We start from the raw sequence: 57,671 nt of genomic DNA, 5'->3' as shown, positions 1-57,671 counted from the left end.
GCCACGAGCGCATGGACGACACGGTCATCCTCGATGCCGCCAGCCGCCGCAATCTGGAGCTGGACATCAACCTGGCCGGTGGCCGCGACAACACCCTGCAATCGGTCATCGACCGTTGCCAGACCGCCATGGCCAGCCGCCTGCTGACCCGCTGGCTGAACCGTCCGCTGCGCGACCTGAAGGTGCTCAAGGCCCGCCAGGACTCGATCCGCTGCCTGCTCGACGGCTACCGTTTCGAGAAGCTGCAGCCGCAGCTCAAGGAAATCGGTGACATCGAGCGGATCCTCGCGCGGATCGGCCTGCGCAACGCCCGTCCGCGTGACCTGGCGCGCCTGCGCGACGCCCTTGGCGCCCTGCCCGAGCTGCAGAACGCCATGGCCGAGTTGGAGGCGCCGCACCTGGCACGCCTGGCCGCGATCACCGGCACCTACCCGGAACTGGCCGGCCTGCTGGAGCGGGCGATCATCGACAACCCGCCGGCAGTGATCCGCGACGGTGGCGTGCTCAAGACCGGTTACGACAGCGAGCTGGACGAGCTGCTGGCGATCAGCGAGAACGCCGGCCAGTTCCTCATCGACCTGGAAGCCCGCGAGAAGGCCCGCACGGGCCTGGCCAACCTCAAGGTCGGCTACAACCGCGTGCACGGCTACTTCATCGAGCTGCCGACCAAGCAGGCCGAGCAGGCGCCGGTCGACTACATCCGCCGGCAGACGCTCAAAGGGGCCGAACGCTTCATCACCCCCGAGCTCAAGGCGTTCGAGGACAAGGCGCTGTCGGCCAAGAGCCGCGCCCTGGCCCGCGAGAAGATGCTCTACGACGCCCTGCTCGAAACCCTGATCGAGCACCTGGCGCCACTGCAGGACAGCGCCGCCGCCCTGGCCGAGCTGGATGTGCTGAGCAACCTGGCCGAGCGCGCCCTGAACCTGGACCTGAACTGCCCAAGCTTCGTCGAAGAGCCGTGCCTGCGCATCGAGCAGGGCCGTCACCCGGTGGTCGAGCAGGTGCTGACCACGCCGTTCGTGGCCAACGACCTGGGCCTGGACAACAGCACGCGCATGCTGATCATCACCGGCCCGAACATGGGCGGTAAGTCTACCTACATGCGCCAGACCGCCCTGATCGTGCTGATGGCCCATATCGGCAGCTTCGTCCCGGCCGCCGCCTGCGAACTGTCGCCGGTCGACCGCATCTTCACCCGTATCGGCTCCAGCGACGACCTGGCCGGCGGGCGTTCGACCTTCATGGTCGAGATGAGCGAGACCGCCAACATCCTGCACAACGCCACCGACCGCAGCCTGGTGCTGATGGACGAGGTCGGCCGCGGCACCAGTACCTTCGATGGCCTGTCGCTGGCCTGGGCCGCCGCCGAGCGCCTGGCCCAGCTGCGCGCCTACACGCTGTTCGCCACCCACTACTTCGAACTGACCGTGCTGCCGGACAGCGAACCGCTGGTGGCCAACGTGCACCTGAACGCCACCGAGCACAACGAACGCATCGTATTCCTGCACCACGTCCTGCCGGGCCCGGCGAGCCAGAGCTACGGCCTGGCCGTGGCGCAGCTGGCGGGCGTGCCGGCGGCGGTGATCCAGCGCGCCCGCGAGCACCTCGGCCGACTGGAAACCGCCAGCCTGCCCCATGAGGCGCCGGTCACGCCATCGCGCGACAACATGCCTCACGTGCCGCACCAGAGCGACCTGTTCGCCAGCCTGCCACACCCGGCCATCGAGAAGCTGGGCAAGCTGGACCTGGACGACATGACGCCGCGCCAAGCTATCGAAATGCTATATCAACTGAAAAACCTGTTATAACGGCCCACCGCGCAAGCTGGTAGAATCCGGCGCGGTTTGCGAGCACTGCAGGTTATTAGCCTGGCCTGCAGCCAGCACCGTGAACCGCGCTGCCCTGGTAAGGAAGGGCAAGCTGCCGTCGCCTGAGGAGAGAATTAGAAATGACCTTCGTCGTCACCGACAACTGCATCAAATGCAAGTACACCGACTGCGTGGAAGTCTGTCCGGTGGACTGCTTCTACGAAGGCCCGAACTTCCTGGTGATTCACCCGGACGAGTGCATCGACTGTGCGCTGTGCGAGCCGGAGTGCCCGGCCCAGGCGATTTTCTCGGAAGACGAAGTGCCGTCCGGCATGGAGAACTTCATCGAGCTGAACGCCGAGCTGGCGGAGATCTGGCCGAACATCACCGAGAAGAAAGACGCCCTGCCGGACGCCGAAGAGTGGGACGGCAAGACGGGCAAGATTGCCGACCTGGAGCGCTGATCGCGCCCAGTTGCGAAAAAGGCCCGAAAGGGCCTTTTTTCATTTCCGACGGGCAAAAAAAAGGGGCGGTTTGACCCGCCCACATTTTTTCCGTAGTCCCTGTATGTCCCAATCATCATCCTGATGAATCGCGTCCTGCGATGTCCCTGGCCGTCATCCTTGAAGGCCTGTGTCTGTCCCTTGACACAGTTCGAATACTAGCGATTCCTCGGTACGGAACAAGCGGCGAATATCTCAGGATGATTCAGGCGACACATCTTTTGATATTTAGAAAGTTCAAATATTTCATATAGTTAGAAAAAGTACGCCACTGGAAACGACATTGATTTACTGATCCCTACAGCGATCGCTTACATGACGAGTAAGCGAATGCTTACACGCGATGCTACGAGGGTGGAGAAATAATTACTTCGCAGGTGGCAGGCTATGGGGTTGGGAGTGAGGACGCCTTCGCGGGGCAAGCCCGCTCCTACAGGTTTCGTGTCCAGCCCCGAAAAGCAGCGTGGGAGCGGGCTTGCCCCGCGATGGCGTCAGATCGGCCAATGAAATTGGCTTCTGCGCTAAAAACGCAAACGCCCCGAACAAGTCGGGGCGTTTGCCTTGTGCACGTCAGTGACTACTGGAACAGCGACTCGCTGGACAGGCCGTTCTTCTCGAGAATCTCGCGCAGGCGCTTGAGGCCTTCGACCTGGATCTGCCGCACACGCTCGCGGGTCAGGCCGATCTCCAGGCCGACATCCTCGAGGGTGCTGCTTTCATGCCCACGCAGGCCGAAACGCCGCACCACCACCTCGCGCTGCTTGTCGGTCAGCTCGCCCAGCCACTGGTCGATGCTCTGCGACAGGTCATCATCCTGCAGCAGTTCGCACGGATCGGTGGGGCGATCGTCGGTGAGCGTGTCGAGCAGCGTCTTGTCGGAGTCAGGGCCGAGCGAGACATCCACCGAGGACACCCGCTCGTTCAGGCCGAGCATGCGCTTGACCTCGGCCACCGGTTTCTCCAGCAGGCTGGCGATCTCTTCCGGCGACGGCTCGTGGTCGAGCTTCTGCGTCAACTCGCGGGCAGCGCGCAGGTAGACGTTGAGCTCCTTGACCACGTGGATCGGCAGGCGAATGGTGCGGGTCTGGTTCATGATCGCCCGCTCGATGGTCTGGCGGATCCACCAGGTCGCGTAGGTAGAGAAGCGGAAGCCCCGCTCGGGGTCGAATTTCTCCACCGCACGGATCAGGCCCAGGTTGCCTTCCTCGATCAGGTCGAGCAACGACAGGCCACGATTGACGTAACGGCGGGCGATCTTGACCACCAGGCGCAGGTTGCTTTCGATCATGCGCTTGCGACCGGCCGGGTCGCCTTTTTGCGACAGGCGCGCGAAATGCACTTCTTCCTCTGGCGAAAGCAGGGGCGAGAAGCCGATTTCATTGAGATACAGTTGAGTGGCATCAAGTGCGCGACTGTAGTCGATGTACTTGTGCTGCTTGAGCGACGCGCCCTGTTTCGACTTGGTCCGAACCGAAGGTACAGCAGGTTCGTCTGACACCACATCCGTTTCCAAAACGATGCCAGTCTCCATGAGAAGGAGGTCATCGTCGATGTCAAACTCCGGCACTTCTTTACTGAGAGCCATTGTTATAGTCCTTTGCTGAGTTCGAACTCAGACTCGAGCGTCACCCTTCCATGGCAGCGCTGGAGCCTGTCCCCTCTACATCCAAGGAACAGGCCGGGACAATGATCAACGGCGTGGCAGGAACTGGAGAGGATCGACGGGTTTGCCCTGGCGGCGAATCTCGAAATGCAGCTTCACCCGATCAGTGCCCGTGGACCCCATTTCTGCGATCGTCTGCCCTGCCTTGACCTGCTGCCCCTCCCGAACCAAAAGCCTGCGGTTGTGACCGTAGGCACTGACGTAGGTATCGCTGTGTTTGATGATGATGAGCTCGCCATAGCCCCTCAAGCCACTGCCGGCGTAGACCACCGCTCCATCAGACGCAGCAAAAACAGGCTGTCCCAAATCACCGGCGATATCAATGCCTTTATTCAAACTACCGTTTGAAGCGAATTTACCAATCAACACGCCGTTCGCCGGCCACGTCCAACCGCCGACGGCGCGCTCTGCGGCGGGCACCTGGGCAACCGTTTGCGAGGTGGTGGAAGAGGCAGTAGTGGCACTTTTGCCATTGCTGGTCGCCGGCGCGGTGGTCGCGACCGGTCGGCGGATGACGGTGGTCTTGCTCGACGAAGAAGGGCTGCTGACAACCGTGGTGCTACCCCCTGCGCCGCTGCTGAAACGAATAGGCTGGCCCGGGCGGATGGTGTAGGGGGCGGGAATGTTGTTGCGCGCCGCCAGCTCCTTGTAGTCCCAGCCATAGCGGAAGGCGATGGAGAACAGCGTGTCGCCGGGTTTGACGATGTACTGCCCCGAGGTGACGGTCGGGCGCTTGGGCGCGGCGTTGTTGCGGTCGACCACGCGGGCGCCGTTGGAGCTGGTGCTGGAACAGCCAGCCAGCAGGGTCCCCATGGCCAGCGCAATCACCAGAAGCTTCAATACCGACCGTTCCTTGCGCTGCCGCATGCCTGTGTGACCCACCCGCGCTCCCCTCATGCTGTCAAATAATGACGATACAAAATGCAATATTATTTCAATTATAACCGAGCCACCCCGCCAGGGGTGACTCGCAATTGGCCTGATCGGTGTACGAAAAACGCCACGCCAGATAGACAGGGGCCAGGCGCAAGAATTCGTCGCCGGCGCAAATATTCCGTTGCGCCGCTCAGGCCAGCGGGCCGTTGAGCAGGGGCACGAAGCGAACGGCCCCGAGCACCCGGCGCGAGAAGCCATGTTCTTCGCGCACGATCAGCATCAGTTGCTGGGTCTCCCCCGCTGGCCCGACCGGGATAACCATGCGTCCACCCGGCGCCAGCTGGTCGAGCAGTGCCTGGGGCACCTCCGGGGCGACCGCGGTGACGATGATGCCGTTGTACGGCGCCAGCGCCGGCCAACCTTCGCAGCCGTCGCCCCAGCGGAACACCACGTTACGCAGGTTGAGCTCCACCAGGCGCTCCTTGGCCCGGTCCTGCAGGACCTTGATCCGCTCAACCGAAAACACCCGTTCTACCAGTTGGGCCAGGATCGCCGTCTGGTAGCCCGAGCCGGTGCCGATCTCCAGCACCTTGTCCAGGGGCCCGGCCTCCAGCAACAGCTCGCTCATGTGCGCGACCATGAACGGCTGGGAGATCGTCTGGTTGTGGCCGATCGGCAGCGCCGTGTCCTCGTAGGCACGATGGGCCAGGGCTTCATCGACGAACAGGTGACGCGGGGTACGGCGAATGGCCTCGAGCACCTTGGCGTTCGACACGCCTTCTTCGTAGAGCCGCTGGATCAGCCGCTCCCGGGTGCGCTGGGAGGTCATGCCGATGCCACGACGCTGCAGATCGTCCTGTTCGCGCATCAGAGCACGCCCTCCAGCCAGCCGTCGAGGCGCTCGAAGGCATCGTTGAAGGTGCGGTCCAGCTGCAACGGCGTGATCGACACGTAGCCTTGCATCACCGCATGGAAATCGGTGCCCGGCCCGCCGTCCTCGGCATCGCCGGCCACGGCGATCCAGTAGCCTTCCTTGCCGCGCGGGTTGACCACCTTGGTCGGCGCCGCGGCACGCGCCCGGTGCCCCAGGCGGGTGAGCTGGATGCCGCGGATATGCTCCAGCGGCAGATTAGGGATGTTGACATTGAGCACGGTGCGCGGCGGCAGCTCCAGGCGCGACTGCGCCTCGACCAGGCGCCGGGCGATGTAGGCGGCGGTCGGCAGATTGTCGGGCAGGCGCGACAAGAGCGAAAACGCCAGCGAGGTGCCGCCGAGGAAACGCCCTTCCAGCGCGGCGGCGACCGTGCCGGAATACAGCACGTCATCCCCCAGGTTGGCGCCCAGGTTGATGCCGGACACCACCATGTCGGGGGTTTCCGGCAGCAGGCCGTTGAGCCCCAGGTGCACGCAGTCGGTGGGCGTGCCGTTGAGGCTGATGAAGCCGTTGGCCAGGGTCTGCGGGTGCAGCGGCCGGTCGAGCGTCAGCGAACTGCCGGCGCCGCTCTTGTCTTGATCCGGGGCAATCACCACGCACTCGGCGTAATCAACCAACGCTTCATGCAGCGCGGCGATGCCGGGTGCGGTAACACCGTCGTCATTCGAAATCAGAATACGCATGGGCTGTCCGTCTGCCCTGCCGGCACCAGATCGACGAGTTCGCGCACCACTACGGTGGCGAAGCATCCGGCCGGAAGGACGAATTCCAGTTGCAGGATATCAGGCTCGGGATAATGCCACGACAGACGCCCAATAGGGAGCCGCAGGATGCGCCGTTCGTGATCCATGCCCGCTCGCGCCAGCCATTGGCACAACGCCGGATGGCGGGCGGCGACTTCGCTCTCGAGCGCCTGGGTCGCGCCGGCGCACGGCGATGGCCCCTCGCCCCACAGCGGGCCGGTGGGGTGCAGGTCGAGAATGGCCAGGCGCGGGTCGCTGCACTCGGCCTCCCCCGCCGGGAAGAAACTGCGGCTGTCGGTGAACGCCAGCAGGTCGCCGACCTGGGCGCGCTGCCAGCTGCCATCGGCCACCCGGGCGGCCAGCACCTGGTTGAACAGGTAGCTGCGCCCGGCCGACAGCAGCCGCGAGCGCACATTGCGCTGCTCGGGTAGCGCCTGGCGGGCGGCCCAGTCCTGGGCGTCGTGCACGTTGCCACCGCCATGGCCGAAGCGCTGGCTGCCGAAGTAATTGGGCACGCCCTGCAGCTTGAGTTGTTCCAGGCGGGCATCGAGGGCCGGGCGGTCAGCCTGCAGGGCGGTCAGGCGCAGGGTGAAGCCATTGGCCGAATGCGCGCCACGCTGCAGCTTGCGCTGGTGGCGCACCTGCTTGAGCACCCGCAGGGTGTCGTCCTCGGCGCGGGACAGGTCGGGGTCGGCCTTGCCCGGCAGGTGCAGGCTGAACCACTGACGTGTCAGGGCCTGGCGGTCCTTGAGGCCGGCATAGCTGATGGCGCGCACCGGCACGCCGGCGGCGCGGGCCAGGCGGCGGGCCGCCTCCTCGGTGTTGAGGTCACGCTTCTCGACCCACAGCCACAGATGCTCGCCCTGGCCGGACAGCGGGATATCGAGGACTTCATCGACCTGGAAGTCTTCGGCTACCGCCTTGAGCACTGCGGTGCCCAAGGCTTCGCCCGAGGCCCGTGGGCCCAGCAGTTCGAGTTCGGTCATGCTGGCAGCAGCAGGGCGACCGCGTGCACGGCGATGCCCTCCTCGCGGCCGGTGAAGCCCAGCTTTTCTTCGGTGGTGGCCTTGACGTTGACCTGGTCGAGTTCGACCTGCAGGTCTGCGGCGATCTGCTGGCGCATGGTCTCGATATGCGGGGCCATCTTCGGCGCCTGGGCGACGATGGTGGCGTCGACGTTGCCGACCTTCCAGCCCTTGTCGCGCACGACGGCGACCACGTGGCGCAGCAGCACGCGGCTGTCGGCGCCCTTGAACTGCGGGTCGGTATCGGGGAAATGCTTGCCGATGTCGCCCAGCGCCGCAGCGCCGAGCAAGGCATCGCTCAGGGCGTGCAGCAGCACGTCACCGTCGGAGTGGGCCAGCAGGCCGAACTTGTGGGGGATACGCACCCCGCCCAAGGTAATGAAATCACCGTCGCAGAAACGGTGGACATCGTAGCCGTGGCCAATACGCATAGAAAAACGCCCTGATTGAGTCAGGGCGTGATTCTACCTGCTTTCATGCGGTATTGGGGCTGCTGTGCAGCCCTTCGCGGGTGAACCCGCTCCCACAAGGAACGCTGCAAGCCGAGGGCTGCAGATACCCTGTGGGAGCGGGTTTACCCGCGAAAAAGCCAACACCCTGCTGTTAGGTCAGCCCCGGCCCAACGCCACCGCATGATGACGCAGGTGTTCCTCGATGAAGCTGGCGATGAAGTAGTAGCTGTGGTCATAGCCCGGCTGCAGGCGCAGGGTCAGCGCGTGGCCACCCTTGCGCGCTGCCTGCTCCAAGGCTTGCGGCTTGAGCTGCTTGTCGAGGAAGTCATCGCGATCGCCCTGGTCCACCAGCAACGCCGGGCACTGCCCGGCCTCGGCCAGCAGCACGCTGGCGTCCCACTCGCGCCAGCGCGCACGGTCCTCGCCCAGGTAGCGGGAAAACGCCTTCTCGCCCCAGGGGCAATCCATCGGGTTGCTGATCGGCGAGAACGCCGACACCGAACGGTAGCGCCCGGGGTTGCGCAGGGCGCAGACCAGCGCGCCATGGCCGCCCATGGAATGACCACTGATGCTGCGCTGGTCGGACGCCGGGAAGTGCGCCTCGATCAGGGCCGGCAACTCCTCCACCACATAGTCGTGCATCCGGTAATGCTGAGCCCAGGGCTGCTGGGTGGCGTTGAGGTAGAACCCCGCACCCAGGCCGAAGTCCCAGGCGCCATCCGGATCGCCCGGCACCTGCTCGCCACGCGGGCTGGTGTCCGGGGCGACGATGATCAGCCCGAGCTCCGCGGCCAGGCGCTGGGCGCCGGCCTTCTGCATGAAGTTCTCGTCGGTGCAGGTCAGCCCGCTGAGCCAGTACAGCACCGGCAGCTTCTCGCCCTGCTCGGCCTGGGGCGGCAGGTAGACGGCGAACACCATGTCGCAGCCGAGCACCTTGGAGCTGTGCCGGTACCGCTTGTGCCAGCCGCCGAAGCTCTTCTGGCAGGAGAGGTTTTCCAGGGTCATGGCGAGGCCCTCAGAAGTGGATCACGCTGCGGATGCTCTTGCCTTCATGCATCAGGTCGAAGGCCTTGTTGATGTCCTCCAGGCCCATGGTGTGGGTGATGAAGGTGTCCAGCGGGATCTCGCCCTTCTCGGACATCTCGACGTAGCTTGGCAGCTCGCTGCGACCCCGCACGCCGCCGAAGGCCGAACCCCGCCAGACGCGACCGGTGACCAGCTGGAACGGACGGGTGGCGATTTCCTGGCCGGCACCGGCCACGCCGATGATCACCGACTCGCCCCAGCCCTTGTGGCAGCACTCCAACGCCGCACGCATCAGTTGCACGTTGCCGATGCACTCGAAGGAGAAATCGACGCCACCGTCGGTGAGGTCGACGATCACTTCCTGGATCGGGCGGTCGTAGTCTTTCGGGTTGATGCAGTCGGTGGCGCCCAGCTGGCGGGCGATCTCGAACTTGGCCGGGTTGATGTCGATGGCGATGATGCGCGAAGCCTTGGCCTTGACCGCGCCGATCACTGCCGACAGACCGATGCCGCCGAGGCCGAAGATGGCCACGGTGTCACCCGGCTTGACCTTGGCGGTGTTGAGTACCGCGCCAATACCGGTGGTCACGCCGCAACCGAGCAGGCAGACCTTCTCCAGCGGGGCTTCCTTCTGGATCTTGGCCACCGAGATTTCCGGCAGCACGGTGTACTCGGAGAAGGTCGAGGTGCCCATGTAGTGGAACAGCTGCTGCCCCTTGTAGCTGAAGCGGGTGGTGCCGTCGGGCATCAGGCCTTTGCCCTGGGTGGCGCGAATGGCCTGGCACAGGTTGGTCTTGCCCGACAGGCAGAATTTGCACTTGCCGCATTCCGGGGTGTACAGCGGGATCACATGGTCGCCGACCGCTACCGAGGTGACGCCCTCGCCTACTGCTTCGACAATCGCCCCGCCTTCGTGGCCGAGGATCGACGGGAAAATGCCTTCCGGGTCGGCGCCGGACAGGGTGTAGGCGTCGGTGTGGCAGACACCGGAGGCGACAACGCGCAGCAGCACTTCGCCGGCCTTGGGCATGGCCACGTCCACTTCGACGATTTCCAGGGGTTTCTTGGCCTCGAAGGCGACGGCGGCGCGGGACTTGATCATCAAAGGTCTCCAGAAAAGGTAAGGGTTGCTGGCTTGCAGTGTAATTCACCGCCTTTTGATGAATAATCCAGTCACTCACAAAACATTATTGCCATACAGGGATAATCCATGAGCAGCCGCTGGGAAGGCATCGACGAGTTCGTCGCGGTGGCCGAATCGGGACAGTTCACCGCCGCCGCCGAACACCTTGGGGTGTCGTCCTCGCACATCAGCCGGCAGATCGCCCGCCTGGAGGAACGCCTGCAGACGCGTTTGCTGTACCGCAGCACCCGGCGGGTGACCCTGAGCGAAGCCGGGCAGACCTTTCTCCAGCACTGCCAGCGCCTGCAGGATGGCCGCGAGGAGGCGCTGCGGGCCATGGGCGACCTGGCCAGCGAACCCAAGGGCCTGCTGCGCATGACCTGCGCGGTGGCCTATGGCGAACGCTTCATCGTGCCGCTGGTGACGCGCTTCATGGCCCAGTACCCACAGTTGCGGGTCGACGTGGAACTGAGCAACCGCACCCTCGACCTGTTGCATGAAGGCATGGACCTGGCGATTCGCCTGGGGCGCCTGCAGGATTCGCGACTGGTGGCCACGCGCCTGGCGCCGCGGCGCATGTACCTGTGCGCGTCGCCAGCCTACCTGGAGCGCTATGGGCGGCCGCACAGCCTGTCGGAGCTGGCGCGGCACAACTGCCTGGTCGGCAGTTCGGACCTGTGGGCGCTGCAGCAGGAGGGGCGCGAGATCAGCCAGCGGGTGCAGGGCAACTGGCGCTGCAACAGCGGCCAGGCGGTGCTGGATGCGGCGCTGCAAGGCATGGGCTTGTGCCAGTTACCGGACTACTACGTGCTCGAGCATTTGCACAGCGGGACGCTGGTGTCGTTGCTGGAGGGGCATCAGCCACCTAATACGGCGGTGTGGGCGCTGTATCCGCAGCAGCGGCATCTGTCGCCGAAGGTGCGCAGGTTGGTCGATTACCTGAAGGAAGGGTTGGCGCAGTTGCCGGAATATCGGGGTACATGAACCCTATGTGCCCCACTTTCCGGCCTCTTCGCGGGTAAACCCGCTCCCACAGGGATGGCACCAGCCTCAAGGTCTCCAACACAGGTACAACACAGCCCTCAAGCTCGGCGCTACACCTGTGGGAGCGGGTTTACCCGCGAAGAGGCAGAGAACACCACAAGGGCATGAGATCAGCGTCGCCCGGCCCACCGCTGGCGCAGCCACTCCAGGTCTTCCGGGCGGGTCACCTTGATGTTGTCGCTGCGCCCTTCGACCAGGCGCGGCGCATACCCGGCCCACTCGATGGCCGATGACTCGTCGGTGACCGCCACATCGGACACCAGGCACTCGGCCAGCGCCCGGTGCAGCATGCCCAGGCGGAACATCTGCGGGGTATAGGCCTGCCAGACGGTACTGCGATCGACCGTGGCCGCCACCCTGCCCTCGCCGTCGGCACGCTTGAGCGTGTCCCGGGCGGGAACGGCGAGCAATCCGCCGACGGGATCTTCAGCCAGAGCTGACAGCAACTTGTCCAGATCGCTGCGCGCCAGGTTCGGCCGCGCGGCGTCGTGCACCAGCACCCAATCGTCATCCGATGCGCCCTGGGCGTGCAGCAGCAACAGCGCGTTGAGCACCGAATCGGCGCGCTCACGGCCGCCCGGGGCGCGCTGGATGCGCGGATCGCTGGCGCAACGCAGCCCGGGCCAGTAAGGGTCTTGTTCGGCAATGCTGACCACCACGCCCTTGAGCATGGGATGGTCGAGGAAACAGTCGAGGCTGTGCTCGAGAATCGTCTGCCCGCCCAGTTGCAGGTACTGCTTGGGACGGTCGGCAGCCATGCGGGCACCAACGCCCGCGGCGGGAATCACGGCCCAGAAGGCCGGCAGTTGGTTTGTCATTTCTGCGGCAGCTGGTAGAGGGTTTCGCCCTCCTTGACCATCCCCAGTTCATGACGAGCCCGTTCTTCCACGGTCTCCATACCTTTCTTCAACTCCAGGACTTCAGCGTCGAGCACGCGATTACGCTCCAGCAGGCGCTCGTTTTCCGCATGCTGGTCGGCGATCTGCTGCTTGAGTTCGGTCACTTGCGCCAGGCTGCCATTGCCTACCCAAAGGCGATATTGCAGGCCGCCGAGCAGCAGGAGCAGGACGAGGAACAACCAATAGGGACTGCGCATGAAGATATCCAGGGTAAAAAAGGCCGCCGCAGCGAGCTTCCGATAGCACGAAGCCTGGCCGAGGCCAGGCTTCGTCGACAGAAACCCGTGGAAACGACCGAACGATCAGTGCGAACGTTCAGCCGGCCCCGGCTGCTGCCTTTTTACCATCTCTTGCTCAGCCGCGAAACTCGGCACGGCCGCGATATACAGCCTTGGCGCCCAGTTGCTCTTCGATGCGCAGCAGTTGGTTGTACTTGCTGACGCGGTCGGAACGGCACAGCGAACCGGTCTTGATCTGGCCAGCAGCGGTACCCACGGCCAGGTCGGCGATGGTCGAGTCTTCGGTTTCACCGGAACGGTGCGAGATCACCGCGGTGTAGCCGGCGGCCTTGGCCATCTGAATGGCTTCCAGGGTCTCGGTCAGCGAGCCGATCTGGTTGAACTTGATCAGGATCGAGTTGCCGATGCCCTTCTCGATGCCTTCCTTGAGGATCTTGGTGTTGGTCACGAACAGGTCGTCGCCGACCAGTTGCACCTTGGCACCGATCTTGTCGGTCAGGATCTTCCAGCCAGCCCAGTCGGACTCGTCCAGGCCATCTTCGATCGAGATGATCGGGAAGCGCTCGGTCAGGCCCTTGAGGTAGTCGGCGAAACCTTCGGCGTCGAACGACTTGCCTTCGCCGGACAGGTTGTACTTGCCGTCTTCATAGAACTCGGAAGCCGCGCAGTCCAGGGCCAGGGTCACGTCGGTGCCCAGCTTGTAGCCGGCCTTCTCGACGGCTTCGGCAATGGCTGCCAGGGCATCTTCGTTGGAAGCCAGGTTCGGCGCGAAGCCGCCTTCGTCACCGACGGCGGTGTTCAGGCCACGGGCCTTCAGCACGGCCTTGAGGTGGTGGAAGATCTCGGTGCCCATGCGCAGGCCGTCGGAGAAGGTCTTGGCGCCGACCGGCTGCACCATGAACTCCTGGATGTCGACGTTGTTGTCGGCGTGCTCGCCGCCGTTGATGATGTTCATCATCGGCACCGGCATGGAGTACTGGCCCGGGGTGCCATTGAGGTTGGCGATGTGGGCGTACAGCGGCAGGTCCAGGTCCTGGGCGGCGGCCTTGGCGGCGGCCAGGGACACGGCGAGAATGGCGTTGGCGCCCAGCTTGGCCTTGTTCTCGGTACCGTCCAGCTCGATCATGGCACGGTCCAGGGCTTTCTGGTCGGCCGGGTCCTTGCCCAGCAGCAGGTCGCGGATCGGGCCGTTGATGTTGCCGACGGCCTTCAGCACGCCCTTGCCCAGGTAACGGCTCTTGTCGCCATCACGCAGCTCCAGCGCTTCGCGCGAGCCAGTGGAAGCACCCGACGGCGCGCAGGCGCTGCCGATGATGCCGTTGTCGAGCAGTACATCGGCTTCCACGGTGGGGTTGCCACGCGAATCGAGAACTTCACGACCTTTGATGTCGACGATCTTTGCCATTGTTGTAAGCACTCCAGAATTGACGAAAACAACGCAGCTTTTGGGAATTCTTGCCGTTCACCAGGCGACATGGCACGGGCAGGCCTGGCGAAGGGAGCCCCTGACCGAAAGGTCAGGGGTGGAACGGGCGGTACTTTACCCGAGAAACGAGCTTTACGCGGTTTCTACCGTCGGAAAACTTTTCACCAGGTCGTCCAGTTGCTTGAGCTGGGCCAGGAACGGCTCCAGCTTGTCCAGGCGCAGGGCGCACGGACCGTCGCACTTGGCGTTGTCCGGATCCGGATGGGCCTCGAGGAACAGGCCTGCCAGGCCCTGGCTCATGCCGGCCTTGGCCAGGTCGGTGACCTGGGCGCGACGGCCGCCGGCGGAGTCTGCGCGACCACCCGGGGTCTGCAGCGAGTGGGTCACGTCGAAGAACACCGGGTACTCGAACTGCTTCATGATGCCGAAGCCGAGCATGTCCACGACCAGGTTGTTGTAGCCGAAGCTCGAACCGCGCTCACAGAGGATGAGCTGGTCGTTGCCGGCCTCGACGCATTTGGCGAGGATGTGCTTCATCTCGTGGGGCGCCAGGAACTGCGCCTTCTTGATGTTGATCACGGCACCGGTCTTGGCCATCGCCACGACCAGGTCGGTCTGGCGCGACAGGAAGGCCGGCAGCTGGATGATGTCGCACACCTTGGCCACCGGCTCGCATTGGTAGGGCTCGTGCACATCGGTGATCACCGGCACGTTGAAGGTCTGCTTGATCTCCTCGAAGATCTTCAGGCCTTCTTCCATGCCGGGGCCGCGGTACGAGTTGACCGACGAACGGTTGGCCTTGTCGAAGCTGGCCTTGAACACGTACGGGATGCCGAGCTTCTCGGTCACCCGTACGTACTCCTCGCAGACCTTCAGGGCCAGGTCACGGGACTCCAGGACGTTCATGCCGCCGAACAGGACGAACGGCTTGTCGTTGGCGATCTCGATGTTACCGACGCGAATGATCTTCTGAGTCATGGATCAGGCCTTGTTCTTCTGTGCCAGGGCAGCCTTGACGAAGCCGCTGAACAGCGGGTGGCCGTCACGCGGGGTCGAGGTGAATTCCGGGTGGAACTGGCAAGCGACGAACCATGGGTGATCCTTGGACTCGACCACTTCGACCAGCGCGCCGTCCTCGGAACGGCCGGAAACCACCAGGCCAGCGTCGACCAGCTGCGGCAGCAGGTTGTTGTTGACCTCGTAGCGGTGACGATGACGCTCGGTGATCACGTCCTTGCCGTAGCAGTCGTGAACCTTGGAGCCGGCCGCCAGCTGGCAGTCCTGGGCGCCCAGGCGCATGGTGCCGCCCAGGTCGGAGGCTTCGGTACGGGTCTCGACCGCGCCGGTGGCATCGGCCCACTCGGTGATCAGGCCGACGACCGGGTGGCCGCTGTTGCGGTCGAACTCGGTGGAGTTGGCGTCTTTCCAGCCCATCACGTTGCGGGCGAACTCGATCACGGCCACCTGCATGCCGAGGCAGATGCCCAGGTACGGGACCTTGTTCTCACGGGCATACTGCACCGCGGTGATCTTGCCTTCCACGCCGCGCAGGCCGAAACCGCCCGGGACCAGGATGGCATCGGCGCCTTCGAGCAGGCTGGTGCCCTGGTTCTCGATGTCTTCGGAGTCGATGTAGCGCAGGTTGACCTTGGTACGGTTGGTAATGCCGGCGTGGCTCATCGCTTCGATCAGCGACTTGTACGCGTCCAGCAGCTCCATGTACTTGCCGACCATGGCGATGGTCACTTCCTGCTCAGGGTTGAGCTTGGCGTCGACGACCTTGTCCCACTCGGACAGGTCGGCGCTGTTGCACTGCAGGCCGAAGCGCTCGACGACGAAGTCGTCCAGGCCCTGGGCGTGCAGTACGCCTGGGATCTTGTAGATGGTGTCGACGTCTTCCAGCGAGATCACCGCACGTTCTTCGACGTTGGTGAACAGCGCGATCTTGCGACGCGACGAGGCATCGACCGGGTGGTCGGAGCGGCAGATCAGCACGTCAGGCTGCAGGCCGATGGAGCGCAGTTCCTTGACCGAGTGCTGGGTCGGCTTGGTCTTGGTCTCGCCGGCGGTGGCGATGTACGGGACCAGGGTCAGGTGCATCAGCATGGCGCGCTTGGAGCCCACTTCGACGCGCAGCTGGCGGATCGCCTCGAGGAACGGTTGCGACTCGATGTCACCCACGGTGCCGCCGATCTCGACCAGCGCGACGTCGGCATCGCCGGCGCCCTTGATGATGCGGCGCTTGATCTCGTCGGTGATGTGCGGAATGACCTGGATGGTCGCGCCCAGGTAATCACCACGGCGCTCCTTGCGCAGCACGTGCTCGTAGATACGGCCGGTGGTGAAGTTGTTGTTCTGGGTCATCGTGGTGCGGATGAACCGCTCGTAGTGGCCCAGGTCGAGGTCGGTCTCGGCGCCGTCATGGGTGACGAATACTTCACCGTGCTGGAACGGGCTCATGGTGCCCGGGTCGACGTTGATGTACGGGTCCAGCTTGAGCATGGTGACTTTGAGCCCCCGCGCTTCCAGGATGGCCGCCAGGGAAGCCGAGGCAATGCCTTTCCCCAATGAAGAAACAACACCGCCCGTGACGAATATGTAGCGCGTCATGAAAAACCCTAGAAGTCTGCGTTAAGGCGGCCAGCGCCGCCGGAGAAAGCGAAGGAAGGCCGAAGCCCCCGATCACCTGCGTCAATCACAGTGCATCTCGAAAAACTGCCGCGTCTGTACAGACCAGGGGTATCCCCGGCATGGAGCTCGCTCGTCATTTTAAGAAATCAGCCCAGCAAAAAACTGCTTGGTAATCGGCAACTCCTGTGTTTTTGCGCAACCCACAGAAGCTGTATCAAGAAGGGAGGGTAGTCTACCTGAATGTACCCTTCAGCTCAAACCTTGCACGTTCGTCGGCGGCTGCCAGTGCAACTGGCAATCCGCCTGCGCCAGCTCGGGCAGGTTGGCCACCGCCAGCAACTGCTCGCCGCGATACAGCAACGGCAGGCGCGGGCGCACGAAGTGCGGGACCTGCAGTTCATTGAGCAGGCGCTTGAGATCGCGCCGACCGCGGCCAGGCAGTTGCATGATCTCACCGCCCTGGCGGTAGCGGATGTGCAGGCCTTTACCCGGCGAGTCCGACATCAGGCGGACACTGCCATTGCCCGGCAGGCGCAACGGTTGCGCGCCGTCCAGCCAGGGGTAATCACCCGACACCACAGCCAGCCAATCGCCACTCAGCCACCAGATATGTCCATGGCTGCGATGCAGTTCGCCGTCGGTCAGACACCAGACCGGACAGGCATCGGCCGCCGCGTCGCGCAGATCGTTCCAGCCGGCCCAGTGGCGGCTGTCAGGCAGGCGGGTGCGCTGGCTGAGCCAGAACTGCAAGGCATTGCGCTGGCGCGCCGGGGTTAGCGCGGTGAGTGCCGCAAGGCTCAGAGAATCCAATCCAGACCAGGGCAGCGGCGCGTTGTCGCAGGCGTGTGCCAGGTCGCTGGCGGCCAGTTCGTCCAGCAGGTCCAGCGCCTCGCCCAGGTGTTCCGCGCTGCGCGCCAGATTGGCTTCGGCCTGGGGCCAGCGCTGGCGCAGCATCGGGAAAACCTCGCCACGGAGGAAGTTGCGAGCGAAGGTGGTGTCGCTGTTGGAAGGGTCGTCGACCCATACCAGCCCGTGCCTGTCGGCGTAAGCCTGCAACTGCTGGCGCGACAGCCCCAGCAACGGCCGCACCAGGCTGCCCTGGCCCAGCGGCCGCTGTTGCGGCATGGCAGACAGACCACGCAGGCCGGCACCGCGCAATAGGCGGAACAACAGGGTTTCGGCCTGATCGTCACGGTGCTGGCCGGTGAACAGCACTTCGCCTGCGCCCAGCCGTTTTTCGAAGGCGCCGTAGCGGGCATTGCGGGCCGCCTGTTCGAGGCTGGCGCCGGGAGCGACCTGGACAGGGACCACATCGAGTTCGACACCCAGGGCGGCGCACACCGCTCGGCAGTGATCGGGCCAGGTATCGGCGGCGGCTTGCAGGCCGTGATGGACATGGATGGCGCGCAGGGGCGGCGTTGAATGGTGGCGGGAATATTCGGCGAGCTGGTGCAGGAGGACGGTGGAGTCCAGGCCGCCGGAGAAGGCGACGTACCATGCCGGGGCGTTGAGCCAGGGAGAGAGTTGCGCAGTGAGGTCGAGCATAGTAGTCCCTCTTCAAATCGCATCGCGGGGCAAGCCCGCTCCCACGCTACAGAACGTGGGAGCGGGCTTGCCCCGCGATCGAGGGCGTCAGACTACGATCAGAGGCCGTAGCTCATCAGGCGATCGTAACGGCGCTTGAGCAGCGCGTCGTTGTCGAGCTTGCCGAGCATGTCCAGCTGTTCGATCAGGTCGGCGCGAACGCTTGCCGCCATCTTCGCCGGATCACGGTGGGCGCCGCCCAGCGGCTCCGGGATGACCTTGTCGACGATGTTCAGGCTCTTCAGGCGCTCGGCGGTGATGCCCATCGCTTCAGCCGCGTCGGCGGCCTTGTCGGCGGTCTTCCACAGGATCGAGGCGCAACCTTCCGGCGAGATCACCGAGTAGGTGGAGTACTGCAGCATGTTCAGCTGGTCGCACACGCCGATGGCCAGTGCGCCGCCGGAACCACCCTCACCGATCACGGTGGCGATGATCGGCGTCTTCAGGCGCGCCATCACGCGCAGGTTCCAGGCGATAGCCTCGCTCTGGTTGCGCTCTTCGGCGTCGATGCCCGGATAGGCGCCCGGGGTGTCGATGAAGGTCAGGATCGGCATCTTGAAGCGCTCGGCCATTTCCATCAGGCGGCAGGCCTTGCGGTAGCCTTCAGGACGCGGCATGCCGAAGTTGCGGCGTACCTTCTCGCGTACTTCACGGCCCTTCTGGTGACCGATGACCATGACCGGCTTGTCGTTCAGGCGCGCGGTGCCACCGACAATCGCAGCGTCGTCGGCGAAGTGACGGTCGCCGTGCAGCTCCTCGAACTCGGTGAAGATGTGGTCGATGTAGTCGAGGGTGTACGGACGGCGCGGGTGACGGGCCAGGCGGGCGATCTGCCAGCTGGTCAGGTTGCCGAAGATGCTCTCGGTCAGGGTGCTGCTCTTGTCCTGCAGACGGGCAATTTCATCGCTGATGTTCAGCGAGTTGTCGTTGCCCACCAGGCGCAGCTCTTCGATCTTGGCTTGCAGGTCGGCAATCGGCTGTTCGAAATCGAGGAAATTCGGGTTCATAGGCTTCCGTCTTGGGTCTACGGCCAGGCGGCCGGCCGGTTGATCCGTTTGGCGCCCTACCTTAAGGGATCAGGCGCATAAAGGTCGAGATTAAAATGCGTCGTTTCAACGGTATTGCAGGAAGACGTTCTCACGCCCGAACTGGTCACGCAGTGCCTGAATCAGCCCATCGGCCGGGTCGATCGACCACTGGTCGCCGAACTGCAGCATGGCCTTGGCGTCGCTGCCGGTGTACTCCAGGGTGATCGGGCAACCACCGCGGTGGCGGGTGATCAGCTCGCCCAGCCACTTCAGCCGATCGCCCTTGAGGGCGTCGTGGCCGACCTTCAGGCGCAGGCTCTCGGCCAGCTTGGTCCGGGCGTCCTCCATGGTCATCACGGTCTTGACCCGCAGGCGCAAACCGCCGGAGAAGTCGTCGTTGCTCACCTCCCCCTCCACCACCACCATGGCGTCGGTCTGCAGCAGGGCTTGGGCGCCCATGAAGGCATCGGCGAACAGCGAGGCCTCGATGCGCCCGGAACGGTCATCCAGGGTGACGAAGCCCATCTTGTCACCCTTCTTGTTCTTCATCACCCGCAGGGCAATGATCATGCCGGCGATGGTCTGGGTGTCCCGCGCCGGCTTGAGGTCGACGATGCGCTGGCGGGCGAAGCGGCGGATCTCGGTCTCGTATTCGTCGATCGGATGGCCGGTCAGGTACAGGCCGAGGGTGTCTTTCTCACCCTTGAGGCGCTCCTTGAGGGTCAGCTCGCGCACCTTGCGATGGTTGGCGTAGACGTCGACATCCGCCTCGTCGAACATGCCGCCAAACAGATCGACATGCCCACTGTCCGCGGTGTGGGCGGCCTGCTCGGCAGCCTTGACCGCCTCGCCCAGCGCCGACAGCAAGGTTGCACGGTTGATGTCGATGTTGGCCTGATAAGCCTTGATCTCATCATGGAAGTGCGGCCCCAGGCGGTCCAGCGCACCACTGCGGATCAGCGCGTCGAGGGTCCGCTTGTTGACCCGCTTGAGATCGATCCGCTCGCAGAAGTCGAACAGGTCCTTGAACGGGCCGCCCTGGGCACGGGCCTCGACGATCGCCTCGACCGGCCCTTCGCCCACGCCCTTGATCGCGCCCAGGCCATAAACGATGCGCCCGTCATTGTTGACGGTGAACTTGAAGTCGGAGAAGTTCACGTCCGGCGCGTCCAGGCGCAGCTTCATGCTGCGCACTTCCTCGACCAGCACCACCACCTTGTCGGTGTTGTGCATATCCGCCGACAGCACCGCGGCCATGAACGGCGCCGGGTAGTGGGTCTTCAGCCAGGCGGTCTGGTATGACACCAGGCCGTAGGCGGCGGAGTGGGATTTGTTGAAGCCGTAGCCGGCGAATTTTTCTACCAGGTCGAAAATGTTACCGGCCAGGTCCGCATCGATGTTGTTGGCCACGCAGCCTTCGATGAAACCACCGCGCTGCTTGGCCATCTCCTCGGGCTTTTTCTTACCCATGGCCCGACGCAGCATGTCGGCGCCACCGAGGGTGTAGCCGGCCATCACCTGGGCGATCTGCATCACCTGTTCCTGGTACAGGATGATGCCGTAGGTAGGCGCGAGTACTGGCTTGAGGCCTTCGTACTGGTAGTCGGAATGCGGGTAGGCCAGCTCTGCCCGACCGTGCTTGCGGTTGATGAAGTCGTCAACCATGCCCGATTGCAGCGGGCCCGGACGGAACAGCGCCACCAGTGCGATGAGGTCTTCCAGGCAGTCGGGCTTGAGCTTCTTGATCAGCTCCTTCATGCCACGGGATTCGAGCTGGAACACTGCCGTGGTCTCGGCTTTCTGCAGCAGCTCGTAGGTCTTGCGGTCGTCCAGGGGGATGAAGTCGATGTTGACGTCGGGCAGGTTCTTCTTGGCCTGCTCGCGGTTGATGATTTCCATCGCCCACTTGATGATGGTCAGGGTCCGCAGGCCGAGGAAGTCGAACTTCACCAGGCCTGCGGCCTCGACGTCGTCCTTGTCGAACTGGGTCACCAGGCCGCCGCCCTCTTCGTCACAGGCGATCGGCGAGAAGTCGGTAAGCTTGGTCGGCGCGATCACCACGCCACCGGCGTGCTTGCCGGTACCGCGGGTAACACCCTCGAGCTTGAGGGCCATGTCCCAGATCTCGCGGGCATCCTCGTCGCCCTTGAGGAAGTCGCGCAGGATCTCTTCCTGCTCGTAGGCCTTCTCCAGGGTCATGCCCACTTCGAACGGGATCATCTTCGACAGGCGGTCGGCCAGGCCGTAGGACTTGCCCTGCACACGCGCCACGTCGCGCACCACCGCCTTGGCGGCCATGGTGCCGAAGGTGATGATCTGGCTCACCGCGTTGCGGCCATAGGCTTCTGCCACGTAGTCGATCACCCGGTCGCGGCCATCCATGCAGAAGTCGACGTCGAAGTCGGGCATGGAAATACGTTCTGGGTTGAGGAAGCGCTCGAACAGCAGGTCATAGGCCAGCGGGTCGAGGTCGGTGATCTTCAGTACATAGGCCACCAGGGAACCGGCACCCGAACCCCGGCCCGGGCCGACCGGCACGTCGTTGTTCTTCGCCCACTTGATGAAGTCCATAACGATCAGGAAGTAACCGGGGAAGCCCATCTGGATGATGATGTCCAGCTCGAACTTCAGGCGGTCCAGGTAGACCTGGCGCTTCTCTTCGTAGTTGGGCGTGGTCTCCTTCGGCCAGAGCACCGCCAGGCGCTCCTCCAGGCCTTCGTGGGAGACATGGCGCAGGTAGTCGTCGATGCCCATGCCGTTGGGCGTCGGGAAATCGGGGAGGAAGTACTTGCCCAGCTGCACGGTGATGTTGCAGCGCTTGGCGATCTCCACGGTGTTGGCGATGGCGTCCGGCAGGTCGCTGAACAGCTCGGCCATCTCTTCGGGCGACTTGAGGTACTGCTGATCGCTGTAGCCGCGCGGGCGGCGCGGGTCGTCGAGGGTCCAGCCCTCGCCGATACAGACGCGGGTCTCGTGGGCGTCGAAGTCCGACTGCTTGATGAAGCGCACGTCGTTGGTCGCCACCAGCGGCGCGCCGAGCTTGTCGGCCAGGGCCACGGCGGCGTGCACGTACTCTTCGTCACCGGCGCGATTGGTGCGCTGCAGCTCGACGTAGAAACGATCCGGGAACATGCCCATCCAGTCGCCGAGCAGGGCCTCGGCCTCGTCCTGGCGTCCGGCCATCAGGGCCGCGCCGATATCGCCTTCCTTGCCTGCGGACAGGGCGATCAGCCCTTCGCTGGCCGGGGCGATCCAGTCGCGCTGGATGATTACCAGGCCGTTGCGCTGGCCGTCGGTCCAACCACGGGAAATCAGCTCGGTGAGGTTGCGATAGCCCTTGGGGTTCATGGCCAGGAAGCAGATGCGCGACAGCGGCGCATCGGGATCGGCCCCGGCCAGCCACAGGTCGGCGCCGCAGATCGGCTTGATGCCGGCGCCCATGGCGGTCTTGTAGAACTTCACCAGCGAGCACATGTTGCTCTGATCGGTGATCGCCACCGCCGGCATGTTCATCCCGGCCAGGGCCTTGGCCAGCGGCTTGATCCGCACCAGGCCGTCGACCAGGGAGAATTCGGAGTGCACGCGAAGGTGAACGAAGGAGACCGACATGGAGGATCCTGTAGCAGTGCTGAACGACAAGGGCGGGATTGTAGCGTATTGCTCTTCGCTTGCCTCGCCTGGAGGTCAGCGGTTGGTTGCAGAATGCATCGCGGGGCAAGCCCGCTCCCACGCCAACCCTGCGCTGGAATCGGCTGCGTGGGAGCGGGCTTGCCCCGCGATGAATGGCGCCGATCAGATCAGCGAAGTGGAAATGCCTTCACGGGCTTCCCATGCGGCTCGAACAGGCGCGAACGAACGCCGATGAATGGGCGTCGGCCCAAGACGGGCCAGGGCCTCGAGGTGCACCGGGGTCGGATACCCCTTGTGCCCGCCGATCCCGTAACCCGGGTAGATCAGCTCGAACGCACTCATCTCACGATCACGGGTGACCTTGGCCAAGATCGATGCAGCGGCGATCGCCGGCACCTGCGAGTCACCCTTGACCACAGGCGCAGCCGGTACCGAAAGCTTCGGGCAGCGGTTGCCATCGATCAGTGCCAGCTTCGGCGTGACGTGCAACCCTTCGACCGCACGCTGCATGGCCAGCATGGTCGCATGGAGGATGTTCAGTCGGTCGATTTCCTCGACCTCGGCCCGGGCGATGCAGAAGCTCAGGGCCTTTTCGCGGATCTCGTCGAACAGCGCATCGCGCTTGGCCTCGGTGAGCTTCTTCGAGTCGTTCAGGCCGAGGATCGGTCGGCGCGGGTCGAGAATCACCGCCGCGGTGACCACCGCTCCGCACAGCGGGCCGCGGCCCACTTCATCGACGCCGGCCACCAGTTCTTCAACCAGGTTGAAATCCAGTCCCATCTGCATGTCAGCGGTCCTTCAACAGGGCGAGCACCGCGTCGGCCGCCTGGTTGGAGGCGTCGCGGCGCAGGGTGCGGTGGATCTGGTCGAAGCTGTCGGTCTGCTGCGAGCCGTCCTTGACCAGTGGTGCCAGGGTCTGCGCCAGGGCTTCGCTGGTCGCGGCGTCCTGCAGCAGCTCCGGTACCAGCAGGCGCTGGGCCAGCAGGTTGGGCAGCGACACGTACGGGCTCTTGACCATGCGCTTGAGGATCCAGTACGTCAGCGGTGCCAGGCGGTAGGCCACCACCATCGGTCGCTTGTACAGCATCGCTTCCAGGGTGGCGGTGCCGGAGGCGATCAGCACCGCGTCACAGGCGGCCAGCGCCTGGTGCGAGCGGCCATCCAGCAGGGTCAGCGGCAGCTCGCGCCCTTCGAGCATCTGCTCGACCTGGGCGCGCCGGGCAGCATTCGCGCACGGCAGCACGAAGCGAGCGCCGGGCACCAGCTCGCGCAGGCGCTGGGCGGCATCGAGGAACAAGGCCCCCAGGCGTCCCACCTCACCGCCCCGACTGCCAGGCATCAACGCGATCACCGGCCCTTCGCCCAGGCCCAGTTCGGCACGCGCCGCGCCTCGGTCGGCCTCCAGGGGAATGGTGTCCGCCAGCGGATGGCCGACGAAACGCACCGGCACGCCCTGCTCTTCATAGAAGCGCGCCTCGAACGGCAGCAGGGTGAGCATCAGGTCGCAGCCCTCGCGAATCTTCAGCACGCGCTTCTGCCGCCAGGCCCAGACCGACGGGCTGACGTAATGCACCGTCTTGATCCCGGCCTGACGCAGCTTGAGTTCGATATTGAGGGTGAAATCGGGGGCATCGATGCCGATGAACACGTCGGGCTTTTCGCCGATCAGTGTCTGGATCAGTTCCTTGCGCCGCTTGAGCAGCTCGCGCAGGCGCCCGAGCACCTCGACCAGGCCCATGACGGCCAGGCGTTCCATCGGAAAGTAGGAGGTCATGCCCTCGGCTTCCATCAAGGGACCGCCAACACCGATGAACCGTACATCGGGATGACGTGCCTTGATGGCGCGCATCAGGCCGGAACCGAGAATGTCGCCGCTGGCCTCGCCCGCGACCAGCGCCACGCAGAGCTGGGCCATGTCAGCGGGTGATGCCGCGTGCGGAATTGGCGATCGATTGGCGGAACAGGTCGACTTCGGGGAACTGCGTGACCAGCTCATCCAGCTCCTTGAGCGCCTCTTCGACGGTCAGGCCCTGGCGGTAGACGATCTTGTAGGCGCGACGCAGGGCGTGCAGCACTTCGTCGCTGAAACCGCGACGGCGCAGGCCTTCGAAGTTCATGCTGCGCGCCTCGGCCGGGCTGCCGAACACCGTGACGTAAGCCGGTACGTCCTTGCCGATCGCGGTGCCCATGCCGGAAAACGCGTGGGCGCCGATATGGCAGTACTGGTGCACCAGGGTGTAGCCGGACAGGATCGCCCAGTCGCCGACATGCACATGGCCCGCCAGCGCGGTGTTGTTGACCAGGATGCAGTGGTTGCCGATGACGCTGTCGTGGCCGATGTGGGCATAGGCCATGATCAGGTTGTGATCGCCCAGGGTCGTTTCCGAACGGTCCTGCACGGTGCCGCGGTGGATGGTGACACCCTCGCGGATCACGTTGTGGTCACCGATCACCAGGCGCGTCGGCTCACCCTTGTACTTCAGGTCAGGGGTGTCTTCGCCGATCGAGGAAAACTGGTAGATGCGGTTGTGCTTGCCGATGCGGGTCGGCCCCTTGAGCACCACGTGCGGACCGATGACGGTGCCCTCCCCGATTTCCACATCGGGGCCTACGATCGACCAGGGGCCGACCTCGACGCCCTCGGCCAACTTGGCCGAGGGGTCGATGATCGCCCTTGGGTCAATCGAACTCATAGGGAGCGTTCCGCGCAGGTGATCTCGGCCGAGCAGACCGGCTTGCCGTCCACCAGGGCGCGGCACTCGAACTTCCAGATCATGCTCTTGCGGCTGAGGAACTTGGCTTCCAGCACCAGCTGGTCGCCCGGCAGCACCGGCTGGCGGAAGCGCAGCTTGTCGGAGCCGACGAAGTAGTAGAGGGTGCCGTCCGCCGGCTTGGCGTCGAGCATCTTGAATCCGAGAATCCCGGCCGCCTGGGCCATCGCCTCGATGATCAGCACGCCCGGCATGATCGGATGCGCCGGGAAGTGGCCATTGAAGAACGGCTCGTTGATGCTGACATTCTTGTAGGCACGAATGCTTTGGGCCTCGAAGTCCAGGTCCGTCACACGGTCCACCAGCAGGAACGGGTAACGGTGAGGCAGGTATTCGCGAATCTCGTTGATGTCCATCATTTCGGGGGGAAGCCTGTATAAGAATAGGGAGCGCAGGTGCTGACCACACGCTCCTTTTGCAGATCCAAAGAGGAGCCAGCTAGCGACTGTAACGCTTGCTCAGTAAATGGTATCAGCCTTCTGATGTCGGCTGGCCACCTGAGGTCACGGTGTCGACACGCTTTTCCAGCTGCTGGAGACGCTTGGACATCTCGTCCAGCTGGCGAATGCGAGCGGCGCTCTTGCGCCACTCGGCCAAGGGTTGCATGGCCGTACCGGAAGAATAGCCACCCGGCTCGGTAATCGAACGGGTCACCATGGTCATGCCGGAAACGAAGACATTGTCGCAGACGTCGATGTGGCCGACCATCCCGACGCCACCGGCGATCATGCAATGCTTGCCGATGCGGGTGCTGCCGGAAATCCCGACGCAGGCCGCCATCGCCGTGTGGTCGCCGACCTGCACGTTGTGGGCGATCTGGATCTGGTTGTCGAGCTTGACGCCATCACCGATGCGGGTGTCCGACAGCGCGCCGCGGTCTACCGCGGTGTTCACCCCGATCTCCACGTCATCACCCAGGGTGACGCCGCCGATCTGCGCGATCTTGCGCCAGATACCCTTCTCGTTGGCAAAGCCGAAGCCCTCGCCACCGATCACCGCGCCGGACTGGATGACCACGCGCTTGCCGATGGTCACGTCGTGATACAGCGTGACCCGTGGGGCCAGCCAGCCGCCCTCGCCGATGACGCAGCGGGCGCCGACGAAACAGTGCGCGCCGACCGTCACGTTGGCGCCAATGCGCGCGCCGCTCTCGATCACCGCGAACGGGCCGATGCTGGCGCTGGCATCCACCTGGGCATCCTCGGCAACCACGGCGCTGGGATGGACTCCCGCCACAGCCTTGGGCTTCGGATCGAACAGGTGCGAAATGCGTGCATAGGCCAGGTAAGGATCGGGAACGATCAGGGCGTTGCCGGCAAAACCTTCGGCGTCCTCGGCCTTGAGCAATACCGCGCTGGCCGTGGAGTCGTCCAGGAATTTGCGGTACTGCTTGTTGGCCAGGAAGCTCAACTGCCCGGAACCGGCCTCCTGCAAGGTGGCCAGCCCGGTGATCTGCAGCGCCTCGGGGCCTTTGAGTTCGGCCCCGAGGGCCTCGGCCAGCTGGCCGAGCGTCATGGTCACGGTCATATCAACGGGCTTGGTTCATGCGCTCGATGACCTGGCGGGTGATGTCGTACTGCGGCTTGACATCGATGACCGCGCCACGCTCCAGAACCAGGTCGAAACCGCCCTTCTTGATCACTTCCTCGACAGCGCCGTCAAGTTTCGGCTTGAGCTGCTTGAGCATGTCGCGGTCGGCCACGGCCTTGGCTTCGTTGAGTTCCTTGGACTGGAACTGGAAGTCGCGGGCTTTTTGCTTGAACTCGAGCTCCAGGCGTTCACGCTCAGGCTGAGGCATCTTGTCGCCGCCCTTGATCAGGCGATCCTGGATACCCTTGGCGCTGCTTTCCAGGCCCTTGAGCTTGGTCAGTTGCGGGCCGAACTTCTTCTCGGCGTCAACGGCGTACTTCTTGGCCGCGTCGGATTCCAGCAGGGCCATCTGATAGTTCAGCACGGCAACTTTCATTTCGGCGAAAGCCGGGGTGGCGACCAGCGCCGCGGCCACGAGGGCCAGTTGGGTCAACTTACGCACGATGCACTCCTGGATAATCCGTTGTCGTTATGCAAGGGCCGACCTCAGAAGGTCTGGCCCAGAGAGAATTGGAACACTTGCGTGTCGGCGTCGTCCGGCTTCTTGATCGGCATCGCCAGGCTGAAGCTCAACGGGCCCAGCGCGGTGATCCAGGTCACGCCCAGACCGACCGAGCTGGCCATGTCCGAGAATCCGACCTTGGTGCAATCGGGCTTGGAGCCGCAGTTGGTGTCGAACACGTTACCCACGTCCCAGAATACGGACGTGCGCAGCGAACGCTGATCCTTGACGAACGGCAGCGGGAACAGCAGCTCCACGCCACCCTGGACGAGGACGTTGCCACCGAACGGCAGCGGATCCTGGTCCGGGTCGGCGATGGTGCCCTGGTTGCCGGTTACCGCAGCGCCACGGCTCGGGGTGCTGCGTGGACCCAGGGTGCTGTCCTTGAAGCCGCGCACGGAGTTGAAGCCGCCCGCGTAGTAGTTTTCATAGAACGGCAGGCCGGAGGTCGAGCCGAAACCATCACCATAGCCCAGTTCGGTGTGCAGGCGCAGGGTGTACTCGTTGTTGATCGGCTTGAACAGCTGGCCACGGTAGTCGAGCTTGTAGAACGACAGGTCGCTGCCCGGCACGGTGGTTTCCAGGGTCAGGCTCTGGGAGTGACCACGAGTGGCCAGCACGCCTTTGTTCAGGGTCGACTCGGACCAGCCGATCGAGGCCTTGAAGTTCAGGAAGTTGTCGCCCTCGTCCTGGAGGAACTTGAAGATCTCGTCGACGGTGTAGCGGCCGGTCTTGATCTTGTCCTGCTGCACGGTCAGGCCGTAGGTCAGGCGCGAGGTCTCGCTGATCGGGTAGCCGAGGCTGACACCGGCACCGAGGCTGTCCACCGCATAGCTGGCCACGTCGACGTCGAGGTCGTCGTAGTCAGTGCTGCGGTAGAAGGCGTTGTAGCCCAGGCTCACGCCATCGGCGGTGAAGTAGGGATCGACGTAGCCGAAGTTGTAGCGGGTCTGGTATTCGGAACGGGTCAGGCCGATGGAGACCTTGTTACCGGTACCGAGGAAGTTGTTCTGGCTGATCGAGCCACCCAGGATCAGGCCGGCGCTCTGGGCGAAACCGACGCTGGCGGTAATCGAGCCGGAGGCCTGCTCTTCGACGCTGTAGTTGACGTCGACCTGGTCGTCGGTGCCCGGCACCGGCGGCGTCTCGACGTTGACTTCCTTGAAGAAGCCTAGGCGCTCGAGGCGGGTCTTGGACTGGTCGATCAGGTAGGTCGAGGCCCAGCCACCTTCCATCTGACGCATTTCGCGACGCAGCACTTCGTCTTCGGTCTTGGTGTTGCCGCGGTAGTTGATGCGGTTGACGTACGCACGCTTGCCCGGATCGACGACGAACATGATGTCGACGGTGTGATCCTGGTCGTTCGGCTGCGGCACGCCGTTGACGTTGGCGAAGGTGTAGCCTTCGTTACCCAGACGACGGGTGATCAGGTCGGAAGTGGTGGTCATCACCTTGCGCGAGAACACCTGGCCCGGCTGCACCAGCAGCAGCGACTTGACCTGGTCTTCCGGCACTTTCAGGTCACCGGACAGCTTCACGTCGCGGACGGTGTACTTCTCGCCCTCGTTGATGTTGACGGTGATGTAGACGTGCTTCTTGTCCGGAGTGATCGACACCTGGGTGGACGCGATGTCCATGTTGATGTAGCCGCGGTCCAGGTAGTAGGAACGCAGGCGCTCCAGGTCACCGGAGAGCTTTTCCCGGGCGTACTTGTCGTCGTTCTTGAAGAACGACAGCCAGTTGGTGGTCTTGAGCTCGAACAGCTGGCCGAGGGTCTCGTCGTCGAAGACCGTGTTGCCCACCACGTTGATGTGCTGGATCGCGGCCACGGTGCCTTCGTTGATCTTGATCTTCAGGCCGACGCGGTTGCGCGGCTGCGGCACGACCTCGGCGTCGACCTCCGCGGAGTAGCGGCCCTGGGCCACGTACTGGCGCTGCAGTTCGTTACGCACGCCTTCCAGCGTCGCGCGCTGGAAGATCTCGCCTTCGGCCAGGCCCGACTGTTTCAGGCCCTTCATCAGGTCTTCGGTGCTGATCGCCTTGTTGCCTTCGATCTCGATGCTCGACACCGAGGGGCGCTCGACCACGTTGATGATCAGGACATTGCCGTCGCGGTTCAGCTGGATGTCCTGGAAGAAGCCGGTCTTGAACAGCGAGCGGGTCGATTCGACCAGACGGCGGTCGTCGACCTGGTCACCGACGTTCAGCGGCAACGCGCCGAACACGCTGCCGGCGGACACCCGCTGCAGGCCGTTGACACGAATATCGGAGATGGTGAAGGACTCGGCGTGAACTTCAGCGATCATCAGTGCGGAGAGCACCGCAGTTAGCAGCAGACGTTTCATGAAGTCCTTTTATTCCAACTGGCAATAAACAACCTGCCGCGACAAGGCAGCAGGTTTCGCGATTGAGCGAAGCTTTTATAGTCGACCCAGATCGTTGATCAGGGCGAGCAACATCACCCCGACGACCAAACTGATACCGATCTGGACCCCCCAACCCTGCACCCGATCCGAGAGCGGACGACCGCGCGCCCACTCGATCAGGTAGAACAGCAAATGCCCCCCATCCAGTACCGGGATGGGCAGCAGGTTCAGAACCCCCAGGCTTATGCTCAGGTAGGCCAGGAAATTCAGGAAATCCCCAACGCCCGACTGGGCTGAAGCGCCCGCCACTTTAGCAATGGTTATCGGTCCGCTCAAGTTTTTTACCGAGAGCTCCCCGAACAGCATTTTCTTCAGCGATTCGAGGGTCAGGATGCTCATGTTCCAGGTGCGGGAAAGTCCCTCGCCGACTGCTTCCAGCGGCCCATAGCTGACCTCGCGGAGCATCTTCGCCGGCCACTCGGCGGCCTTGACCCCGGCGCCGAGGTAGCCGCCAGAAGCCTGGCCCTCGCCTTTGCGCGCCAGGGTGACGGCAACCTCGAGCGGCGCGCCGTCGCGCTCGATGCGCAGGCTGACCTTTTTCTCGGGACGGGCACGGACCGCGTCGACCACCTGCTGCCAGTCGGCCAGCTCAACGCCGTCGAGCGCCAGCAGCTTGTCACCGGTCTTGAGGCCGGCTGCGGCGGCCGGCCCCTTCGGATCGATCTCAGCCAGCACCGGCACCACCGCCGGGCGCCAGGGGCGCAGGCCAAGGGACTGGATCGGCTCGGGCTCGTCGACGCCCTTGAGCCATTGATTCAGGGAAATATTCAATTGACGCTCAGCGGTCGCCCCCTCATCGAGCACCCCGACCCGCAGCGTGCCGCTCTCGCCGAGACGGCGCACCAGCTGCAGGTTGACCGCTGACCAGCCATTGGTCGGTTCGCCATCGATGGAGACGATTTCCTGGCCGACGCTCAGGCCGGCGCTGGCCGCCAGGCTGCCGGCCTCGACGCCACCGATGACCGGACGCACCTGCTGCGAACCCAGCATGGCCACCACCCAGAAGAACAGGATGGCGAGCAGGAAGTTGGCGATGGGACCGGCGGCCACGATGGCGATGCGCTGACGGACCGACTTGCGGTTGAACGACTGCTCGACCAGCGCCGGCGGGACCTCGCCCTCGCGCTCGTCGAGCATCTTGACGTAGCCGCCCAGGGGGATCGCGGCGACGACGAACTCGGTGCCGTGCCGGTCATGCCAACGCACCAGCGGCGTGCCGAAGCCCACCGAGAAGCGCAGGACCTTGACCCCGCAGCGCCGCGCCACCCAGAAGTGGCCGAACTCGTGGAAGGTAACCAGCACACCCAGTGCAATCAGGGTGCCGACAATCATGTAGAGCGCAGTCATGTCCAATCTCCGGGTGACATTCGGCGGAGTCGGCCGCAGGCTTCAGCGGCCGTGGCGTCGCAGCCACTCCCGGGACAGCTCCCGGGCACGCTGGTCGGCGGCGAACACCGCCTCGAGGGTGGGCAAGGCCACCACGGGCTCCTGGTCGAGCACCTGTTCGATCATACCCGCGATCTCCGGGAAGCGGATACGCCGCTGGAGAAACGCCTCGACGGCCACTTCGTTGGCGGCGTTGAGCACCGCCGGCGCGCTGTTGCCCGCCTCGGCAGCCTGACGCGCCAGGCGCAGGCATGGGAAGCGCTGTTCGTCGGGCGCCTGGAAATCCAGACGGGCGATGGCGAACAGATCCAGCGGCGCGACGCCCGAATCGATCCGCTCCGGCCAGGCCAGGGCGTTGGAGATCGGCGTGCGCATGTCCGGGTTGCCCAGCTGAGCAAGCACCGAGCCATCGACGTAGTCCACCAGCGAGTGAATGACACTCTGCGGGTGCACCACCACTTCAATCTGCGACGGCTTGGCATCGAACAGCCAGCAGGCCTCGATCAGCTCCAGGCCTTTGTTCAGCATGCTGGCCGAATCGACCGAGATCTTGCGCCCCATGGACCAGTTCGGATGCGCGCAGGCCTGCTCCGGCGTTACATCCAGCAATACTTCAGCAGGGGTTTCGCGGAACGGCCCGCCGGAGGCGGTCAGCAGGATCCGGCGCACGCCGACAGCGCCCAGGCCACGGGCGTAATCGCCGGGCATGCACTGGAAGATCGCGTTGTGTTCGCTGTCGATCGGCAGCAATACCGAACCACTGCGGTGCACCGCCTCCATGAACAGGGCCCCGGACATCACCAGGGCCTCTTTGTTGGCCAGCAGCACCTTCTTGCCCGCCTCGACAGCGGCCAAGGTCGGGCGCAGGCCGGCCGCGCCGACGATGGCCGCCATCACGGTATCCACCTCGGACGCAGCGGCCACCTGACACAACCCGGCCTCACCCTCGAGCACCTCGGTGGCGCAGCCCGCCGCGGCCAGCCCCTGGCGCAGGCGCAGGGCCGCCTCGGCGCTCGGCACCACGGCGAAGGCCGGACGATGACGCTCGCACAGGGCCAGCAGTTCGTCGATGCGCGAATAGCCGCTCAGGGCGAACACCTGGTAACGGTCAGGGTGCCGGGCAATGACATCCAGCGTGCTCAGGCCGATGGAGCCGGTGGCCCCCAGCACGGTTATGCGTTGCACGGCACTCACATCACACCCCACTCAGCCGCCCACAGCAGCACGGCAAACATCGGAATCGCCGCGGTCAGGCTGTCAATGCGATCGAGCACGCCGCCATGACCCGGCAGCAGGTTACTGCTGTCCTTGATGCCTTCACGGCGCTTGAACATGCTTTCGGTCAGGTCGCCGACCACCGAGGACATCACTACAACGACAGCCCCCAGCAGGCCCAGCAGCACCTGACCAATACTCCAGTCGCGGGCGAAACCCACGGCCAGGGTGATCAGCAGGCTGACCGCGAGACCGCCATAGACACCCTCCCAGCTCTTGCCCGGGCTGACCTGCGGCGCCAGCTTGCGCTTGCCGAAAGCCCGGCCGGAGAAGTACGCGCCGATATCGGCAGCCCAGACCAGGACCATCACCGACAGGATCAGCCAGTTGCCCAGCGGCCAGTGCTTGAGCAGCACCAAGCCCTGCCAGGCAGGCAGCAGCACCAGCAGGCCGATCAGCAGGCGACAGGCGGCGCTGCTCCACAGCTCGCCGCTACGCGGATAGGTCAGCACCAGCCAGGTGGCCAGGGCCCACCAGATCACCGAGGCGCCCAGCACCCAGGGCGCAAGGTCGGGCATCAGGTAGAGCAGCATCAGGCCGCCCGCCACCACGGCGGCGTAGGCAATGCGCAGCGGCTGCGCCACCAGGCCGGCCAGGCGTGCCCACTCCCAGGCGCCGAGCGTTACCACGAAGCCGATGAACAGGGCGAAATCCCCACCGTTGAGCAGGAAGAAACCACCCAACGCGATCGGCAGCAGGATCAGCGCGGTAATGATGCGTTGTTTAAGCATTAAGCACGGGCTCCGGCTTCGACCTGCTCGCTGGTCTTACCGAAGCGGCGCTGGCGCGAAGCGAAATCGGCCAGCGCGTTGCGCATGGCCTCGTGTTTGAAGTCCGGCCAGTAGAGGTCGGAGAAGTACAGTTCGGCGTAGGCCAGCTGCCACAGCAGGAAATTGCTGATGCGGTGCTCGCCGCCGGTGCGGATGCACAGGTCGGGCAACGGCAGGTCGCCGGTGGCCAGGCAGGTCTGCAGCAGGTCCGGGGTGATGTCCTCGGGGCGCAGGTGACCGGCCTGGACTTCCCGCGCCAGGCGCTGTGCGGCCTGGGCGATATCCCACTGACCGCCGTAATTGGCGGCGATCTGCAGGATGAAGCGGTTGCTGCCCACCGTCGCCGCTTCGGCTTCGCGCATCGCCGCCTGAAGCTCAGGGTGGAAGCGCGAGCGATCACCGATGATGCGCAGGCTGATGTTGTTGTCGTTCAGGCGCTTGGCCTCGCGACGCAATGCCGAGAAGAACAGTTCCATCAGCGCGCCGACCTCCTCGGCCGGACGCTGCCAGTTCTCGCTGGAGAAGGCGAAGAGCGTGAGCACCTCGACCTTGGCCTCGGCGCAGACTTCGATCACCGCGCGAACGGCATCCACGCCGGCCTTGTGGCCGGCGACGCCGGGCAGAAGACGTTTCTTCGCCCAGCGGTTGTTGCCATCCATGATGATCGCGACATGACGCGGCACCGAGCCCGGTGCCGCCGACTTGGTCTTTTCCATTAAGAGAGCAACCCTGGCCTCAAACGGCCATCAGGTCCTTTTCCTTGGCCTTGAAGGCGGCATCGACTTCGGCGACGAACTTGTCGGTCAGCTTCTGGATCTCGTCAGCCGCGCGACGCTCTTCGTCTTCGCTGATTTCCTTGTCCTTGGTCAGCTTCTTCAGGTCGGCCAGGGCATCGCGACGCACGTTGCGCACAGCGACCTTGGCGTCCTCGGCAACGCCGCTGGCCTGCTTGGTGTAGCCCTTGCGGGTTTCCTCGGTCAGGGCCGGCATCGGCACGCGGATGGTGGTGCCGGCGCTGGACGGGTTCAGGCCCAGGTCGGAGGTCAGGATGGCCTTCTCGATGGCGGCGCTGAGGTTCTTGTCGTGGGCGACGATCTTCAGGGTACGGGCGTCCTCGACGGTGATCGCAGCCACCTGGTTCAGCGGCATGTCGCTGCCCCAGGCCGGCACCTTGACGCTGTCCAGGATGCTTGGGTGGGCGCGACCGGTACGGATCGCCGCCAGGTTGCGGGCCAGGGCCTCGAGGGACTTGCCCATGCGCTCCTGGGCGTCTTTCTTGATGTCGTTGATCATTTTTGAACTTCCTCGATCAGAGTTCCTTCCGCACCACCATGCACAATGTTGAGCAGGGCGCCGGGCTTGTTCATGTTGAAGACGCGCAGCGGCATCTTGTGATCGCGGCAAAGGCAGATTGCCGTGAGGTCCATTACACCCAGCTTGCGATCCAGCACTTCATCGTAGGACAGATGATCGAACTTCTCGGCATGCGGGTCCTTGAATGGATCTGCAGTGTATACACCATCGACCTTGGTTGCCTTCAATACCACGTCGGCATCGATTTCGATGGCGCGCAGGCAAGCGGCGGAGTCGGTGGTGAAGAACGGGTTGCCGGTACCGGCAGCGAAGATCACGACTTCCTTGGAATTCAGGTGGCGCATGGCCTTGCGGCGATCGTAGTGATCGGTCACACCCACCATGGAGATGGCCGACATGACGATGGCGGTGATGTTCGCCCGCTCCAGCGCGTCGCGCATGGCCAGGCCGTTCATCACGGTGGCCAGCATGCCCATGTGGTCGCCGGTAACGCGGTCCATGCCGGCTGCACTGAGCGCCGCGCCACGGAACAGGTTGCCGCCACCGATCACCAGGCCGACCTGAACGCCGATGCCGACCAGCTGGCCGACTTCCAGCGCCATGCGATCCAGGACCTTGGGGTCGATCCCGAACTCTTCCGAGCCCATCAGGGCCTCGCCGCTAAGTTTGAGTAGAATGCGTTTATAGCGAGCCTGATGACCACTGCCCTGCTGAGCCATTGCGAATCTCTCCTGCGGCGTTTGTAAAAATCTGGCGGGCTGTTTCAGCCTGCGCGTAACTCTAGCGTGACGCACTTCATGCGTCAGCGAGCAACGGTCTCGTGAACCGCTCCCGCTTTGACAAAGAGGCTGCGCGCGTAAGCGGGCAGCCTCTTCGGGGCGACAGACGAATCCGTCTTACTGCTTGGCGGCAGCTACCTGGGCGGCAACTTCGGCAGCGAAGTCGTCAACCGGCTTCTCGATGCCTTCGCCGACCTTGAAGTAGGTGAAGGAAACGATTTCAGCACCAGCTTTCTTGGCCAGCGCGCCGACTTTGACTTCCGGATCCATGACGAAGGCTTGCTCTTTCAGCGAGGCTTCGGCTTTGAACTTGGAGATACGACCGTTGATCATGTTCTCAACGATGTTTTCCGGCTTGCCGGCGATCTTGTCGGCGTTCAGCTGCAGGAAGACGTTCTTCTCGCGCTCGATGGCCTCGGCGGAGATTTCCGACGCGTCCAGGAACTCTGGGTTCGAGGCTGCAACGTGCATGGCGATGTTCTTGGCCAGATCGACGTCGCCGCCTTTCAGGACAACAACGGCACCGATCTTGTTGCCGTGCAGGTAGGCACCGACAACGTCACCCTCAACGCGCACCAGGCGACGGATGTTGACGTTCTCGCCGCACTTGGCAACCAGGGCTTCACGGGCGGCTTCACGCGAGGCGATCAGCGGAGCGGCGTCGGTCAGCTTCTGGGCGAAGGCTTCTTCGATGCTTTCGGCAACGAAGTTCTTGAAGTCGTCTTGCAGGGCCAGGAAGTCGGTCTGCGAGTTCACTTCCAGCAGAACGGCGGATTTACCGTCGGTCTTGACGGCGATAGCGCCTTCAGCAGCGACGTTGCCAGCCTTCTTGGCGGCCTTGATGGCGCCCGAGGCACGCATGTCGTCAATGGCTTTCTCGATGTCGCCGCCGGCCTTTTCCAGGGCCTTTTTGCAATCCATCATGCCTTCGCCGGTACGCTCGCGCAGTTCTTTGACCAGCGCCGCAGTAATTGCTGCCATTTCAAAATCCTCTTGGAAAGTTTTTCAACCATTCCACCCGCTCGTCACGGGCGTTAAATTCTGCAAATCGCTGCCTTTATATCAGCTCGCCCATGATGCGGGGCCGTTGCTGACAGCAGGATTTCAAGGTGGCAAAAAGGGGGCCAAGCCCCCTTTTTGCGTGCCAAGTAGACGCCAGGCGTCAATTACTCAGCAGCAGGTGCAGCCGCTTCTTCAGCGTAGACTTCAGTACCGCCGGCAACGTTGTTGCGGCCGCGGATGACGGCGTCAGCCATCGAAGTCATGTACAGCTCGATGGCGCGGATGGCGTCATCGTTACCTGGGATGATGTAGTCAACACCTTCCGGGCTGCTGTTGGTATCGACAACGCCGATGACCGGGATGCCCAACTTGTTGGCTTCGGTGATAGCAATGCGCTCGTGGTCGACGTCGATCACGAACAGGGCATCAGGCAGGCCGCCCATGTCCTTGATACCACCCAGGCTGCGGTCCAGCTTTTCCAGATCGCGCGAACGCATCAGGGCTTCTTTCTTGGTCAGCTTGGCAAAGGTGCCGTCTTCGGCCTGGGTTTCCAGGTCGCGCAGACGCTTGATCGAGGCGCGGATGGTCTTGTAGTTGGTCAGCATGCCGCCCAACCAACGGTGATCAACGTATGGCGAACCGCAACGAGCAGCTTGCTCGGCGACGATCTTGCCGGCGGAACGCTTGGTGCCGACGAACATGATCTTGTTCTTGCCCTGGGCCAGGCGCTCTACGAAGGACAGAGCTTCGTTGAACATTGGCAGGGTTTTTTCCAGGTTGATGATGTGGATCTTGTTACGCGCGCCGAAAATGTACTTGCCCATTTTCGGGTTCCAGTAACGGGTCTGGTGGCCGAAGTGCACACCGGCCTTCAGCATATCGCGCATGTTGACTTGGGACATGATAGTTCCTTGATAAGTCGGGTTGGGCCTCCACGTATCCCAATGACCAACCCGTGCTTCCAGGGAAACCGGGCACCCAGGCCATCGTGTCGACACGTGTGTGGGTTTGAGCTGACGGAGGACATCCCCCGAAAGCGGCGCATTTTATACCACAGGCCGAGCGCGAACGGAACCCGGATCATGCTTCGTCCGTCAGTGGCTTTTGCAGCACCCGTGCTTTGCGGCCAGAATGCCTTCAATAGACCACCGGATCCAGGGGACTCTCCCGACAGATCGCCGCCGCGCTCTGGTAGAATCCGGTCTTTCCCGTTTGTTCGCGCCACACAAGGCGCCGTAGAGAGCCTGTTCATGACCGTCACCATCAAGACCGCAGAAGACATCGAGAAGATGCGCATCGCTGGCCGCCTGGCCGCCGAAGTGCTGGAAATGATCGAGGAGCACGTCAAGCCCGGCGTCACCACCGAAGAGCTCGACCGCCTGTGCCACGACTACATCGTCAACGTCCAGCAGGCGATCCCCGCCCCTCTCAACTACAAGGGCTTCCCCAAGTCGATCTGCACCTCGATCAACCATGTGGTCTGCCACGGCATCCCCAATGACAAGGCGCTCAAGGACGGCGACACCATCAACATCGACGTGACCGTGATCAAGGACGGCTACCACGGCGACACCAGCCGCATGTTCCATGTCGGCACCGTCGCGCCATGGGCCGAGCGCCTGTCCAAGGTCACCCAGGAGTGCCTGTACAAGGCCATCGAGCTGGTCAAGCCCGGCTGCCGCCTGGGCGACATCGGCGAAGTGATCCAGAAACACGCCGAGAAGAACGGTTTCTCGGTGGTCCGCGAGTTCTGCGGCCACGGCATCGGCAAGGTGTTCCACGAAGAGCCGCAAATCCTCCACTACGGCCGCGCCGGCACCGGCATGGAGCTCAAGGAAGGCATGACCTTCACCATCGAGCCGATGATCAACCAGGGCAAGGCCGACACCAAGGTACTGGGCGACGGCTGGACCGCCATCACCAAGGACCGCAAGCTCTCGGCCCAGTGGGAACACACCCTGGTGGTGACCGCCAGCGGCTACGAGATCTTCACCCTGCGCAAGGACGACACAATCCCGCGCACCTCGGCCTGATACTGACTAACAGGAACGCGACTCGATGCCCCAGGTGGATCCCGAGCTGTTCGACCGCGGCCAGTTCCAGGCGGAACTGGCCCTCAAGGCAAGCCCCATCGCCGCTTTCAAGAAGGCCATCCGCATGGCCGGCGAGGTGCTCGACAAGCGTTTCCGTGAAGGCCGCGAGATCCGCCGGCTGATCGAGGATCGCGCCTGGTTCGTCGACAACATCCTGCAACAGGCCTGGCACCAGTTCAGCTGGGGCGCGCCGGACGGCATCGCCCTGGTGGCGGTGGGCGGCTATGGCCGCGGCGAGCTGCACCCGTTCTCGGACATCGACCTGCTGATCCTGCTCGACGCCGCCGAGCACGAGCAGTACCGCGACGCCATCGAGCGCTTCCTCACGCTGCTGTGGGACATCGGCCTGGAAGTCGGCCAGAGCGTGCGCACCGTCGACGAATGCGCCGAGCAGGCCCGGGCCGACCTCACGGTCATCACCAACCTGATGGAAAGCCGCACCATCGCCGGCCCCGAGTCGCTGCGCCGACGCATGCTCGACGCCACCAGCACCGCGCATATGTGGCCGAGTAAGGAGTTCTTCCTGGCCAAGCGCGCCGAGCTCAAGGCCCGCCACCACAAGTACAACGACACCGAGTACAACCTCGAGCCCAACGTCAAGGGCGGGCCGGGTGGCCTGCGCGACATCCAGACGGTGCTTTGGGTGGCCCGGCGCCAGTACGGCACCCTGAACCTGCACGCACTGGCCGGCGAGGACTTCCTGCTGGAAAGCGAGAACGAACTGCTGGCCTCGTCCCAGGCCTTCCTCTGGCGTGTGCGCTATGCCCTGCACATGCTCGCCGGACGCGCCGAGGACCGCCTGCTGTTCGACCACCAGCGCAGCATCGCCGCGCTGCTGGGCTACACCGACGACAACCCCAAGCGCGCCATCGAACAGTTCATGCAGCAGTACTACCGGGTGGTGATGAGCATCAGCCAGCTGTGCGACCTGATCATCCAGCACTTCGAGGAGGTGATCCTCGCCGATGACGACAGCGGCGCCACCCAGCCGCTGAACGCGCGCTTCCGCCTGCACGACGGCTATATAGAAGCGGTCAACCCAAACGTGTTCCGGCGCACCCCGTTCGCCATGCTGGAGATCTTCGTGCTGATGGCCCAGCACCCCGAGATCAAGGGGGTGCGCGCCGACACCGTGCGCCTGCTGCGCGAGCATCGCCACCTGATAGACGACAAGTTCCGCAACGATATCCGCAACACCAGCCTGTTCATCGAGCTGTTCAAGTGCGAGATCGGCATCCACCGCAACCTGCGGCGGATGAACCGCTATGGCATCCTCGGCCGCTACCTGCCGGAGTTCGGCCTGATCGTCGGGCAGATGCAGCACGACCTGTTCCACATCTATACGGTCGATGCGCACACCCTCAACCTGATCAAGCACTTGCGCAAGCTGCAGTACACCCCGGTTTCCGAGAAATTCCCGCTGGCCAGCAAGCTCATGGGGCGCCTGCCCAAGCCCGAGCTGATCTACCTGGCCGGCCTCTACCACGACATCGGCAAGGGTCGCCAGGGCGACCACTCCGAGCTGGGCGCAGTGGACGCACAGGCCTTCTGCGCGCGCCACCAGCTGCCTGCGTGGGACAGCCGGCTGATCGTCTGGCTGGTGCAGAACCACCTGGTGATGTCCACCACCGCCCAGCGCAAGGACCTCTCCGACCCGCAGGTAATCAACGACTTCGCCCTGCACGTGGGCGACGAGACGCGCCTGGACTATCTCTACGTGCTGACCGTGGCCGACATCAACGCCACCAACCCAAGCCTGTGGAACTCCTGGCGGGCGAGCCTCTTGCGCCAGCTCTACACCGAGACCAAGCGCGCCCTGCGCCGGGGCCTGGAGAACCCGCTGGACCGCGAGGAGCAGATCCGCCAGACCCAGAGCGCGGCGCTCGACATCCTGGTGCGCGAGGGCACCGACCCGGACGACGTCGAGCAGCTCTGGTCGCAGCTGGGCGATGACTACTTCCTCAAGCACACCGCCGCCGACGTGGCCTGGCACAGCGATGCGATCCTCCAGCAGCCGGCCGACGGCGGGCCACTGGTGCTGATCAAGGAAACCACCCAGCGCGAGTTCGAGGGTGGCACGCAGATCTTCATCTACGCCCCTGACCAGCATGATTTCTTCGCCGTTACCGTGGCCGCCATGGCCCAGCTCAACCTGAACATCCACGACGCCCGGATCATCACCTCGAGCAGCCAGTTCACCCTCGACACCTACATCGTGCTCGACAACGACGGCGGCTCGATCGGCGACAACCCGCAACGGGTCAGGCAGATCCGCGACGGCCTGACCGAAGCGCTGCGCACCCCCGAGGACTATCCGGCGATCATCCAGCGCCGGGTGCCACGCCAGCTCAAGCACTTCGACTTCCCGCCGCAGGTGACCATCCTCAACGACGCCCAGCGCCCGGTGACCATCCTCGAGATCACCGCACCGGACCGGCCCGGCCTGCTGGCGCGGATCGGGCGGATCTTCCTGGAGTTCGACATCTCGCTGCAGAACGCCAAGATCGCCACCCTCGGCGAGCGCGTGGAGGACGTGTTCTTCATCACCGACGCCGACAACCAGCCGCTGTCCGACCCGCAGCTGTGCAGCCGCCTGCAGGAGGCCATCGTCCAGCAGCTGCAGGCCGGACAGGCCAGCGATGCCAGCCCCACCCGCATGACCTTTTGACGATAACGAGACCTTGCGCCAATGAACCCAGCACTGACCCAGCTCCAGCCCTACCCGTTCGAGAAACTGCGTGCCCTGCTGGGGAGCGTGAAGCCGGCGGCGGACAAACGCCCGATCGCCCTGTCGATCGGCGAGCCGAAGCATGAATCGCCGGCCTTCGTCGCCAAGGCCATGGCCGACAACCTCGACAAGCTGGCGGTCTACCCCAGCACCCTGGGCCTGCCGGCCCTGCGCCAGGCCATCGGCCAGTGGTGCGAGCGGCGCTTCGGCGTACCGGCCGGCTGGCTGGACGCCGACCGCCATATCCTGCCGGTCAACGGCACCCGCGAGGCGCTGTTCGCCTTCACCCAGGCCGTGGTCGATCGCTCGGCAGATGGCCTGGTGGTCAGCCCCAACCCGTTCTACCAGATCTACGAAGGCGCGGCCCTGCTGGCCGGCGCCACCCCACACTACCTGCCCTGCCTGGAAAACAACGGTTTCAACCCCGACTTCGACGCCGTGCCGGCCGACGTCTGGAAACGTTGCCAGATCCTGTTCCTGTGCTCCCCGGGCAACCCCACCGGCGCCCTGGTGCCGATGGACACCCTGAAAAAGCTGATCGCCCTGGCCGACGAGCACGACTTCGTGATCGCCGCCGACGAGTGCTACAGCGAGCTGTACTTCGACGAGGACGCGCCACCACCGGGCCTGCTCAGCGCCTGCGCGGAACTGGGCCGAAATGACTTCAAGCGCTGCGTGGTATTCCACAGCCTGTCCAAGCGCTCCAACCTGCCGGGGCTGCGCTCGGGCTTCGTCGCCGGCGACGCCGAAATCATCAAGCCGTTCCTGCTGTACCGCACCTACCATGGTTGCGCCATGCCGGTGCAGACCCAGCTGGCCAGCATCGCCGCCTGGCAGGATGAGGCCCATGTGCGCGACAACCGCGACCAGTACCGCGCCAAGTACGACGCCGTGCTCGACATCCTGCAACCGGTGCTCGACGTGCAACGCCCGGACGGCAGCTTCTACCTGTGGGCCAAGGTGCCGGGCAGCGACGCCGACTTCACCCGCGACCTGTTCGAGGCCGAGCATGTGACCGTAGTGCCAGGTTCGTACCTCTCCCGCGAAGTAGACGGGGTCAACCCGGGCGCCGGGCGCGTGCGCATGGCCCTGGTAGCGCCGCTGGCCGAGTGCATCGAGGCAGCGGAGCGGATTCGCGCGTTCCTGGGCCGCTGATGGCAGGCGCCCCTTCTCACAGGGGGGCGCAATTCAAATCGAGGCAAGCATTAAGTACCGTCAGCACAGAACTCTGGCGACCGATAGTTGGCACCTCTCAACCCCTGAAGGTGCACAACGATGTCCGATGTTCTCGTGGCAAACGCGATCTACCGCCTACGCCAGAAGCTGCAACTGCCCCAGGCGATGAAGCCGCGCAAGAAACGCTCGGTGGCCGATCATTCCGTGTTCTGGCGCCCAGGCCAGACGCTCAGGATCTCGTTCATCGGCACGCCATGCCCGTGGCTCAAGAATTCGATTTTCGACACCGCGTGCCAATGGCTGAAATACGCCAACCTGAAATTCGAACTCCTCGACAACGATGTCGAAGAAGCCGAGATCCGCATCCAGACCGATGTGCAGGAAGGCGTGAATTTCAGTTTCCTGGGCAACCAGGCCTTGGACGTGGACGGTGCCACCATGGCATTGGGGGTCAAGCTGTCCGACCCACTGTTCGAATCGTTCGTATTGCATGAGTTCGGACACGCACTGGGCATGGAGCACGAGCACCAGCACCCACAGGCCAACATTCCCTGGGACCTGGACGCCGTGCGCCAGTTGCTGGCAGCGGTCCTGGCCGACGAGGCCAACAGCCCGGATGAGCTCGCCGACCTGATCGAAGAGGACCTTGCCGTTCAATTCCTGCCTCTGCCCGATAACGGCGACCTGCTCATCCTGCCCTATGACAAGCAGTCGATCATGCATTACCGCATCAGGCAGAAACTCACGCGCCACGCTTTCAAACGCAGCCAAAACCTGAAGATCAGCAAGAAGGACAAGCGCTTCATGCGCCTGGTCTATCCGGCTTCGTGCAAGTAACTAGCGGACCTGCCCGAGGTTGGCCTCGCTCAGGTCCAACTCGCCCAGCACCTGGCGGACCACTTCGTCTCCCACCAGGTGCTGGCGATGTAGCTCGTACAGCTCCAGCCTTTGCGCACGCAGGGCGCGCAGGCGCAAACGACGCTCCAACTGATCCATCTGCTCGGCCAGCGCCCTGGCCTCGGCGCTGTCATTGTAACTGTCCAGTTCATCGCGGTACTCGGCCATCAGCCGCGCCTTGAGCTCGGTGGCCAGGGTCGCCTGGGCGGCATCCTGCGGCGCGTTGGCATCGATCACCTCCTCGGCCTCGAGCGCATGGATCGCGGCCTCGGCGGTGCGCCGCCAGGCCTCCTGCACTTCCTGGTGCAAGCGCTCGTCCGGGCTCTTGGTCACGCCGCGCAGCAGGATCGGCAAAGCGATGCAGGCGCTGACCAGCGACAGCAGGATCACCCCGGCGGCAATGAAGATGAGCAGGTCGCGCTCGGGAAACGCCTTGCCCGCGCCGATCAGCAGCGGCACCGACATCACACCCGCCAGGGTCACCGCGCCGCGTACGCCGCCCAGGGTCAGCAACCAGCAGGAGCGCGCGGTCGGCATCAGCACCAGCGCGGGCTTGCCGCGCCAGCGTCTAACCACGCCGATAGCCCGCCAGATGCTCTGCACCCAGATGAACCGCAACAGCACCAGCGCGGCGAAGATCGCCACCACGTCCAGGCAGCGCCAGGCAAGCGTTGGCCATGCGGCGGCCTCGTCGCTCACCACCGCCTTGATGATGTCCGGCAGTTGCAGGCCCAGCAGCAGGAAGATCAGGCCGTTGAAGGCGAACTCCAGCAGCGACCAGACACTGCGGTTGAGCAGGCGGGTGCTGGTCTGCCGGGGCAGCAGGTCCAGCCAGCTCTGCATCATCCCGGCGGCCACCGCCGAGAGAATGCCGGACACGCCAAGCCGTTCGGCGAGCACGTAGGCGGCAAAGGGCAGCAGCAGCATGAACACCACGTGAGTGGCCGGGTCGTCCCAGCCGCGGGTGATCATCCACATGCGCAGGCGTCCGACCAGCCAGCTCAGCGCCACCCCCACCGCCAGGCCACCAAGGGCGACCAGGACGAAGGTCAGGCTGGCCTCGGTCAACGAGAACACCCCGGTGATCGCCGCCACCAGGGCGAACTTGAAGGTCACCAGGCCCGAGGCGTCGTTCATCAGCGCCTCGCCCTGGAGCATGTGCATCAGCGGCGTCGGCAGGCGATCCTGGGAGATGGCCGAGACGGCCACGGCATCGGTGGGCGACAGCACCGCCGCCAGGGCGAAGGCCACCGGCAGCGGGATGCTCGGCAGCAGCCAGTGGATGAAATAGCCGGCGCCGACCACGGTGAACAGCACCAGCCCCACCGCCAGCGCCACCACCGGCCCACGGATGCGCCACAGTTCGCGCTTGGGCATGCGCCAGCCGTCGGCGAACAGCAGCGGCGGCAGGAACAGGAACAGGAACAGCTCTGGATCCAGCGCCACGTGCAGGCCCAGGGTCGGCCAGGCCAGCAAGGCGCCGGCGCCAATCTGCACCAGCGGCAGGGGCAGCGGCAGCACCCGCCCGACCAGTTTCGACACACTCACCAGCATCAGCAGGATTAGAACGGTATAGGCTGACTGCATCGGCAAGCTTCCTGTTTGATCGGAGAAACCACAGCGAGGCGAAACATCGCCATTGAAACAATATGTTAGCGGGGATGCGCTATCGTGGACCGCTGCACGATAGTCGCAGCCTGGCCGGGAATATGTAACACAATGCTACGCGAGAAGCGGTGAAACACATCGGCGCGGCCTTCCAGCCCGCAGCCGTGGCGCCAGCCCCATCGATGCCGCATAATCGGCCCACCCAATCTTCAAGGAGCATCGGGGACGCCCGGCCCGACCAGGCTGCCCCAGGCATTCAATGGCTTACACTCTCTACGGCATCAAAGCCTGCGACACCATGAAAAAGGCCCGCACCTGGCTTGAAGACAAGGCCATCGGCTTCGACTTCCACGACTACAAGACCCAGGGCATCGACCGCGACAGCCTGAACCGCTGGTGCGACGAGCACGGCTGGGAAGTCGTGCTGAACCGCGCCGGGACCACCTTCCGCAAGCTCGACGACGCCAGCAAGGCCGACCTCGACCAGGCCAAGGCCGTCGAACTGATGCTCGCCCAACCGTCGATGATCAAGCGTCCGGTGCTCGACCTCGGCGAGCGCACGCTGGTCGGCTTCAAGCCCGACCTGTACGCCGCGGCGCTGGCCTGATCCCGCATTACGCTCCATCCCCTTTTCGTACGAGGTAATCGCATGTCTCAATCGCTGTTCAGCCTGGCCTTCGGTGTCGGCACCCAGAACCGCCAGGGCGCCTGGCTGGAAGTCTTCTACGCACAACCCGTGCTCAAGCCGTCCGCCGAACTGGTCGCGGCCATCGCGCCGGTGCTGGGCTATGAAGGGGGCAACCAGGCCATCGCTTTCACCACCGCCCAGGCCGCCCAGCTGGCCGATGCGCTCAAGGGCGTCGATGCCGCCCAGGCCGCGCTGCTGACCCGCCTGGCCGAGAGCCACAAGCCGCTGGTCGCCACCCTGCTGGCCGAAGACGGCGCGCTGACCTCCACCCCCGAGGCCTACCTCAAGCTGCACCTGCTGTCGCACCGCCTGGTCAAGCCGCACGGCGTATCGCTGGCCGGCATCTTCCCGCTGCTGCCGAACGTCGCCTGGACCAACCAGGGCGCGGTCGACCTGGCCGAGCTGGCCGAGCTGCAACTGGAAGCGCGCCTGAAAGGCGAACTGCTGGAAGTGTTCTCGGTGGACAAGTTCCCGAAGATGACCGACTACGTCGTGCCGGCCGGCGTGCGCATCGCCGACACCGCCCGTGTGCGCCTGGGCGCCTACATCGGCGAAGGCACCACCATCATGCACGAAGGTTTCGTCAACTTTAACGCCGGCACCGAAGGCCCGGGCATGATCGAAGGCCGCGTCTCCGCCGGCGTGTTCGTCGGCAAGGGTTCGGACCTGGGCGGCGGCTGCTCGACCATGGGCACCCTGTCCGGTGGCGGCAATATCGTCATCAAGGTCGGCGAAGGCTGCCTGATCGGCGCCAACGCCGGCATCGGCATTCCGCTGGGCGACCGCAACACCGTCGAGGCCGGCCTGTACATCACCGCTGGCACCAAGGTGAACCTGCTGGACGAGAACAACCAGCTGGTCAAGGTGGTCAAGGCCCGCGACCTGGCCGGCCAGACCGACCTGCTGTTCCGCCGCAATTCGCTCAATGGCGCGGTGGAGTGCAAGACCCACAAGTCGGCCATCGAGCTGAACGAGGCGCTGCACGCGCACAACTGAGAACCTGCCCGGGTTTGAAGTGATAAGATCGGGTCTGCTCCCAGGCTTTGCTTGTGGGCAGACCCGATTTTCATTCCAGGCCCCGCTAACATGTTCCAGCCCTCTCCCTGGCGCGCCGATTTCCCCGCCATCGCCGCCCTGCAACGGCAGCACCAGACCTACCTGGACAGCGCCGCCACCACCCAGAAGCCCCAGGCCCTGCTGGATGCCCTGAGCCATTACTATGGCCATGGCGCCGCCAATGTGCACCGCGCCCAGCACCTGCCCGGCGCCCTGGCCACCCAGGCCTTCGAGGGCTCCCGCGACAAGGTCGCCGCCTGGCTCAATGCCGCCGACTCGCGGCAGATCGTCTTCACCCACGGCGCCACCTCGGCCCTGAACCTGCTGGCCTATGGCCTGGAGCACCGCTTCGAGGCCGGTGACGAAATCGCTGTCAGCGCCCTGGAGCACCACGCCAACCTGCTGCCCTGGCAACAACTGGCGCACCGGCGCCAACTGCGCCTGGTGATCCTGCCGGTGAACGACCTGGGGCATGTCGACCTGGAGCAGGCCCTGCAATTGATCGGCCCGCGCACCCGCCTGCTGGCGATCAGCCAGCTGTCCAATGTGCTGGGGACCTGGCAGCCGCTGGCGCCGTTGCTGGCCCATGCCCGAGCCCAAGGCGCGCTGAGCGTGGTCGATGGCGCCCAGGGCGTGGTCCACGGTCGCCACGATGTGCAGCAACTGGACTGCGACTTCTATGTGTTTTCCAGCCACAAGCTCTACGGCCCGGATGGCGTGGGCGTGCTGTACGGCCGCCAGCAGGCGCTGGCACTGTTGCGCCACTGGCAGTACGGCGGCGAGATGGTGCAGTTGGCGGACTACCAGGACGCCAGCTTCCGCCCGGCACCGCTGGGCTTCGAGGCCGGCACGCCGCCGATCGCCGGCGTCATCGGTCTGGGCGCTACCCTGGATTACCTGGCCAGCCTCGACGCCAATGCGGTGGCCGCCCATGAGGCTACCTTGCACCAGCACTTGATGCGCGGCCTGGCTGATCGCGAGGGGGTTCGCCTGCTCGGCTCGCCTCAGGCGGCGCTGGCCAGTTTCGTCATCGATGGTGTGCACAACGCCGATATCGCCCACCTGCTGACCGAACAGGGCATCGCCGTGCGCGCCGGGCATCATTGCGCCATGCCGCTGCTCAGGCACCTGGGCCTGGACGGCGCGATCCGCGTGTCGCTGGGGCTCTACTCCGACAGCGACGACCTGCAACGCTTCTTCGACGCGCTCGACCAGGGCCTGGAGCTGCTGCGATGAGCCTGTCGGCCGAGGCCAGCCAGGCGCTGGAGAGCTTCGAGCAGGCGCGCGGGTGGGAGCAGCGGGCGCGGTTGCTGATGCAGTGGGGTGATCGGCTGGAACCACTGGACGACAGTGACAAGACCGAAGCCAACCGGGTGCATGGCTGCGAGAGCCTGGTGTGGCTGGTGGCCCAACAGGAAAATGGTCAGTGGCATTTCAAAGCCGCCAGTGATGCACGGCTGCTGCGCGGCTTGCTGGCACTGCTGCTGGTGCGGGTGCAGGGTTTGGCCAGCGATCGATTGGCAGCGCTCGACCTGAGCGCCTGGTTTACCCAGTTGGGGCTGGAGCGGCAGTTGTCGCCGTCGCGTAGCAACGGGCTGCATGCGGTGTTGCTGAAGATGGCCGAACTCGCTACCCAGGCCTGAATCGCTGTTGGATTCATCGCGGGGCAAGCCCGCTCCCACGCGTACATCCGACTGTTGCGTACTCGTGGGAGCGGGCTTGCCCCGCGATAACCTATTCGGCCTTGCCCCGCTCAGAAGGCCGCCGCGCGCCGGCCACCAATTTCTCCACGGCCTTGCTCGCCGCGACCATGCCGAAGGTCGCGGTCACCATCATCACCGCGCCGAATCCACCGGCGCAGTCCAGGCGCACGCCCTCACCGACAAAGCTCTTCTGCAGGCACACGCTGCCATCCCCCTTGGGGTAGCGCAGCTGTTCGCTGGAGAACACACACGGCACGCCATAGTTGCGGCTGGTGTTGCGCGAGAAGTTGTAGTCGCGGCGCAGGGTCGAGCGCACCCGTGAAGCCAACGGGTCGTTGAAGGTCTTGTTGAGGTCGCCGATCTGGATCTGGGTCGGGTCGATCTGCCCGCCGGCGCCACCGGTGGTGACAATGGCGATCTTGCGGCGGCGGCACCAGGCGATCAGCGCCGCCTTGGCCATCACGCTGTCGATGCAGTCGATCACGCAGTCCATCTGCTCGGTGATGTACTCGGCCATGGTCTCGCGGGTGACGAAATCGGCCACCGCGTGCACCGTGCAGGCCGGGTTGATTGCCCGCAGGCGCTCGGCCATCACCTCGACCTTGGCCCGGCCAACCTGGCCTTCGAGGGCATGGGCCTGACGGTTGGTGTTGCTTACGCAGACATCGTCCAGGTCGAACAGGCTGATTTCGCCCACGCCGCTGCGGGCCAGGGCCTCGGCCGCCCACGAGCCGACCCCGCCGATACCGACGATGGCCACGTGGGCCTGATTCAGGCGCTGCAGGCCGTCGTCGCCGTAGAGCCGGGCGACGCCGGCGAAGCGTGGATCTTCTGTGCTCATGCTGATACCCCGAAAAAACCGGCGCGCATTATAGGCCAAGCCATGGGTTCGCGGGCATAGCGCACGGCCCGATCACGCCACCTGGGCGTGCCAGAGCGGCCACGGGTTGGAAAAATTCCTACCAGGCCTGCTTTAATGTCCTATCAAGCAACTATATCTGGACGACAGCCAGGCGGACCGAGAACTACATCCTCTGTCGACAATCCAACGGATTACCTTCCCCGGAATCCGTAGGACCCACGCCCCAGCGGCGACGCCTCGCTCCCCTCTTCGGAACCTCTAACACCTATGTCATCACGCAAATTCGGTCTCAACCTGGTGGTGGTCCTGGCCATCGCCGCGCTGTTCACCGGGTTCTGGGCCTTGATCAACCGCCCGGTATCCGCCCCCGCCTGGCCGGAACAGATTTCCGGTTTTTCCTACTCGCCCTTCCGTCTCGGCCAGAGCCCGCAGAAAGGCCAGTACCCCAGCGAGGACGAGATCCGCCAGGACCTCGAGCAACTGAACAAGCTGACCGACAACATCCGTATCTACACCGTCGAGGGTACCCAAGCCGAGGTGCCGCGCCTGGCCGAGGAGCTTGGCCTGCGCGTCACCCTGGGGATCTGGATCAGCAACGACCAGGAACGCAACGAGCGGGAGATCGAAAAGGCCATCGGCCTGGCCAACACCTCGCGCAGCGTGGTGCGGGTAGTGGTCGGCAACGAGGCGCTGTTCCGCGAGGAAGTCACCGCCGAGCAGCTGATCGGTTATCTCGACCGGGTGCGCGCCGCGGTCAAGGTGCCAGTGACCACCAGTGAGCAGTGGCACATCTGGAAGGAACACCCGGAGCTGGCGAAACACGTCGACCTGGTCGCCGCGCACATCCTGCCCTACTGGGAATTCGTGCCCATGAAGGACTCGGTGCAGTTCGTCCTCGACCGCGCCCGCGAGCTGCGCAAGCAGTTCCCGCGTAAACCGCTGCTGCTCTCGGAGGTCGGCTGGCCGAGCAACGGGCGCATGCGCGGCGGTGCCGACGCCACCCAGGCCGACCAAGCCATCTACCTGCGTACCCTGGTCAACACCCTCAACCGCCGCGGCTACAACTACTTCGTCATCGAGGCCTACGACCAGCCGTGGAAGGCCAGCGACGAAGGCTCGGTGGGCGCCTACTGGGGCGTGTACAACGCCGAGCGCCAGCAGAAATTCAACTTCGAAGGCCCGATCGTGGCGATCCCGCAGTGGCGCGCCCTGGCCGTGGCCTCGGTGGTACTGGCGATGATCGCCCTGGCCATCCTGCTGATCGACGGTTCGGCCCTGCGCCAGCGCGGGCGTACCTTCCTCACCTTCATCACCTTCCTGTGCGGGTCGGTGCTGGTGTGGATCGCCTACGACTACAGCCAGCAGTACAGCACCTGGTTCAGCCTCACCGTGGGCGTGCTGCTGGCACTGGGCGCCCTCGGGGTGTTCATCGTGCTGCTGACCGAGGCCCATGAACTGGCCGAGGCGGTGTGGATTCACAAGCGACGGCGGGAATTCCTGCCCGTGCAGGGCGACAGCGCCTACCGGCCAAAGGTCTCGGTACATGTGCCGTGCTACAACGAACCGCCGGAGATGGTGAAGCAGACCCTCGATGCCCTCGCCGCGCTGGATTACCCGGACTACGAAGTGCTGGTGATCGACAACAACACCAAGGACCCTGCCGTATGGGAGCCGCTCAAGGCCCACTGCGAGAAGCTCGGCGAGCGCTTCAGGTTCTTCCACGTAGCCCCCTTGGCCGGCTTCAAGGGCGGCGCGCTGAACTACCTGATCCCGCACACGGCCAAGGACGCCGAGGTGATCGCGGTGATCGACTCGGACTACTGTGTCGATCGCAACTGGCTCAAGCACATGGTGCCGCACTTCGCCGACCCGAAGATCGCCGTGGTGCAATCGCCCCAGGACTACCGCGACCAGCACGAGAGCGCCTTCAAGAAACTGTGCTACAGCGAATACAAGGGCTTCTTCCATATCGGCATGGTCACCCGCAACGACCGTGACGCGATCATCCAGCACGGCACCATGACCATGACCAGGCGCAGCGTGCTCGAGGAGCTGGGCTGGGCCGAGTGGTGCATCTGCGAGGACGCCGAGCTGGGCCTGCGGGTGTTCGAGAAGGGCCTGTCGGCGGCCTACGCCCATAACAGCTACGGCAAGGGCCTGATGCCCGACACCTTCATCGACTTCAAGAAGCAGCGCTTTCGCTGGGCCTACGGCGCCATCCAGATCATCAAGCACCACGCCGGCGCCCTGCTGCGCGGCAAGGGCAGCGAGCTGACCCGTGGCCAGCGCTACCACTTCCTGGCCGGCTGGCTGCCGTGGATCGCCGACGGCATGAACATCTTCTTCACCGTCGGCGCGCTGCTGTGGTCGGCGGCGATGATCATCGTGCCGCACCGGGTCGACCCGCCGTTGATGATGTTCGCCATCCCGCCGCTGGCGCTGTTCTTCTTCAAGGTCGGCAAGATCGTCTTCCTCTACCGCCGCGCGGTGGGGGTCAACCTCAAGGACGCCTTCGCCGCCGCGCTGGCGGGGCTGGCGCTGTCGCACACCATCGCCAAGGCGGTGCTGTACGGTTTCTTTACCAGCAGCATGCCGTTCTTCCGCACGCCGAAGAACGCCGACAGCCATGGGCTGCTGGTGGCGATTTCCGAGGCCCGCGAAGAGCTGTTCATCATGTTGTTGCTGTGGGGCGCGGCGCTGGGGATCTATCTGGTGCAGGGGCTGCCGAGTTCGGACATGCGTTTCTGGGTGGCGATGTTGCTGGTGCAGTCGCTGCCGTACCTGGCGGCGCTGGTGATGGCGTTGCTGTCGTCGTTGCCCAAGCCCTCCGAGAAGGTTGCAGAGCCACAACAGGCTTGAGATCGCCGGGGGCGCGTTGCGCCCCTTTCGCGGCACAAGGCCGCTCCTACACAGGCAGCGCAGTCTCTGTAGGAGCGGCCTTGTGCCGCGAAAGGGCCGCAACGCGGCCCCATTCCACCATGGTTTGATATAAGATAACGCCCCTCAGTTTCCCCGCCTTGCCTTGCCCCGGAGTCCCTCAATGACGGCCCCAGCCGAGCTCTCGCCTACCCTGCAACTGGCCTGCGACCTGATCCGTCGCCCCTCGGTCACCCCGGTCGATGCCGACTGCCAGACCCAGATGATGAACCGCCTGGGCGCCGTCGGCTTCCAGCTCGAGCCGATGCGCATCGAGGACGTCGACAACTTCTGGGCCAGCCATGGCACCCAGGATGGCCCGGTGCTGTGCTTCGCCGGCCACACCGATGTGGTCCCCACCGGCCCGGTGCAGCAATGGCAGCATGAGCCGTTCGAGGCGCTGATCGATGCCGACGGCATGCTCTGCGGGCGTGGCGCCGCCGACATGAAGGGCAGCCTGGCATCCATGGTGGTGGCCAGCGAGCGCTTCGTGCACGACTACCCGAACCACCGAGGCAAGGTCGCCTTCCTGATCACCAGCGACGAGGAAGGCCCGGCCCACCATGGCACCAAGGCCGTGGTCGAGCGCCTCAAGGCACGCAACGAACGCCTGGACTGGTGCATCGTCGGCGAACCGTCCAGCACCACCCTGCTCGGTGACGTGGTCAAGAACGGCCGTCGCGGCTCGCTTGGCGCCAAGCTGACCGTGCGCGGCAAGCAAGGCCACGTGGCTTACCCGCATCTGGCGCGCAACCCGATCCACCTGGCCGCGCCGGCCCTGGCGGAACTTGCCGCCGAGCACTGGGACGAAGGCAACGCGTTCTTCCCGCCGACCAGCTTCCAGATCTCCAACCTCAACTCCGGCACCGGCGCCACCAACGTGGTCCCGGGCGAGCTGACCGCGCTGTTCAACTTCCGCTTCTCCACCGAATCGACGGTCGAGGGCCTGCAGCAGCGCGTCGCGGCGATCCTCGACAAGCATCAGCTGGAATGGAGCATCGACTGGGCGCTGTCGGGCCTGCCGTTCCTCACCGAGCCGGGCGAGCTGCTCGATGCGGTGTCGTCGAGCATCAAGGCGGTCACCGGTCGCGAAACCCGCCCATCGACCAGCGGCGGCACCTCCGACGGCCGCTTCATCGCCACCATGGGCACCCAGGTGGTCGAGCTCGGTCCGGTCAACGCCACCATCCACCAGGTGGACGAACGCATCCTGGCCAACGATCTCGACCTGCTGACCGAGATCTACTACCAGACCCTGGTGCGGTTGCTCGCCTGATGCTCGCCTGCCCTCTCTGCCAGGCGCCCCTGGCGCGACTCGACAACGGCGTGGCCTGCCCCGCCGGCCACCGTTTCGACCGCGCCCGCCAGGGCTACCTGAACCTGCTGCCGGTGCAGCACAAGAACAGCCGCGATCCGGGCGACAACCAGGCCATGGTCGAAGCCCGTCGCGCTTTCCTCGACGCCGGCCACTACGCCCCGGTGGCCCGGCGCCTGGCGCAACTGGCCGCCGAGCGCCAGCCACAGGCCTGGCTGGACATCGGCTGCGGCGAAGGCTACTACACCGCTCAGATCGCCCAGGCCCTGCCGGTGGCCGACGGCTACGCCCTGGATATCTCCCGCGAGGCGGTCAAGCGCGCCTGCCGCCGCGCCCCCGAGGTGACCTGGATGGTCGCCAGCATGGCCCGCGTGCCCATGGCCGATGCCAGCTGCGGTTTCATCGCCAGCGTGTTCAGCCCGCTCGACTGGCAGGAGGCCAAGCGCCTGCTGGCCCCCGGCGGCGGCCTGATGCGGGTCGGCCCGACCAGCGGCCACCTGATGGAGCTGCGCGAGGTGCTCTACGATGAAGTGCGCCCTTACGCCGACGACAAGCACCTGGCCCTGGTTCCCGAAGGCATGGCCCACGCCCACGGCGAGATCCTCGAGTTTCGCCTGAGCCTGGCCGACGCCAAGGCCCGCGCCGACCTGCTGGCCATGACCCCGCACGGCTGGCGCGCCAGCGCCGAGAAGCGCGCGCGGGTGATCGACCAGCCAGAACCCTTCGAGGTCACCGTTTCCATGCGTTATGACTATTTCGTGCGCCAAGACTGAGCACACTGGAGCCCCCCATGCGTCAACCCGATATCGAGATCTACCTCAAGGACGACGACGTCGATCACAAGCAGATCGCCGACTGGCTCGCCCAGGCCCTGGGCCCGTGCAGCGAATGGAAGCAGAAAGGCCAGACCTTCAAGTGCACGGCCGGTAACATTCCGGTCACCTGGTTACCGAAGGCTGTGGGGAAATGGAACAGCCTGTACCTGGAAAGCGACCAGACCCCGTGGGCCGACGACATCGCCTGCGCCCGCGCGGCATTCGCCGCGCTCAACGTCGAAGTGCGTTGCGCGCCAGGCAGTTGGACAGAGGAAGACGGGGAAGAAGATGCCGATCGCTGGATCCGCATCAGCGCCGACGGTGAACAGGAAATCACCTGGCGCACGAACTGAAGGCGTTCGCATCAGGCTGCAAGTTCCACGGTCAACTTGCAGCTTGAGCGTACAGCCGCGAGGCTCAGAGCCCTACCACGTCCTCGGCCTGCAGGCCTTTCTGGCCTTGCACGAGGGCGTACTCGACCTGCTGCCCTTCGACCAGGGTGCGATGCCCCTCACCGCGGATAGCCCGATAGTGGACGAACACGTCCGCACCACCTTCGCGCTGAATGAAGCCATAACCCTTGGCATCGTTGAACCACTTCACATTCCCAGTCTCACGAGACGACATCTGAACTACTCCGGATTTTTATTTTGAAGATCGCCTTGCTGGCGCGGGTTCACCGTCCGCGCCGACGCAGCTTGCACGAATATCCTGCAAGCGGCAGGCCGAGTATATGACAGGGAACAAAAAAAATTCATGACAGGGCCATTTTTGGCCGAATTTTGCTGAACTTACGCAGATACGGCAGACTAACGGGCTGTAAAACACGAAAACTTTCACCAGGGCCCCACCCCATGACCCGTTCTCCCCTGCGCCGCCTCATCTTCGGCGCCCTGCGTCGCGTTCTCTACCTGTGGGTGCGCTCCGAAACCATCAACCAGTCCTCGCTGACGCTCAAGCTCGACCGCAGCCGACCGGTGTTCTACGCCCTCTCCTCGCCGTCGCTCACCGACCTGGCCGTGATCGACCACGAGTGCACCAAGGCGGGGCTGCCACGCCCGGTATTGCCGGTGGCCGTCGGCCCGCTGCAGGAGCCTGCGGCGTTCTTCTACCTGACCCCCGAGCCTGACTGGCTCGGCCGCCAGGACAAACGTGGCGCGCCACCGACGCTGGAGCGCCTGGTCGCGGCGATCAGCCAGCACGCCGAGGAAGACGCGCAGATCATTCCGGTCAGCGTGTTCTGGGGCCAGACCCCTGCCAGCGAGTCGAGCCCGTGGAAGCTGCTGTTCGCCGACAGCTGGGCCGTCACCGGCCGCCTGCGCCGCCTGCTCAGCGTGCTGATCCTGGGGCGCAAGACCCGGGTGCAGTTCTCCGCACCGATCCACCTGCGCGAACTGGTGCAGCACAACAAGGGCCATGAGCGCACCGTGCGCATGGCCCAGCGCATGATGCGCGTGCATTTCCGCAACCTGAAGACCGCGGTGATCGGACCCGACATCTCGCACCGACGCAACCTGGTCAAGGGCCTGGTGCACGACCCGCTGGTGCGCCAGGCCATCAGCGACGAGGCCGACCGCGAGAAGATCCCCTACGCCAAGGCCGAAGCCAAGGCGCTGCACTACGGCAACGAGATCGCCTCGGACTACACCTACACCGCCATCCGCTTCCTCGAAGTGGTGCTCAGCTGGTTCTGGAACAAGATCTACGACGGCATCAAGGTCAACCACATCGAGCAGGTACAGGGCATCGCCCCCGGCCACGAGGTGATCTACGTGCCCTGCCACCGCAGCCACATCGACTACCTGCTGCTGTCCTACCTGCTGTTCCGCAACGGCCTGACGCCGCCGCACATCGCCGCCGGCATCAACCTCAACATGCCGGTGATCGGCGGCCTGCTGCGCCGCGGCGGCGCCTTCTTCATGCGCCGCACATTCAAGGGCAACCCGCTGTACACCGCGGTGTTCAACGAGTACCTGCACACCCTGTTCACCAAGGGCTTCCCGGTCGAGTACTTCGTCGAGGGCGGCCGCTCGCGCACCGGGCGCATGCTGCAGCCACGCACCGGCATGCTGGCGATCACCCTGCGCAGCTTCCTGCGTTCCTCGCGCACGCCGATCGTCTTCGTCCCGGTGTACATCGGCTACGAGCGGGTACTCGAAGGCCGCACCTACCTGGGCGAGCTGCGCGGCGCCAGCAAGAAGAAAGAATCGATCTTCGACATCTTCAAGGTCATCGGCGCGCTCAAGCAGCGCTTCGGCCAGGTCTATGTCAACTTTGGCGAGCCGATCCGCCTCAATAGCTTCCTCGACGAACAACAGCCCGGCTGGCGCGATCAGCCGCTCGGCCCGCAGTTCCGCCCGGACTGGCTCAACGACACCACCACCCGCCTGGGCGAGACGGTCGCCCGTCACCTGAACGAAGCCGCGGCGATCAACCCGGTCAACCTGGTGGCCCTGGCCCTGCTGTCGACCAGCCGCCTGGCCCTGGACGAGCGCGCCCTGACCCGCGTGCTCGACCTGTACCTGGCCCTGCTGCGCCAGGTCCCCTACTCGCCGCACACCACGTTGCCCGACGGCAACGGCAAGGCGCTGATCGACCACGTGCTGGGCATGGACCTGCTGGCCGAGCAGAAGGACGCGCTGGGCCGCATCCTCTACCTGGACGAAGCCAACGCGGTGCTGATGACCTACTACCGCAACAACGTGCTGCACATCTTCGCCCTGCCGGGGCTGCTGGCGAGCTTCTTCCTCAGCAGCTCGCGCATGAGCCGCGATCTGCTGGGCCAGTACGTACGGGCGCTGTATCCGTACCTGCAGGCCGAGCTGTTCCTGCGCTGGACGCCCGAGCAGCTGGACGAGGTGATCGACCAGTGGCTGACCGCGCTGGTCGAGCAGGGGCTGCTGCGCAGGGAGCAGGACATCTACATGCGTCCAGCACCCAGCTCGCGGCAGTTCGTCCTGCTGACGCTGCTGGCGCGTACCATCACCCAGACCCTGCAGCGCTTCTACATGGCCACCTCGTTGCTGCTCAACAGCGGCCAGCACACGCTGAGCGCCGAGGAGCTGGAGGAGCTGTGCGTGATGATGGCCCAGCGCCTGTCGATCCTGCACGGCCTGAATGCCCCGGAGTTCTTCGACAAGACCCTGTTCCGCCACTTCATCCAGACCCTGGTGCGCGAAGGCGTGCTGCAGCCGGACGGCGATGGCAAGCTGGGTTACCACGACAAGCTCGCCGAACTGGCCGAAGGCGTTGCCAAGCGGGTACTGTCGGCGGAGCTGCGCCTGTCGATCCGCCAGGTAGCCTTGCACCGCGATGAAACACCGGAACCTGTGGCGGTCGAGTGAACTGGCCCGCCCCCGGTCTAC

General features: G+C 64.6%; 50 protein-coding genes (1 of these 50 running past the window's edge). 16 read left to right on the top strand and 34 right to left on the bottom strand.

Features of this window, described 5'->3' with window-relative positions; genetic code table 11:
- Together mutS and fdxA are read left to right on the top strand one after the other, a co-directional pair.
- Positions 1–1,808: the 3' portion of a DNA mismatch repair protein MutS gene (gene mutS / locus K2O50_RS06040; RefSeq protein WP_050704430.1), read on the top strand. 766 nt of this gene lie to the left of the window's left edge; the window shows 1,808 of its 2,574 coding nt (coding positions 767–2,574); the start codon falls outside the window, past its left edge; it ends in the stop codon at positions 1,806–1,808.
- Between the two features lie 140 nt (positions 1,809–1,948).
- Positions 1,949–2,272 (top strand): ferredoxin FdxA, encoded by a 324-nt coding sequence (gene fdxA / locus K2O50_RS06035; RefSeq protein WP_050704429.1) that lies wholly within the window; start codon positions 1,949–1,951, stop codon positions 2,270–2,272.
- Between the two features lie 616 nt (positions 2,273–2,888).
- Here fdxA and rpoS read toward each other — a convergent pair.
- The 8 genes from rpoS to K2O50_RS05995 all read right to left on the bottom strand — a co-directional run bounded on the left by rpoS (position 2,889) and on the right by K2O50_RS05995 (position 10,132).
- The gene (gene rpoS / locus K2O50_RS06030) at positions 2,889–3,896 is read right to left on the bottom strand and encodes an RNA polymerase sigma factor RpoS (RefSeq protein ID WP_011535249.1); all 1,008 of its coding nucleotides are present in this window, start codon (positions 3,894–3,896) and stop codon (positions 2,889–2,891) included.
- Between the two features lie 105 nt (positions 3,897–4,001).
- Positions 4,002–4,856 carry a peptidoglycan DD-metalloendopeptidase family protein gene (locus tag K2O50_RS06025; protein WP_050704428.1) on the bottom strand — a complete coding sequence of 285 codons (855 nt, stop codon included), beginning with the start codon at positions 4,854–4,856 and terminating at the stop codon, positions 4,002–4,004.
- Positions 4,857–5,040: 184 nt separating this feature from the next.
- On the bottom strand, positions 5,041–5,679 hold the full coding sequence (locus K2O50_RS06020) for a protein-L-isoaspartate(D-aspartate) O-methyltransferase (protein WP_162175259.1): 639 nt from the start codon (positions 5,677–5,679) through the stop codon (positions 5,041–5,043).
- 38 nt (positions 5,680–5,717) lie between these two features.
- A complete protein-coding gene (gene surE, locus K2O50_RS06015) occupies positions 5,718–6,467 on the bottom strand; it encodes a 5'/3'-nucleotidase SurE (protein WP_050704427.1) in 750 nt (249 codons plus the stop codon).
- A complete protein-coding gene (gene truD / locus K2O50_RS06010) occupies positions 6,455–7,513 on the bottom strand; it encodes a tRNA pseudouridine(13) synthase TruD (protein ID WP_050704426.1) in 1,059 nt (352 codons plus the stop codon). Before truD ends, surE begins: the two co-directional genes overlap by 13 nt.
- Positions 7,510–7,983 carry a 2-C-methyl-D-erythritol 2,4-cyclodiphosphate synthase gene (gene ispF / locus K2O50_RS06005; protein ID WP_028690655.1) on the bottom strand — a complete coding sequence of 158 codons (474 nt, stop codon included), beginning with the start codon at positions 7,981–7,983 and terminating at the stop codon, positions 7,510–7,512. The genes truD and ispF overlap by 4 nt, the downstream gene beginning before the upstream one ends.
- Before the next feature lie 177 nt (positions 7,984–8,160).
- Positions 8,161–9,009 (bottom strand): S-formylglutathione hydrolase, encoded by an 849-nt coding sequence (fghA, locus tag K2O50_RS06000; RefSeq protein ID WP_050704425.1) that lies wholly within the window; start codon positions 9,007–9,009, stop codon positions 8,161–8,163.
- A 10-nt stretch (positions 9,010–9,019) separates the two neighbouring features.
- On the bottom strand, positions 9,020–10,132 hold the full coding sequence (locus K2O50_RS05995; protein ID WP_016712915.1) for an S-(hydroxymethyl)glutathione dehydrogenase/class III alcohol dehydrogenase: 1,113 nt from the start codon (positions 10,130–10,132) through the stop codon (positions 9,020–9,022).
- Positions 10,133–10,240: 108 nt separating this feature from the next.
- On the opposite strand from K2O50_RS05995, the gene K2O50_RS05990 reads away from it, so the two are divergent.
- Positions 10,241–11,137: a LysR substrate-binding domain-containing protein gene (locus K2O50_RS05990; protein ID WP_050704424.1), complete on the top strand. Its 897-nt coding sequence runs from the start codon at positions 10,241–10,243 to the stop codon at positions 11,135–11,137.
- A 170-nt stretch (positions 11,138–11,307) separates the two neighbouring features.
- Here K2O50_RS05990 and ispD read toward each other — a convergent pair whose 3' ends face one another.
- The 23 genes from ispD to rpsB all read right to left on the bottom strand — a co-directional run bounded on the left by ispD (position 11,308) and on the right by rpsB (position 37,351).
- The gene (gene ispD, locus K2O50_RS05985) at positions 11,308–12,015 is read right to left on the bottom strand and encodes a 2-C-methyl-D-erythritol 4-phosphate cytidylyltransferase (RefSeq protein WP_050704423.1); all 708 of its coding nucleotides are present in this window, start codon (positions 12,013–12,015) and stop codon (positions 11,308–11,310) included.
- Positions 12,012–12,293, bottom strand: coding sequence for a cell division protein FtsB (ftsB, locus tag K2O50_RS05980; protein WP_011535259.1), 282 nt, complete (start codon positions 12,291–12,293; stop codon positions 12,012–12,014). Before ftsB ends, ispD begins: the two co-directional genes overlap by 4 nt.
- A 157-nt stretch (positions 12,294–12,450) precedes the next feature.
- Positions 12,451–13,740 (bottom strand): phosphopyruvate hydratase, encoded by a 1,290-nt coding sequence (gene eno / locus K2O50_RS05975; protein ID WP_050704422.1) that lies wholly within the window; start codon positions 13,738–13,740, stop codon positions 12,451–12,453.
- 153 nt (positions 13,741–13,893) lie between these two features.
- Positions 13,894–14,739, bottom strand: coding sequence for a 3-deoxy-8-phosphooctulonate synthase (kdsA, locus tag K2O50_RS05970; protein WP_028690660.1), 846 nt, complete (start codon positions 14,737–14,739; stop codon positions 13,894–13,896).
- A 3-nt stretch (positions 14,740–14,742) separates the two neighbouring features.
- A complete protein-coding gene (locus K2O50_RS05965; protein ID WP_050704421.1) occupies positions 14,743–16,371 on the bottom strand; it encodes a CTP synthase in 1,629 nt (542 codons plus the stop codon).
- A 270-nt stretch (positions 16,372–16,641) separates the two neighbouring features.
- A complete protein-coding gene (gene tilS / locus K2O50_RS05960) occupies positions 16,642–17,937 on the bottom strand; it encodes a tRNA lysidine(34) synthetase TilS (RefSeq protein ID WP_050704420.1) in 1,296 nt (431 codons plus the stop codon).
- 98 nt (positions 17,938–18,035) lie between these two features.
- Positions 18,036–18,983 (bottom strand): acetyl-CoA carboxylase carboxyltransferase subunit alpha, encoded by a 948-nt coding sequence (locus K2O50_RS05955; RefSeq protein WP_050704419.1) that lies wholly within the window; start codon positions 18,981–18,983, stop codon positions 18,036–18,038.
- 105 nt (positions 18,984–19,088) lie between these two features.
- A complete protein-coding gene (dnaE, locus tag K2O50_RS05950; RefSeq protein WP_050704418.1) occupies positions 19,089–22,613 on the bottom strand; it encodes a DNA polymerase III subunit alpha in 3,525 nt (1,174 codons plus the stop codon).
- A 183-nt stretch (positions 22,614–22,796) separates the two neighbouring features.
- A complete protein-coding gene (rnhB, locus tag K2O50_RS05945) occupies positions 22,797–23,420 on the bottom strand; it encodes a ribonuclease HII (RefSeq protein WP_050704417.1) in 624 nt (207 codons plus the stop codon).
- A 1-nt stretch (position 23,421) separates the two neighbouring features.
- Positions 23,422–24,549 (bottom strand): lipid-A-disaccharide synthase, encoded by a 1,128-nt coding sequence (lpxB, locus tag K2O50_RS05940; protein WP_050704416.1) that lies wholly within the window; start codon positions 24,547–24,549, stop codon positions 23,422–23,424.
- A 1-nt stretch (position 24,550) separates the two neighbouring features.
- On the bottom strand, positions 24,551–25,327 hold the full coding sequence (lpxA, locus tag K2O50_RS05935) for an acyl-ACP--UDP-N-acetylglucosamine O-acyltransferase (RefSeq protein WP_028690667.1): 777 nt from the start codon (positions 25,325–25,327) through the stop codon (positions 24,551–24,553).
- Positions 25,324–25,764: a 3-hydroxyacyl-ACP dehydratase FabZ gene (gene fabZ, locus K2O50_RS05930; RefSeq protein ID WP_003252314.1), complete on the bottom strand. Its 441-nt coding sequence runs from the start codon at positions 25,762–25,764 to the stop codon at positions 25,324–25,326. The genes lpxA and fabZ overlap by 4 nt, the downstream gene beginning before the upstream one ends.
- 112 nt (positions 25,765–25,876) lie before the next feature.
- Positions 25,877–26,932 (bottom strand): UDP-3-O-(3-hydroxymyristoyl)glucosamine N-acyltransferase, encoded by a 1,056-nt coding sequence (gene lpxD, locus K2O50_RS05925; protein WP_050704415.1) that lies wholly within the window; start codon positions 26,930–26,932, stop codon positions 25,877–25,879.
- A 1-nt stretch (position 26,933) separates the two neighbouring features.
- Complete coding sequence (locus K2O50_RS05920; protein ID WP_023629834.1) at positions 26,934–27,437, bottom strand: OmpH family outer membrane protein; 504 nt, start codon at positions 27,435–27,437, stop codon at positions 26,934–26,936.
- A 44-nt stretch (positions 27,438–27,481) separates the two neighbouring features.
- Positions 27,482–29,842, bottom strand: coding sequence for an outer membrane protein assembly factor BamA (gene bamA / locus K2O50_RS05915; protein ID WP_050704414.1), 2,361 nt, complete (start codon positions 29,840–29,842; stop codon positions 27,482–27,484).
- Positions 29,843–29,917: 75 nt separating this feature from the next.
- Positions 29,918–31,270, bottom strand: coding sequence for an RIP metalloprotease RseP (gene rseP, locus K2O50_RS05910; RefSeq protein WP_050704413.1), 1,353 nt, complete (start codon positions 31,268–31,270; stop codon positions 29,918–29,920).
- A 42-nt stretch (positions 31,271–31,312) separates the two neighbouring features.
- Positions 31,313–32,503 (bottom strand): 1-deoxy-D-xylulose-5-phosphate reductoisomerase, encoded by a 1,191-nt coding sequence (gene ispC / locus K2O50_RS05905; protein ID WP_050704412.1) that lies wholly within the window; start codon positions 32,501–32,503, stop codon positions 31,313–31,315.
- Complete coding sequence (locus K2O50_RS05900) at positions 32,500–33,315, bottom strand: phosphatidate cytidylyltransferase (protein ID WP_050704411.1); 816 nt, start codon at positions 33,313–33,315, stop codon at positions 32,500–32,502. Before K2O50_RS05900 ends, ispC begins: the two co-directional genes overlap by 4 nt.
- Entirely contained in the window at positions 33,315–34,070 is a 756-nt protein-coding gene (uppS, locus tag K2O50_RS05895; protein ID WP_028690674.1) for a polyprenyl diphosphate synthase, read from the bottom strand. The genes K2O50_RS05900 and uppS overlap by 1 nt, the downstream gene beginning before the upstream one ends.
- Before the next feature lie 19 nt (positions 34,071–34,089).
- Positions 34,090–34,647: a ribosome recycling factor gene (gene frr, locus K2O50_RS05890; RefSeq protein WP_028690675.1), complete on the bottom strand. Its 558-nt coding sequence runs from the start codon at positions 34,645–34,647 to the stop codon at positions 34,090–34,092.
- On the bottom strand, positions 34,644–35,387 hold the full coding sequence (gene pyrH / locus K2O50_RS05885) for a UMP kinase (protein WP_028690676.1): 744 nt from the start codon (positions 35,385–35,387) through the stop codon (positions 34,644–34,646). The genes frr and pyrH overlap by 4 nt, the downstream gene beginning before the upstream one ends.
- Positions 35,388–35,564: 177 nt before the next feature.
- Positions 35,565–36,428, bottom strand: coding sequence for a translation elongation factor Ts (gene tsf / locus K2O50_RS05880; protein WP_050704410.1), 864 nt, complete (start codon positions 36,426–36,428; stop codon positions 35,565–35,567).
- Positions 36,429–36,613: 185 nt separating this feature from the next.
- The gene (gene rpsB / locus K2O50_RS05875; RefSeq protein WP_028690678.1) at positions 36,614–37,351 is read right to left on the bottom strand and encodes a 30S ribosomal protein S2; all 738 of its coding nucleotides are present in this window, start codon (positions 37,349–37,351) and stop codon (positions 36,614–36,616) included.
- A 348-nt stretch (positions 37,352–37,699) separates the two neighbouring features.
- Here rpsB and map point away from each other — a divergent pair, with 348 nt between their 5' ends.
- The 4 genes from map to K2O50_RS05855 all read left to right on the top strand — a co-directional run bounded on the left by map (position 37,700) and on the right by K2O50_RS05855 (position 43,283).
- The gene (gene map / locus K2O50_RS05870; RefSeq protein ID WP_050704409.1) at positions 37,700–38,482 is read left to right on the top strand and encodes a type I methionyl aminopeptidase; all 783 of its coding nucleotides are present in this window, start codon (positions 37,700–37,702) and stop codon (positions 38,480–38,482) included.
- A gap of 25 nt (positions 38,483–38,507) precedes the next feature.
- Positions 38,508–41,210, top strand: a complete 2,703-nt coding sequence (locus K2O50_RS05865) for a [protein-PII] uridylyltransferase (protein ID WP_050704408.1) — start codon at positions 38,508–38,510, stop codon at positions 41,208–41,210.
- A 21-nt stretch (positions 41,211–41,231) separates the two neighbouring features.
- Positions 41,232–42,425, top strand: coding sequence for a succinyldiaminopimelate transaminase (gene dapC / locus K2O50_RS05860; RefSeq protein WP_050704407.1), 1,194 nt, complete (start codon positions 41,232–41,234; stop codon positions 42,423–42,425).
- A 120-nt stretch (positions 42,426–42,545) separates the two neighbouring features.
- The gene (locus K2O50_RS05855; protein ID WP_050704406.1) at positions 42,546–43,283 is read left to right on the top strand and encodes a hypothetical protein; all 738 of its coding nucleotides are present in this window, start codon (positions 42,546–42,548) and stop codon (positions 43,281–43,283) included.
- On the opposite strand, the gene K2O50_RS05850 is transcribed toward K2O50_RS05855, so the two are convergent.
- Positions 43,284–44,930, bottom strand: coding sequence for a Na+/H+ antiporter (locus K2O50_RS05850; protein ID WP_220689977.1), 1,647 nt, complete (start codon positions 44,928–44,930; stop codon positions 43,284–43,286).
- Positions 44,931–45,210: 280 nt separating this feature from the next.
- On the opposite strand from K2O50_RS05850, the gene K2O50_RS05845 reads away from it, so the two are divergent.
- The 4 genes from K2O50_RS05845 (at position 45,211) to K2O50_RS05830 (ending at position 48,338) form a co-directional block, all read left to right on the top strand.
- Positions 45,211–45,558 (top strand): ArsC family reductase, encoded by a 348-nt coding sequence (locus K2O50_RS05845; RefSeq protein WP_050704405.1) that lies wholly within the window; start codon positions 45,211–45,213, stop codon positions 45,556–45,558.
- 42 nt (positions 45,559–45,600) lie between these two features.
- The gene (dapD, locus tag K2O50_RS05840) at positions 45,601–46,635 is read left to right on the top strand and encodes a 2,3,4,5-tetrahydropyridine-2,6-dicarboxylate N-succinyltransferase (protein ID WP_050704404.1); all 1,035 of its coding nucleotides are present in this window, start codon (positions 45,601–45,603) and stop codon (positions 46,633–46,635) included.
- 90 nt (positions 46,636–46,725) lie between these two features.
- Positions 46,726–47,931, top strand: coding sequence for a cysteine desulfurase (locus K2O50_RS05835; RefSeq protein ID WP_050704403.1), 1,206 nt, complete (start codon positions 46,726–46,728; stop codon positions 47,929–47,931).
- A complete protein-coding gene (locus K2O50_RS05830; RefSeq protein WP_050704402.1) occupies positions 47,928–48,338 on the top strand; it encodes a SufE family protein in 411 nt (136 codons plus the stop codon). Before K2O50_RS05835 ends, K2O50_RS05830 begins: the two co-directional genes overlap by 4 nt.
- A gap of 91 nt (positions 48,339–48,429) precedes the next feature.
- Here K2O50_RS05830 and tcdA read toward each other — a convergent pair whose 3' ends face one another.
- Entirely contained in the window at positions 48,430–49,239 is an 810-nt protein-coding gene (gene tcdA / locus K2O50_RS05825) for a tRNA cyclic N6-threonylcarbamoyladenosine(37) synthase TcdA (protein ID WP_050704401.1), read from the bottom strand.
- A gap of 288 nt (positions 49,240–49,527) precedes the next feature.
- Here tcdA and K2O50_RS05820 point away from each other — a divergent pair, with 288 nt between their 5' ends.
- The 4 genes from K2O50_RS05820 (at position 49,528) to K2O50_RS05805 (ending at position 54,659) form a co-directional block, all read left to right on the top strand.
- Positions 49,528–52,119 (top strand): glycosyltransferase, encoded by a 2,592-nt coding sequence (locus K2O50_RS05820; protein WP_050704400.1) that lies wholly within the window; start codon positions 49,528–49,530, stop codon positions 52,117–52,119.
- Positions 52,120–52,300: 181 nt separating this feature from the next.
- The gene (gene dapE / locus K2O50_RS05815) at positions 52,301–53,452 is read left to right on the top strand and encodes a succinyl-diaminopimelate desuccinylase (protein WP_050704399.1); all 1,152 of its coding nucleotides are present in this window, start codon (positions 52,301–52,303) and stop codon (positions 53,450–53,452) included.
- Positions 53,452–54,264, top strand: a complete 813-nt coding sequence (locus K2O50_RS05810) for a putative RNA methyltransferase (protein ID WP_050704398.1) — start codon at positions 53,452–53,454, stop codon at positions 54,262–54,264. Before dapE ends, K2O50_RS05810 begins: the two co-directional genes overlap by 1 nt.
- 17 nt (positions 54,265–54,281) lie before the next feature.
- Positions 54,282–54,659 carry a hypothetical protein gene (locus K2O50_RS05805; protein WP_050704397.1) on the top strand — a complete coding sequence of 126 codons (378 nt, stop codon included), beginning with the start codon at positions 54,282–54,284 and terminating at the stop codon, positions 54,657–54,659.
- 64 nt (positions 54,660–54,723) lie between these two features.
- Here the strand turns inward: K2O50_RS05805 and K2O50_RS05800 are convergent, their stop codons facing one another.
- Positions 54,724–54,933: a cold-shock protein gene (locus K2O50_RS05800; protein WP_011535295.1), complete on the bottom strand. Its 210-nt coding sequence runs from the start codon at positions 54,931–54,933 to the stop codon at positions 54,724–54,726.
- Between the two features lie 227 nt (positions 54,934–55,160).
- On the opposite strand from K2O50_RS05800, the gene plsB reads away from it, so the two are divergent.
- A complete protein-coding gene (gene plsB / locus K2O50_RS05795; protein ID WP_050704396.1) occupies positions 55,161–57,650 on the top strand; it encodes a glycerol-3-phosphate 1-O-acyltransferase PlsB in 2,490 nt (829 codons plus the stop codon).
- Positions 57,651–57,671: the final 21 nt, after the last annotated feature.

It is taken from the genome of Pseudomonas sp. 2hn (assembly GCF_019646095.1).
GTDB lineage: Bacteria > Pseudomonadota > Gammaproteobacteria > Pseudomonadales > Pseudomonadaceae > Aquipseudomonas > Aquipseudomonas peradeniyensis.
The sequence above is the reverse complement of the archived record's forward strand: the minus strand, read 5'-3'. Positions and strand labels throughout refer to the sequence as shown.

Bases quoted from the DNA above. Each gene is read 5' to 3' on its own strand.
- dapC (WP_050704407.1), top strand. From the start codon at position 41,232: ATGAACCCAGCACTGACCCAGCTCCAGCCCTACCCGTTCGAGAAACTG.
- dapE (WP_050704399.1), top strand. From the start codon at position 52,301: ATGACGGCCCCAGCCGAGCTCTCGCCTACCCTGCAACTGGCCTGCGAC.
- tcdA (WP_050704401.1), bottom strand. From the start codon at position 49,239: ATGAGCACAGAAGATCCACGCTTCGCCGGCGTCGCCCGGCTCTACGGC.
- frr (WP_028690675.1), bottom strand. From the start codon at position 34,647: ATGATCAACGACATCAAGAAAGACGCCCAGGAGCGCATGGGCAAGTCC.
- K2O50_RS05810 (WP_050704398.1), top strand. From the start codon at position 53,452: ATGCTCGCCTGCCCTCTCTGCCAGGCGCCCCTGGCGCGACTCGACAAC.
- K2O50_RS05990 (WP_050704424.1), top strand. From the start codon at position 10,241: ATGAGCAGCCGCTGGGAAGGCATCGACGAGTTCGTCGCGGTGGCCGAA.
- uppS (WP_028690674.1), bottom strand. From the start codon at position 34,070: ATGGAAAAGACCAAGTCGGCGGCACCGGGCTCGGTGCCGCGTCATGTC.
- K2O50_RS05830 (WP_050704402.1), top strand. From the start codon at position 47,928: ATGAGCCTGTCGGCCGAGGCCAGCCAGGCGCTGGAGAGCTTCGAGCAG.
- truD (WP_050704426.1), bottom strand. From the start codon at position 7,513: ATGACCGAACTCGAACTGCTGGGCCCACGGGCCTCGGGCGAAGCCTTG.
- fghA (WP_050704425.1), bottom strand. From the start codon at position 9,009: ATGACCCTGGAAAACCTCTCCTGCCAGAAGAGCTTCGGCGGCTGGCAC.
- K2O50_RS05845 (WP_050704405.1), top strand. From the start codon at position 45,211: ATGGCTTACACTCTCTACGGCATCAAAGCCTGCGACACCATGAAAAAG.
- tsf (WP_050704410.1), bottom strand. From the start codon at position 36,428: ATGGCAGCAATTACTGCGGCGCTGGTCAAAGAACTGCGCGAGCGTACC.
- kdsA (WP_028690660.1), bottom strand. From the start codon at position 14,739: ATGACTCAGAAGATCATTCGCGTCGGTAACATCGAGATCGCCAACGAC.
- eno (WP_050704422.1), bottom strand. From the start codon at position 13,740: ATGGCAAAGATCGTCGACATCAAAGGTCGTGAAGTTCTCGATTCGCGT.
- dnaE (WP_050704418.1), bottom strand. From the start codon at position 22,613: ATGTCGGTCTCCTTCGTTCACCTTCGCGTGCACTCCGAATTCTCCCTG.
- K2O50_RS05835 (WP_050704403.1), top strand. From the start codon at position 46,726: ATGTTCCAGCCCTCTCCCTGGCGCGCCGATTTCCCCGCCATCGCCGCC.
- rseP (WP_050704413.1), bottom strand. From the start codon at position 31,270: ATGACTGCGCTCTACATGATTGTCGGCACCCTGATTGCACTGGGTGTG.
- K2O50_RS05965 (WP_050704421.1), bottom strand. From the start codon at position 16,371: ATGACGCGCTACATATTCGTCACGGGCGGTGTTGTTTCTTCATTGGGG.
- rpsB (WP_028690678.1), bottom strand. From the start codon at position 37,351: ATGTCCCAAGTCAACATGCGCGATATGCTGAAGGCCGGTGTGCACTTC.
- K2O50_RS06020 (WP_162175259.1), bottom strand. From the start codon at position 5,679: ATGACCTCCCAGCGCACCCGGGAGCGGCTGATCCAGCGGCTCTACGAA.
- K2O50_RS05850 (WP_220689977.1), bottom strand. From the start codon at position 44,930: ATGCAGTCAGCCTATACCGTTCTAATCCTGCTGATGCTGGTGAGTGTG.
- K2O50_RS05995 (WP_016712915.1), bottom strand. From the start codon at position 10,132: ATGATCAAGTCCCGCGCCGCCGTCGCCTTCGAGGCCAAGAAACCCCTG.
- K2O50_RS05805 (WP_050704397.1), top strand. From the start codon at position 54,282: ATGCGTCAACCCGATATCGAGATCTACCTCAAGGACGACGACGTCGAT.
- dapD (WP_050704404.1), top strand. From the start codon at position 45,601: ATGTCTCAATCGCTGTTCAGCCTGGCCTTCGGTGTCGGCACCCAGAAC.
- plsB (WP_050704396.1), top strand. From the start codon at position 55,161: ATGACCCGTTCTCCCCTGCGCCGCCTCATCTTCGGCGCCCTGCGTCGC.
- lpxD (WP_050704415.1), bottom strand. From the start codon at position 26,932: ATGACCGTGACCATGACGCTCGGCCAGCTGGCCGAGGCCCTCGGGGCC.
- ftsB (WP_011535259.1), bottom strand. From the start codon at position 12,293: ATGCGCAGTCCCTATTGGTTGTTCCTCGTCCTGCTCCTGCTGCTCGGC.
- fdxA (WP_050704429.1), top strand. From the start codon at position 1,949: ATGACCTTCGTCGTCACCGACAACTGCATCAAATGCAAGTACACCGAC.
- rpoS (WP_011535249.1), bottom strand. From the start codon at position 3,896: ATGGCTCTCAGTAAAGAAGTGCCGGAGTTTGACATCGACGATGACCTC.
- rnhB (WP_050704417.1), bottom strand. From the start codon at position 23,420: ATGCAGATGGGACTGGATTTCAACCTGGTTGAAGAACTGGTGGCCGGC.
- tilS (WP_050704420.1), bottom strand. From the start codon at position 17,937: ATGCTCGACCTCACTGCGCAACTCTCTCCCTGGCTCAACGCCCCGGCA.
- ispD (WP_050704423.1), bottom strand. From the start codon at position 12,015: ATGACAAACCAACTGCCGGCCTTCTGGGCCGTGATTCCCGCCGCGGGC.
- lpxB (WP_050704416.1), bottom strand. From the start codon at position 24,549: ATGGCCCAGCTCTGCGTGGCGCTGGTCGCGGGCGAGGCCAGCGGCGAC.
- map (WP_050704409.1), top strand. From the start codon at position 37,700: ATGACCGTCACCATCAAGACCGCAGAAGACATCGAGAAGATGCGCATC.
- K2O50_RS05855 (WP_050704406.1), top strand. From the start codon at position 42,546: ATGTCCGATGTTCTCGTGGCAAACGCGATCTACCGCCTACGCCAGAAG.
- K2O50_RS05800 (WP_011535295.1), bottom strand. From the start codon at position 54,933: ATGTCGTCTCGTGAGACTGGGAATGTGAAGTGGTTCAACGATGCCAAG.
- fabZ (WP_003252314.1), bottom strand. From the start codon at position 25,764: ATGATGGACATCAACGAGATTCGCGAATACCTGCCTCACCGTTACCCG.
- lpxA (WP_028690667.1), bottom strand. From the start codon at position 25,327: ATGAGTTCGATTGACCCAAGGGCGATCATCGACCCCTCGGCCAAGTTG.
- pyrH (WP_028690676.1), bottom strand. From the start codon at position 35,387: ATGGCTCAGCAGGGCAGTGGTCATCAGGCTCGCTATAAACGCATTCTA.
- K2O50_RS05865 (WP_050704408.1), top strand. From the start codon at position 38,508: ATGCCCCAGGTGGATCCCGAGCTGTTCGACCGCGGCCAGTTCCAGGCG.
- K2O50_RS05820 (WP_050704400.1), top strand. From the start codon at position 49,528: ATGTCATCACGCAAATTCGGTCTCAACCTGGTGGTGGTCCTGGCCATC.
- bamA (WP_050704414.1), bottom strand. From the start codon at position 29,842: ATGAAACGTCTGCTGCTAACTGCGGTGCTCTCCGCACTGATGATCGCT.
- surE (WP_050704427.1), bottom strand. From the start codon at position 6,467: ATGCGTATTCTGATTTCGAATGACGACGGTGTTACCGCACCCGGCATC.
- K2O50_RS05955 (WP_050704419.1), bottom strand. From the start codon at position 18,983: ATGAACCCGAATTTCCTCGATTTCGAACAGCCGATTGCCGACCTGCAA.
- K2O50_RS05900 (WP_050704411.1), bottom strand. From the start codon at position 33,315: ATGCTTAAACAACGCATCATTACCGCGCTGATCCTGCTGCCGATCGCG.
- ispF (WP_028690655.1), bottom strand. From the start codon at position 7,983: ATGCGTATTGGCCACGGCTACGATGTCCACCGTTTCTGCGACGGTGAT.